Origin of the sequence: Corynebacterium sp. Z-1, assembly GCF_031844665.1 — a bacterium.
GTDB classification, from domain to species: Bacteria; Actinomycetota; Actinomycetes; order Mycobacteriales; family Mycobacteriaceae; genus Corynebacterium; species Corynebacterium sanguinis.
On the sequence record NZ_CP134621.1, the window covers coordinates 962,321 to 1,019,991 of the forward strand.

The window sequence follows — 57,671 nt, forward strand, 5'->3', positions numbered from 1 at the left end:
CCTACCCGTGCTTGTCGACGCCGACACCGGCTTCGGAGAGCCCATGAGCTCCGCACGCACCGTCGCTGAGTTCGAGGCGGCCGGGGTCGCCGCGCTGCACCTCGAAGACCAGGTCAACCCGAAGCGCTGCGGCCACCTCGACGGCAAGGAGGTCGTTCCCCGCGACCTCATGCTGCGCCGCATCACCGCCGCCGTGCGCGAGCGCAGCGACGACGCGTTCGTCATCTGCGCGCGTACCGACGCCGCCGGGATCGAAGGCATCGACTCCGCCATCGAGCGCGCCAAGGCCTACGCCGACGCCGGCGCAGACCTGATCTTCACCGAGGCTCTCTACTCCGAGGCCGACTTTGAAAAGTTCCGCGCCGCCGTCGACGTGCCGCTGCTGGCAAACATGACCGAGTTCGGCAAGACCGAGCTGATCCCCGCCGGCAGGCTCGAGGAGATCGGCTACAACGCGGTGATCTGGCCGGTAACCACCTTCCGCACCGCGATGGGGCAGACCGAGCAGATGCTGCGCGAGATCGCCGAGACCGGCACCCAAGAGGCGTGGCTGGATCGAATGCAGCACCGCTCGCGGCTCTACGAGCTCGTGCGCTACGACGAGTACAACCAGTTCGACCAGTCTGTGTTCACCTACTCGGCGGAGAACTACCGCCCGACGTTTGAGAAGTAAGTAAGTAAGGAGCACCACCATGACCGAGCAAGAAGTGCGCAAGGGCCTCTACGGCGTTGTCGCTGACTACACTGCCATCTCCAAAGTCAACCCCGAGACCAACTCGCTGCTCTACCGCGGCTACCCCGTTCAGGAGCTCGCCGACAACGTCAGCTTCGAAGAGGTTGCGCTGCTGCTGTGGAACGGCGAGCTTCCCACCGGCGAGGAGCTTGAGGAGTTCTACGCCAAGGCTCGCGCCCGCCGCGGCCTCGACGAGGAGCTCATCGGCGTCATCGAGGCCATGCCGAAGGACTGCCACCCGATGGACGTGCTGCGCACAGCTGTGTCGTTTCTGGGCACGCGCGACCCGCACAAGTTCACCCAGGACACCGACCACATCCGCGACATCGCGCTGACGCTTCTGACCAAGCTGCCGACCATCGTGGCGCTTGATATCCGCCGCCGCCGCGGCGAGGGTTACATCGAGCCGGACCCGGCGAAGGGCTACGCCGAGAACTTCCTCTGGATGGTCTTCGGCGACGGCGAGGGCTCGCCCGCGACGATCCCGTCGGACATTGAGGCATTCGAGAAGTCGATGATCCTTTACGCCGAGCACTCCTTCAACGCCTCGACGTTCGCGGCCCGCGTGATCACGTCCACCAACTCGGACACATGGTCCGCTGTGACCGGCGCGATCGGCGCGCTCAAGGGCCCGCTGCACGGCGGCGCCAACGAGTTCGTCATGCACAACTTCGTCGAGATCGACGACCCGGCCAAGGCCGAGGAGTGGACCCTGGACAAGCTCAAGAACAAGGAGCTTGTCATGGGCTTCGGCCACCGCGTGTACAAGAAGGGCGACTCGCGCGTGCCGACGATGGAGGCCTGCTTTAAGAAGCTCGCCGCCGAGCACGAGGCGAAGGACCCGAATAAGGGTGCTGCGAAGTGGGTCGAGATCTACGACATCATGGCCAAGACCATGTACGACAATACCTCGATCCACATCATGCCGAACCTGGACTTCCCGGCCGGCCCGGCCTACTACATCCTCGGTTTCGACATCGAGTTCTTCACCCCGCTGTTCGTCATGGCGCGCATCACCGGCTGGACCGCGCACATCATTGAGCAGTACAGCAACCCGACGATCATCCGCCCGCTGGCCGCGTACAACGGCCCGGATGAGCGCCACGTGCGCTAGCCGACGGGTTGAGTGACAAAAGTTGCACCGCTGGTGCAACTTTTGTCATTTTCCCAGGTCGTTTTCGGCGCCGGTACAACTTTTGTCACTGGCCCCACCAGCACCCACAATCACAGAAGCCCCCACACAGAGCGACATTCAAGCCCGCTCGTGTGCCTTCTTTGGGGGTTAGAATCAGCTTTAGCATGACCCCACACCCGCTCGGGAAAGGACCACCACCATGGCTCGCACGCTTCCGCACTTTGACAAAGTCCTCGTTGCCAATCGGGGTGAGATCGCCGTGAGGGCGTTTCGTGCAGCGTTCGAGACCGGGGCCAAAACGGTCGCGGTCTACCCGCGCGAGGATCGCAACTCCTTCCACCGCCCGTTTGCGGACGAGGCCGTGCAGATCGGCGTCGAAGGCCAGCCGGTGCGCGCCTACCTGGACATCGACGAGATCATCTCCGCCGCGAAGAAGACGGGCGCGGATGCCGTCTACCCCGGCTACGGCTTCCTCTCCGAGCGCGCCGAGCTTGCTCGTGAGTGCGCCGAGAACGGGATCACCTTCATCGGCCCCAGCCCGGAAACGCTCGACCTCACCGGCGACAAGGCAGCCGCCGTGCAGGCCGCGGAGCGCGCAGGGCTGCCCACGCTGAAAGACTCCGAGCCCTCGGACGACCCGGCGCAGATCGCGGAGTTTGCCAAGGAGTTCGAGTTCCCCGTCTTTGTCAAGGCCGTGGCGGGCGGCGGTGGGCGCGGGATGAGGTTCGTGGAGCGTGAGCAGGACGTCGAAAAGCTCGCGGCAGAAGCCTCGCGTGAGGCGGAGGCGGCCTTCGGTGATGCGCGGGCGTACGTCGAGCGCGCGGTGATCAACCCGCAGCACATCGAGGTGCAGATCCTCGCTGATTCCGCGGGCAACGTCATCCACCTGTTCGAGCGCGACTGCTCGATGCAGCGCCGCCACCAGAAGGTCGTGGAGATCGCGCCGGCGCAGCACATTACGCAGGAGCAGCGCGAGCGCATCTGCGCCGACGCGGTGCGCTTCTGCAAGGAGATCAACTACTCCGGTGCAGGCACGGTCGAGTTCCTCGTCGACGAGAACGGCAACCACGTGTTCATCGAGATGAACCCGCGCGTCCAGGTCGAGCACACCGTGACCGAGGAGGTCACGGGCGTGGACATCGTGCGCTCGCAGCTCTACATCGCGGCGGGCGCGACGCTTGAGGACCTCGGCCTGGACCAGGAGAGCGTGCAGCTCACGGGCGCCGCGCTGCAGTGCCGCATCACCACCGAGGATCCCGCCAACGGGTTCCGCCCGGACTCCGGCCTGATCACCGGGTACCGCTCGCCGGGCGGTGCGGGCGTGCGTCTCGACGGCTCCGTTGCCGTCGGCACCGAAATTACCCCCAACTTCGATTCCTTGCTGGTGAAGATGACCTGCCGCGGCAAGGACTTCCAGATCGCCGTGGACCGCTCGCTGCGCGCGCTCAACGAGTTCAGCGTCACGGGCGTCTCCACCAACATCGGGTTCCTGCGCGAGCTGCTTTCCGACCCCGACTTCCGCTACAAGCGCGTGAACACCAACTTCATCGCCGACCACCCGCACCTGCTGGAGGCGCCCGCGGCGGCGGACGAGATCGGCCGCATCCTCGACTACGTCGGCCACGTCACCGTCAACCAGCCCAACGGGCCGCGGCCGACGAACATCGCGCCTTCGAAGAAGCTGCCCGAGCGCGACTACGGCGAGCTGCCGCGCGGTTCGCGCGACGACCTGCTGGAGCTCGGCCCCGAAAAGTGGGCGCAGAAGCTGCGCGAGCAGACCGCACTCGGCGTCACCGAGACGACCTTCCGCGACGCGCACCAGTCGCTTCTGGCGACGCGCATCCGCACGAACACGCTCGTCGCCGCGGCGAAGCACGTCGGCCACCTCACCCCGCAGCTGACCTCGGTCGAGGCGTGGGGCGGGGCAACCTACGACGTCGCCATGCGCTTCTTGCACGAGTCGCCGTGGATGCGTCTCGACGAGATCCGCGAAGTGCTGCCGAACGTGAACTTGCAGATGCTGCTGCGCGGGCGCAACACCGTCGGCTACACCCCGTACCCGGACAGCGTGACCAAGGCGTTCGTCGCGGAGGCCGCCCGCAGCGGCATCGACATCTTCCGCATCTTCGACGCTCTTAACGACGTCTCGCAGATGCGCCCGGCCATCGACGCCGTGCTGGAGACCAACACCACCGTCGCCGAGGTGGCGATGGCGTACTCCGGCAACCTGCTCGACCCGGCCGAGGACCTCTACACATTGGATTACTACCTGCGGCTTGCCGAGGAGATCGTGGGCACCGGGGCGCACGTGCTAGCGATTAAGGACATGGCCGGCCTGATGCGCCCGGCCGCCGCGACGCGGCTGGTCGGCGCGCTGCGCGAGCGCTTCGACCTGCCCATCCACGTGCACACGCACGATACGGCGGGCGGGCAGCTCGCGACCTACCTCGCGGCGGCCGCCGCGGGCGCCGACGTTGTCGACGTCGCCTCCGCCCCGCTGGCCGGCACCACGTCGCAGCCCTCGATGTCCGCACTCGTCGCCGCGTTTGCCAACACCGAGCGCGACACGGGGCTCTCGCTGGAGGCGGTCTCCGACATGGAGCCCTACTGGGAGGCCGTGCGTCAGGTGTACGCTCCGTTTGAATCCGGCATCCCGGGCCCCACGGGACGCGTGTACAAGCACGAGATCCCCGGCGGCCAGCTCTCCAACCTGCGCACCCAGGCCAACGCGCTGGGCCTCGGCGATCGCTTTGAGCTGATCGAGGACTACTACGCCGCGGTCAACGAGATCCTCGGGCGCCCGACCAAGGTGACGCCGTCGTCGAAGGTGGTCGGCGACCTCGCGCTGCACCTCGTGGGCGCGGGTGTGGACCCGCACGAGTTCGCCGAGAACCCGCGCAAGTTCGACATCCCCGAGTCGGTCATCGGCTTCCTCCAGGGCGAGCTGGGCACCCCGCCCGGCGGCTGGCCGGAGCTGCGCGACAAGGCGCTTGAAGACCGCGCCGTGGTCAACCGCACCGTCGAGGTCCCCGCCGAGGCTGCGGAGGCTTTGAAATCCGACGACGAGAAGCTGCGGCGCGAGGCGCTGGACAAGCTGCTGTTTCCCAAGCAGTACGAGGAGTTTCTGGAGCACCGCCGGACCTACGGCATTACCGACCAGCTCTCCGACAAGGCGTTCTTCTACGGGCTGGTCGAGGGCGAGGAAAACCTCATCTACTACGGCGAGGTCGCCGAAGAGAAGACCCCGTTGGTCGTGCGACTCGAGGCAATCGGCGACGCCGACGAAAAGGGCATGCGCCAGGTGATCTTCACCGTCAACGGCCAGGTCCGCCCGCTGCGCGTGCGCGACGAGAGCGCGGAGTCCTCGGTGGCGGAGGTGGAGAAGGCCGACACGTCCAACCCGGGCCACGTCGCTGCCCCGTTCGCCGGGGTTGTCAACGTCACGGTTAACGTCGGCGACGAGGTCAAAGAGGGCGACCAGGTTGCCACGATTGAGGCGATGAAGATGGAGGCCGCGATCTCCGCGCCGAAGGACGGCACGATCGAGCGCATCGCACTGACGAAGGCGACGAAGGTCGAGGGCGGCGACCTCGTGGTGGTCATTAGCTAGAGCTCAAGCGCCATCACGTTAGCGGCGCGCGCGTCGCGGAACCCGAACGTTTCATAGCGGTGCCGCGCCCTAGGGTTGTTGGGGTCTACGAACAGGGCCACGCGCCGCGCCCCCTGGGCCCATGCCAGGTCGCAGGCGGCGCGCAGCAGCGTCGTGCCGAGGGCGTGGCCCGCGAAGCGGTTCTCCACGGCGATGGCAAGCTCGGGGACGTCGGGGCCGAGGTTTGCAAAGCCCTGCTCGGGGGTGGCCCAGTAGCGCAACCAGACCCCGCCAGCCGGGGTGCGGTAGGGGTCGAACGCGATGACTCCGCCGTCGCGCTCGGGGTCCCACTGGTCGACGTACTCGGCCACGCCGTGCAGCGAGGACTCGCCAAGCGGGGCAGACTCGTCGCCGAACACCTCGGTGAGGTAGTTGAGGCGCTGGATGTAGGTGCGGTCTGATTCGCTGGCCGGGCGCAGTGTGAACTCCATTCGCTCAACCCTAGTGCCTACTTCAGCTCCATCAGCACAGCGCCCTTGTTGACCTGGCCGCCCTCGAGCGCGGCCAGGCCCGCGACGGTACCGGACTTGTGGGCCTTAACCGGGTTTTCCATCTTCATTGCTTCGAGGATGAGTACGACATCGCCCTCGGCGACCTCGTCACCCTCCGAGACGTTGACCTTGATCACGGTTCCCTGCATCGGTGCCGCGACAGCGTCGCCAGACGTGGCGACCTTGGTGCCGGAGGCGCGGCGCTTCTTCGTCTTGCGGCGCGGTCCGCCGCCGAGGATCAGGGAGTGGGGCAGAGCGACCTCGATGCGGCGGCCGTTGACCTCCACGGAGAAGGTGCGCTTCGGCTCGGCGTCGTCGGCATCTGCGTCTGTGTCGGAATCCTCGTACGGCGGGATCTGGTTGTCCCACTCCTCTTCGATCCAGCGGGTGTAGACGTCGAAGGATTCGCCGTTGCCGGTAAACGCGGCGTCGTCAAGCACTGCCTTGTGGAAGGGGATGACGGTGGGCAGACCTGTGACCGTGTACTCGGACAGCGCGCGCTTGGCGCGCTCGATGGCCTCGTCGCGGGTCTCGCCGTAAACGATGAGCTTGGCCAGCATGGAATCGAACTGCCCGCCGACGACCGAACCGGTGCGCACGCCGGAGTCGACGCGCACGCCCGGGCCGGAGGGCTCGGCGTACTCGGTGATGGTGCCCGGAGCCGGCATGAAGTTCGCGGCCGGGTCCTCGCCGTTGATGCGGAACTCGATCGCGTGGCCGCGCGGGGCGGGGTCCTCGCTCAGGCGCAGCTTCTCACCCTGCGCGATGCGGAACTGCTCGCGCACCAGGTCGATACCAGCGGTGACCTCGGTGACGGGGTGCTCGACCTGCAGGCGCGTGTTGACCTCCAAAAACGAGATCAGGCCGTCAGAGCCCACGAGGTACTCGACGGTGCCGGCGCCGTAGTAACCCGCCTCGCGGCAGATAGCCTTGGCGGAGGAGTGGATGCGTTCGCGCTGCTCATCGGTCAAAAACGGCGCGGGCGCCTCTTCGACGAGCTTCTGAAAGCGGCGCTGCAACGAGCAATCGCGCGTGCCGACGACCACCACATTGCCGTGCTGGTCCGCCAGCACCTGCGCCTCGACGTGGCGCGCCTTGTCCAGGTAGCGCTCGACGAAGCACTCGCCGCGGCCGAAGGCGGCGACGGCCTCGCGCGTCGCGGAGGCGAACAGCTCGGGGATTTCCTCGCGGGTGTAGGCGACCTTCATGCCGCGGCCGCCGCCACCGAACGCGGCCTTGATGGCCACCGGCAGGCCGTGCTCGTCGGCAAACGCGAGGACTTCGTCCGCGTCGGCGACGGGGTCCTTGGTGCCCGGGGCCATGGGGGCGTCGGCGGCCTGGGCGATGTGGCGGGCGGTGACCTTGTCGCCCAGGGCGGCAATCGACTCGGGGGAGGGGCCGATCCAGGTCAAGCCGGCGTCGATCACGCGGCGGGCGAACTCTGCGTTCTCCGACAGGAAGCCGTAGCCCGGGTGGATGGAATCGGCGCCGGAATCGGCCGCCGCCTTGAGGATCTTGTCAATGTCTAGGTAGGACTCGGCGGCGGTGTTGCCACCGATCGCGAAAGCCTCGTCGGCCATGCCGACGAACGGAGCTGCTGCGTCCGGGCCGGCGTAGACGGCGACGGACGCAATGCCAGCGTCCTTGGCCGCGCGAATGACGCGGACGGCAATTTCACCGCGGTTGGCGACGAGTACCTTCTTCAACTGAGACACGAGTTCGATTCCGTCCTTACTGCGAATTTATAAACGTAATAGGCAATAGCTGTTCAACTAGGTATAGCCACAACGCGCGCTTGAATGTTACAACCTGCGCCCATTATAGAGAATTTAGCTCTAGCGAACTTTCTGCCCTACGCCTCGTCGCGGGCGATCGGAACCCCGACGAGGTTGCCCCACTCCGCCCACGAGCCGTCATATAACGATGCGTGCTCAAACCCGAGCGCGTGGCGCAGCGTGTACCACGTGTGCGCCGCGGCGGCCCCGAGGTTGCAGTAGGTCACCGTTTCTTCTTCGGGGTCGAACTGCGCGTACGCTGCCTCGATGTCCGCGCGGCACTTAAAGCGCGCGTTGGGGTGGACGGCTTCGCCCCACGGGATGTTGACCGCGCCCGGGATGTGCCCGCTGCGCAGACACGATGCGGAGCCAACGTTCGCGGTGCCGGAGAACTCGTCGGGCGTGCGGGCGTCGATAAGCTGCAGCGAGGGCGATTCACGCACGCCGGCGACGAAGGTCCGGATCTTAGAGTCGTCGCGCTCGACCACGGGGTAGGTGACCGCGGGGTAGCTCGGCACGGCGAAGGAGGTGTCGCGTTCTTCGCCCATCCAGGCGTCGCGGCCGCCGTCGAGAAGCCGGACATCGGGGTGGCCGAAGAGCTCGAAGATCCACGCGGTGTAGGAGGCCCACCAGTTGGCGCTGTCGCCGTAAACGACGACGGTGTCCTCGCGCGAGATGCCGCGCGAGCCCATCAGCTCGGCGAAGGCGGCGCCGTCGATGAAGTCGCGGCGCACGGGGTCGTTGAGGTCGCGGCGCCAATCGATGCGCAGCGCACCAGGGATGTGGCCGATGTCGTACAGGAAGGCGTCCTCGTCGGACTCGACGACTTTCAGCCCGTCGACGCCGAGGCGCGCGGACAGCCACGCGGCGGAGACGAACTTTTCGGGGTGGGCGAACTCTTGGAACAGCGGGTGCGGGTCATGCTCGATGCCCATGCGGTACCTTTCCTCGGGCGCGTTCGTATCAGGGTTCCACCATACCCGCGTCGCCGACGGTCCCGGCGCCACCCCCTGCAATGTGACGTTTGTCACTTGCGGACAAGCTTGCCCAGCGTAACGGGCATTTTACACATATCGTCAAAGTCGTAAACACCCATGCGTCAGGAGAGTTCGCAATGCACAAAGCAATCGTCGTTTTCGAGGTCGAAGGCGGTTCCGACAAGTACATCGACGGCCACCGCAAAGACACCATGCCCATCGTCAACTCGATTAAGGAAAAGGGCTGGAACGCCGAGGTCGTCTTCTTCCGCCCCGAGTGGACCGAGGACCTGTTCACCTACGTTTCCGAGAATTTCGACGCTTACATCTCCCGCGTCAACCCCGGCAACATCCCGGGCGGTGAGAAGGGCTACTTCGAGCTTCTGTCCCGCCTCTCCGACGCCGGCCTGGTGGGCATGTCCACCCCGGAGGAGATGATCTCCTACGGCGCTAAGGACGCGCTGGTCAAGCTCAACGACACCGACCTGGTCCCCTCTGACACCGCCGCCTACTACAACGTGGAGGACTTCCACAAGACCTTCCCGGTCTCCCTGTCCTACGGCGAGCGCGTGCTGAAGCAGAACCGCGGCTCCACCGGCTCCGGCATCTGGCGCGTGCGCCTCGCCGACAAGGACCTGGCCGCCTCCATTGAGCCGGGCACCGCGCTGCCGCTCGACACCAAGCTCAAGTGCACCGAGGCCGTGGACAACCACACTGAGGAGCGCGAGCTGGGCGAGTTCATGGACTTCTGTGACCAGTACATCGTCGGCGACAACGGCATGCTCGTGGACATGCGCTTCCTGCCGCGCATCGTCGAGGGCGAAATCCGCATCCTGCTCGTTGGCCCGCACCCGGTCTTCGTCGTGCACAAGAAGCCGGCTGAGGGTGGCGACGCGTTCTCCGCAACCTTGTTCTCCGGCGCGAAGTACACCTACAACAAGCCGGAGGAGTGGCAGGAACTCGTCGACATGTTCGCCGCAGCCCGCCCGGTGATCGCGGAGAAGCTCGGCGGCGACAACATCCCGCTGATCTGGACCGCCGACTTCATGCTTGCCGACGACGATCACAGTGGCAAGGACACCTACGTCCTCGGCGAGATCAACTGCTCCTGCGTCGGCTTCACCTCCGAGCTGCACATGGGCATCCAGGACCTAGTGGCTGAGGAAGCCATCAAGCGCGTGGAGGAGAAGCACTCCGCGTAAGTAAGAGCTTTACAGCAGCTTATCGACGCTTCCCGGATCAGCGTCGCTGAGCATCTGGCGGCACCGGTCGTACTCGTCGGTGTCGCCAATTGCTTCGGAGGCCAACGCCAGCATGGCGATCGCCTTGAGCACCCCGCGGTTCGGGGCGTGGCTGGCGGGCACCGGGCCCCACCCCTTCCAGCCGTTGGCGCGAAGCCGATCCAGCGAGCGGTGGTAGCCGGTGCGCGCGTAAGCGTAGGCGATGAGCACGTCGCCGTCCGTGAGTTCGACGGCGGCACGGGCAGCCCACACCGCCGGCGACTCCGGATGCGACAGCGCGGTCTCGCGGTCGAGCAGGTCGAGGTTGTCTGCGGGGTCCTCGGGCAGGTGGACGGGCGGCGGGGCAAGCATGTCGTTGATTTCCATGGCTGTCAGGCTACCCGAGTGGTTGCCAGACGTGGGTGGGCATGAAGGAGGGTGCGCTGCATGCTTAAGCCCACGTCCGCATAGTTTGGACTGCGCAATCTGGCGTGACGTAACGGCAAAACCCCAGGCCGCGACAAGCCGCCGAGCCCACATTGCGCAGTCGGCCCCGCCGCGGCGTGGTGTCCGGCGACGGTTGCCCAGCGCGTCGGCCTATTTCCCAGCCCAGAACTGCGACGCGGACAGCCCGAAGGAGTACAGGGCGCGGCGCAGCAGCGGCATGGACAGGCCAATCACGCTCGAGGGATCGCCCTCGATGGAGTCGATGAACCAGCTGCCCAGGGCCTCCAGGGTAAAGGCCCCGGCGCACTCGAGCGGCTCGCCCGAGCGCGCGTAGGCCTCGATATCGGCATCCGAGACCTGGCCGAAGGCGATGGTGGTGGCAACGCTCTCTGTCACCCATTGGCCCTGGTAGTGCACGGCGTGGCCGGTAATCAACTGGGCGGTTTTGCCGCGCTGGGCGCGCCACCGCGCAACCGTGGCCTCAATCGAGTGGGGTTTGCCTTGGAGCTGGCCGTCGAGAAGCAGCATGGAATCGCAGCCGATGATCACGTCGCCGGGGTACTGGGACGCGACCGCTGCCGCTTTCGCGCGGGCGAGGGCGGTGACGGTGTCGGCAGGCCCGGCGGTGGAGGCGGCAAGCAGCGCGTCCTCATCGATGTGCGCCGGGTGGATCACGGGGCGCACGCCTGCGTTTTCCAGCAGCATCCGCCGCGACGGCGACTGGGAGGCGAGAACGAGTCGCATCAGAAGTAGGTGACGTTGGAAAACGCGCCCGGGTTAAACAGCGGGCGGGGGTGTAGCGGGGTGACGTGGCTGCCCCACAGGTTGCGCTCGCCCGGGTCCTGGGCGTTCGTGGCTTTGGCCTGCAGGTCTGCCAGCACCATCGTCAGCGCGGTGAGCTCGTCGTCGGTCGGGTTGCCCTTGATCAGGGTGATGTCCATCGAGAAAGTCTCCTTCTACAGCGGGATGTTGCCGTGCTTCTTGGCGGGTGGGTAAACCACCTTGCGCTCAAGCAGGCGCAGGCCTTCGAGGATACGGGCGCGGGTGGTAGACGGCTCGATGACCGCGTCGACCAGGCCGCGCTCGGTGGCCACGTAGGGGTTGAGGTTCTCCGCGGCGTAAGCGTCCGCGTCCGTGGCGAGGGCCGCGGCGGCGGTGGGGGCGTCGGCAAGCGCGATTTGCGCCGTGGGCCAGGCGAAGACGAGGTCAGCACCGAGGTCCTTGGCGCCCATGAGCGTGTACGAGGGGCCGATGGCCTTGCGTGTGACCACGGTGATCGTGCCCACCTGGGCCTCGGCGAAGGCGTACGCCAGGGACGCGGCGCGCGTGATCACGCCGGACTTTTCTTCCTCGATCGAGGGGACGAATCCGGGCGAATCGACGAGCAGCAGAAGCGGCAGGTTGAACGCGTCGCAGGTGCGGATAAAGCGCGCGGCCTTGATGGCGGCGTCGTTGGTGAGGCAGCCCGCGAGGACGGACGGCTGGTTGGCCACGATGCCCACCGCGCGGCCGCCGACGCGGGCGAAACCGGTCACGATGTTGTCGGCGTGCGCGGCGCCCAGCTCGAGGAAATCGCCGTCGGTGATTGCCGCGATGATGTCGAGCACGTCGTAGGCCGCGCTCTCGTCGTCGGGCATGAAGGCGTCGAGGTCCGTTTCGCCAGGCTGCGGGTTGTCGCCGACGGGGGAGGCGGCGCGGTTGTTCGTCGGCAGGAACCCGATGACGTCGCGGGCGAGCTGCACCGCGTCCTCATCGGTGGACGTGGTCAGCTGCGCCAGCCCCGTCGTCGCGGCGTGGACGGTCGCCCCGCCGATGGATTGCGCGGTGGCCTCGGTTCCGGACACCTTGGTCACAATCTCCGGATCCACAAGGTGCAGGGTTGCGCGATCAACCATGATCGCCAGGTCCGCGAGCGGCACGCTAATCGACGCCAGAGACGACGTCGGCCCAGCCACCACAGCGATCTGGGGGATCAGGCCCGAGGCGGCGGTGGCGGCGCGCAGGATCTTGGCTTGCATCGCGCCGGCGACAATGCCCTCGGCCATGCGCGGGCCTGCGGAATCGTAAATCCCGACCAGCGGCACGCCCGTCTTAGTAGCCAGGTCGTAGATCTTGAGGATCTTCTCCGCGGTCACCTCGCCGAGCGCTCCGTCGAAGATGGTGGGGTCTTGGGAGAACACGCAGACCCGGCGGCCGTCGATAAGCCCGTAGCCCGTGACCACGCCGTCGGTGGCGGGCTTGGTGCGATCCATCTTGTAGGCCTCGACGCGGTGGCGGGCCAGCGCGTCCGTTTCAACGAAGCTACCGGGATCCAGCAGCTTTTCCACCCGCTCGCGGGCGGTGGACTGGCCCGCGGCGTGGACCTTCTCAATCGCGTCACGGCCGACCGGCGCCTGCGCTTCCTCCAGGCGGTTGCGAAGGTCGTGGAGACGGCCCGCGGTCGTGGTCAAATCCGGTTTCGTTGAACTCATAATGCCTTAGTCTAACTGTCAGTTTTGTTGTCGGTTGTGTCTGCGGCTCGCTGGCCAGCGCAGGTGGATTCCACGCCGCCCGACCGCAGTGCCTAATGGACTATATCGCCGCGGCGCACAAATTGTTTCGCGGGGTAAAGATCTTGGTCACATCGATTCAAGGTAAACATGGCAGGCATGGACAACAAAGATCACAATGTCACCCCGACGGATGATCCACACGAGTTTTGGGATGCGCGCTACGCGTCCGCCAGCAGCGTGTGGTCCGGGCAGGTCAACGCGGCCCTGGCTGCCGTGGTTGAACCGCTCGACCCAGGTAGCGCGCTTGATCTCGGGTCAGGAGAAGGCGGCGACGTGTGCTGGCTCGCGCAGCGTGGCTGGTTCGCCACTGGTGTGGAGCTGTCTGCGGTCGCCGTCGAGCGCGCTCGCAAGCTCGCGGAGGCAGCCGGGTGCCAAGACCGCGCGCGGTTTATTGCGGATGACCTCACCACGTGGCGCCCGCCGAGCGGGCAACGCTATGACTTGATCACCGCGAGTTTCTTGCAATCTCCCGTCCGGCTAGAGCGTGCGTCGATTCTGTGGGAAATTTCGCGCTACCTCACCCCGGGAGGCCGCATGGTGATCCTCGCGCACGCGAAGCCTCCGGCGTGGCTTGCGGGCACCGGGCGCGGGCCTTCGACGTTCTTTACACCCGACGAAGATCTCGCCGCGCTTGAGCTCGACCCGAATAGTTGGGTCGTGGAGCGCGCCGACACCGTCGAGCGCGAAGCGGCCGGTCCCGAGGGCCAGCCCGGCGTGTGGGAAGATTCCGTCATTGTTGTTCGCGCTGCGTAGCTGGTAGGTGTACGCCCCGGGGGAGGTTCAAAAGGGGGTTCGAAGCAGTCACGGGGCGATGTCGCGGCGGCGCTTTAGTGTCATCGCCATGACCACTCCCGCGAAACCCACCGCAGTTATCCACCACACAGCCCACCTCTCCTCCTGCACGGACACGCTCGTTATTACCGCCGCCGTTAACGGCGAAATAGTGCACGCCAACCGGCAGTTGGTCTCCTCGTCGTTCGAGGTCTTGAACTGGCTTGTCGACGCAGTCAGCGAAACGTGGAAGCACCAGCGCGACGGCATGATCGTGTACATCTCCGACCCCACGATTCGCCGCCTGCTTCGAGACATCCCCGATGCCTACCCCGGTCTTGAGGTCCGCGACGTAGTTACCGGCCCCGCTCTGAAAGCGACATGGGAAGCGTGCAGCCGGGCCCACTCACTGGACCTGCACGGGCCGGTTGAGGCACACATGCCCGAACGCGCCGCCCATTACGTCTACGCAACCGACGCCTCGAAGGGAAAGTCCGGAAGATTGGTCGGTATCGCCGCCGTGGGCGCGAGCGGCACGAAGTGCGAGGTGCTCAGCCGCGTCACCTCCGCAACAACCGTGCTGGAAGGGGAGTTCGCGGCGGTGCACATGATCTTGGAGCAGGTCCGGTACTGCCTGGACGCGCGTGAGCTCGATCTCGTGACCGATTCGCTGACGGTGGCGCGGATTATCAATTCACCCTCGCGCCGCCCTGTCGCGCAGGACTACGAGCGACGCGCCATGGCGGAGCTCGACAGGGTGCGCGCATCCGGGGTCACGGTTCGCGTCAGCTGGGTGCGCGGCCACGCCGGCAACCCACTCAACGAGCTCGCCGATCGCGCCGCGGTGGCGGCTCGCCGCTGCAAGCAGTGGGAGCAGCCGCGGGGGCCGATCGTGAACAAGCTTCGGGACGAGCTCCGGGAGCTTCTCAGCTCGGCCCACCCCGCCGACTTCGTGCCAGCAACTCCGTTGCCCGGCTCGACGAAGGCCATTGGGGCATAGGGAAGAGGCGCAGGATTCGCCAAACCACGTCCCTTTTCCACGGCTACGGAGCAACAGGCGTACTCCACTGCGGTCCGCGGCGGATCCGAATCGGCCCTTTCGCGGCATCGGCCTGGACCACCGTGTCGCCCTGAGTGGCCACGACGACACCGCGAAGAGCGAGCTGAGCGGCTGCTTCGCGCACTGCTGGCATCACATCACGCCAGGAGTCGTCGCCGAGATCGCGCGCCACTTCGGACGGGCAGAGAGAGGACTCTGCGGCGCGAGCAGCAAGCTTATCGACGATCCCTTCACGCAAGTGCTCAGCCGAAACCACTAGGACCGGCCCTTGTAGATCCCCCACGCCGCTCGGATCAACGGGATCTGCAGCGGGACTCGCCCAATGCTGACAATTTGCAAGTACCACGGCTTTTTTCGCCACAGCTGCGCCATGTACACATTCGCGGGCCACACGGCGGTAAGCAGTGCCGCGGCGGCGAAACCGCCGGCCTTCCGGGTGCGCTTGGTGGCCAGCAGCGCGGCCGTCGCCAGTTCCGCAACGCCGGACGCGTAGGTGTAGCTCCGCGCGCTGCCCGGCAACTGTGGCGGTACGATGCTGTCAAAAGGCTGCGGTTTAATAAAGTGGAGAGCGCCCGCGGTGGCGAAAACTGGGGCGAGGGCCTTCTGGATGCCATTCATAACCAACCAGCGTAGCGTCGTGGGGAGTTTCGCGAGTAAGAAGGAATGATCGTCGGCTACGAATGCGCGTGAGGTTACGCTGGGCAGCGGTGCGGAGTAACCTTTTTTCGTTTGGCGGGGATAACCGAGTAACCCCCGAAGAGCTTCACAATCCCGCGGGCCACCTCCGTAAACAAATGCCAGGGACATTGCCCGTGTCCAGCAGGTGTCAATACCGAGAGCGTCGCGTTAGCGGTTCACTCGCTCAATGTCAGCGGCTGTCTCAGCTTCGACCATCCGGATCCTTTTCCACCCCTGAGTCGTCGACATCTATTGGCCCGAGATGGCCGACCATGACGTGAGCGGACTCATGGACGAGCGTCTGAAACCGAGTTTCGGGAGAGGGCGACGCGCTGTAGGCGGACAGCCTGATAGTGCGTTGGATTCCCGAGTTAACAATCTCGAGAAACTTGCCGGAGGAGTCCTGTGCACTCTGGGCGCAGGTGAGCAGGTCAAATGCATAGTCGACGCAGGATTCATGAACTCCTCGCGACGTTCTCACACGACTCTGCCCGGTGCATCTTCGAACGCGCAAGCGCCCCGGTAGAAATCTTCGGGGCGCTTAATTGGGCGTCGACAAGCGAGGCGTGCGTTTTAACAGTCGAAGTACATCTCGAACTCGAGCGGGGTCGGGCGCAGGCGGTTCGGCGCGATCTCGTTGACGATCTTGTAGTTGATGTGGGTATCGATAAGGTCCTCAGGGAACACGTCGCCCTCGGTGAGGAAGTCGTGGTCTTGGCGCAGGGCCTCGATGACGCCTTCCAAAGAGGTCGGTGCCTGCGGGATCGTGGCGGCCTCCTCCGGCGGGAGCTCGTAGAGGTCCTTGTCCACCGGGGCGTGAGGCTCGATGCGGTTCTTGATGCCGTCGATGCCGGCCATGAGCATGGCGGCGAGGCCGAAGTACGGGTTGCCCGAGGGGTCCGGTGCACGGAACTCGATGCGCTTGGCCTTCGGGTTGGCACCGGTGATCGGGATGCGGACCGCGGCGGAGCGGTTGCGCTGGGAGTAGACCAGGTTGATCGGGGCCTCGAAGCCCGGGACCAGGCGGTGGTAGGAGTTCAGCGTCGGGTTGGTGAACGCGAGCACTGCAGGTGCGTGATGCAGCAGGCCACCGATGTAGTAGCGGGCGATGTCGGACAGCCCGCCGTAGCCGGACTCGTCGTAGAACAGCGGGTTCCCGCCCTTCCACAGGGACTGGTGGGCGTGCATGCCGGAGCCGTTGTCGCCAGCCAGGGGCTTCGGCATGAAGGTGGCAACCTTGCCGTACTGGTGGCAGGTGTTCTTGACGATGTACTTGAACGTCTGGAGGTCATCCGCGGCATGCAGGAGCGTGTCGAAGCGGTAGTTGATCTCGTTCTGGCCCCCGGAAGCAACCTCGTGGTGGAAGCGTTCCACATCGAAGCCGACCAGCTGCAGGTTCTTCACGATCGCGTCGCGTACCTCCTGGGTCTTGTCCACTGGGGTGTTAGGGAAGTAGCCGCCCTTGTTGCGAGTGGGGTTGCCCAGGTTCGGGGAGCCGTCGAGCATGTTCTCGTTGCCGCGGTTCCACCAGCCCTCGTCGGAATCGACGTGGTAGAAGGACGTGTTCGCCTCAGCGGCGTAGGACACCTTGTCGAAGATGAAGAACTCGGCCTCCATGCCGAAGGACGCGGAGTCAGCGATGCCGGTGGAGGCGAGGTACTCCTCGGCCTTCTTCGCCACGTTGCGCGGGTCGCGGGAGAACGGCTCGTAGGTGAACGGGTCGTGGACGAAGAACTTCATGTTCAACGTCGGCACGTCGCGGAACGGGTCGCGGTGCGCGGTGGTGGGGTCCGGGAGCAGGACCATGTCCGACTCGTCGATGGTGGTGAAGCCTCGGATGGAGGAGCCGTCGAACGCCATTCCGGCCTTCGCTGCCTCCTCGTCGAAGGCGGATGCGGGCAGGGTGAAATGGTGCTCTGTGCCAGGGACGTCGGTAAAGCGGATGTCGAGGAATTCGATTCCCTCATCCTTGATGTACTTGACGACGTCGTCGGTGTTAGTGAAAGCCACTTGAGTCTCCTTGCTGTTAGAGGCTGTTTCGGCTGCGGGGAGTTCGTAGCGGGCCCGCTGTTGTGCCTAGCGCTATTCTAGTAAATATCTGTCGATGTATCGACAGGAACGCGAGAAGTGAGTTGTACGTCACCCTCGACTAAGCCTTGAGAGAAAACTCAGCCGAAGGTGTACGCATTTTTCCTAGATCCCGATGGGTGCCTTGGTCGGCTCGACCGGCGCAGGCAGCGCGGTCTCGCCCATGAGGTCCGCATCGACCGCGGCTGCGGCCGCCCGGCCTTCCGCGATCGCCCACACGATCAGCGACTGGCCGCGCCCGTTGTCGCCGGCGATGTAGACCTTCGGCCCGTGCTCCACCGTACGCGCGGCGCGGTAGGAGCCGTCCCGGGTCATGCGGCCGCGATCGTCGATCACGATGCCGAGCTCGGCGTTGAGGCCGCTGGCCTGGGAGCCGGTGAAGCCCAGAGCAATGAGCACGAGATCGGCCTCGATCTCGAAGTCGGTGCCCTCGACCGGGGTCCGGCGGCCGTCGATGACGCGCACTTCGTTGCCGCCGATGGACTCGACTTTGCCGTCGGTGCCATGGAAGCTGACGGTGTTGACCGAGAAGAGGCGCTCGCCCAGGGTGTCGCCGGCGCCGCGGCGGGCGAGCCCGAGCTGCTCGATCTCAGCGGCCGACTCATCACCGGTGACGATGTACTCGCCCTCTTCGTGGGCGGTGGCGGTGCGGTACATCAGCGGGTACATCGGCCACGGGGTCGACGCGCCGCGCAGCTTCGGTGCGCGCGGACGGATGTCGAACTGCGTGACGCTGGCCGCGCCTTGGCGCAGTGCGGTACCGAAGCAGTCGGTGCCCGTGTCGCCGCCGCCGATGATGACGACGCGCTTGCCGCGCGCGTCGATGGTCGGGGCGTCGGTGTCGCCCTCGCAGAACTTGTTCGCGGCGGTGAGGTACTCCATCGCGAGGTGGATGCCCTCGAGCTCGCGGCCGTCGACGGGCAGGTCGCGGGCAACCGGGGTACCCGTGGCCAGCACGATCGCGTTGAAGCCGGCGAGGTCGGCGGCCGAGGGGGAGGTGCTCACCTTGAACTCGGTGCCCTCGGCGCGCATCTGCTCGATGCGCCGGTCGATGTGCTTTTTCTCCATCTTGTACTCGGGCACGCCGTAGCGCATCAACCCGCCGAGGCGGTCGTCGCGCTCGTAGACCGTCACGCGGTGGCCCGCCCGGGTCAGCTGCTGCGCCGCGGCGAGGCCCGCCGGGCCCGATCCAACCACGGCAACGGAGCGTCCCGTGTCAAAGCTGGCCTGGATCGGCTCGACCCAGTCATTCTCGAAGGCGACGTCGACGATCTTCTGCTCGATGTGCTTGATCGAGACCGGGTCGTCGTTGATGCCCAGCACGCAGGCACCCTCGCAGGGAGCCGGGCACAGACGGCCGGTGAAGTCCGGGAAGTTGTTGGTGGCGTGCAGCCGGTCATAGGCCTCCTGCCACCGGCCCTGGCGGACCAGGTCGTTCCACTCGGGGATGATGTTGCCGAGCGGGCACCCTTCGTGGCAGAAGGGGATGCCGCAGTCCATGCACCGGGCTGCCTGTTCCTTGTCGTGCTTCTCGCTCGTCTGCTCGTAGACCTCGCGGTAGTCCATCAGACGCAGCGGAACGGGGCGGTGCTTTGCTTCCTCGCGCGGGTAGCGCATAAATCCTTGTGGGTCGGCCATTATCTCACTGCCTCCATGATTGCCTCGGCCTCGTCGCGGCCGGTCCGGCGCGCGAGGTCAATGATGTCGAGAACTTTGCGGTAGTCGCGCGGCATGATCTTTATCATGTCCTGCGGTGCGTACGGGACCTGTGCGCCGGTGTAGCGCTCGTGGTCGGCGAAGATGCGGGTGAGGAACTCGATGTCCTCCTCATCCACACCGGAGATGTCCACCTGTCCGGGGTTGACCTTGCGGGCCAGGGTGGCCTCGTCGTCGATCGGCGCGAGGTAGGCGATGCCACCGGACATGCCGGCTCCGAAGTTGTCGCCGATCTCGCCGAGGACGACGACGCGTCCGCCGGTCATGTACTCGCAGCCGTGGTTGCCGATTCCGTGGACCACGGCCGTGGCGCCGGAGTTGCGCACGCAGAAGCGCTCGCCGGCCACGCCCGCGATGAACAGCTCGCCGGAGGTGGCGCCGAAGCCAGTGACGTTGCCGGCAATGATGTCCGGCTCGCCCAAATCCAGCTGCTGGGGGGCGTCAGCGGTCGGGCGTACGATGATGCGCCCACCGGATAGGCCCTTGCCCACGAAGTCATTGGCCTCACCGACCAGGTCCAGTGTCATTCCGTGGGGCACGAACGCGCCGAAGGAGTTGCCGGCGCAACCCGTAAAAGTCAAGGTGACGGCGTCGTCGTCAAGCCCGTTAGCACCGCTGGCGCGCGTGACGACGCCACCTGAGAGAGCCCCGACGCTGCGGTTAGTGTTGCGGATCGGGTAAGACTCCTCCACGGCACGGCCGCTACCGGCGCAGGCGGGAGCCGCGTCGGCGACGATGGTGTGGTCGAGCACGTCGTCGAGGAAGTGGTTCTGTGCGGTGGTGCACTTGCGAGCCTGGTCCGGGAAAAACTTGGAACGCGCAGTGGAGAAGATCGGGGAGAGATCGAGCTGGGCCGCACGCGGGTTATTCTCCACGAACTCGCGGTCCGTGCGCTGGCGCAGCAGGTCCGCGCGGCCGATCACCTCGTCGATCGAGCGGTAGCCGAGTTCGGCCAGGTACTCGCGGATCTCTTCGGCGATGAACATGAAGAAGTTGACCACGTGCTCCGCCCGGCCGGTGAACTTCTTGCGCAGGTCGGGGTTCTGCGTGGCGATGCCCACCGGGCAGGTGTCGAGGTGGCACACGCGCATCATGATGCAGCCCTCGACAACGAGCGGGGCGGTGGCGAAGCCGTACTCCTCGGCGCCGAGGAGTGCGGCGACCATCACGTCGCGGCCAGTCTTGAGCTGGCCATCGGCCTGGACGGTGATGCGGTCGCGCAGGCCGTTGAGCAGCAGGGTCTGCTGGGCCTCGGCAAGACCCAGCTCCCAGGGGCCGCCGGCGTGCTTGAGGCTGGTCAACGGGGAGGCGCCGGTGCCTCCGTCGTGGCCGGAGATGAGCACGACATCCGCGTGCGCCTTCGACACACCGGCCGCCACCGTGCCCACGCCCTGTTCGGCCACGAGCTTGACGTGGATGCGCGCGTCCGGGTTGACCGACTTGAGGTCGAAGATCAGCTGCGCGAGGTCCTCGATGGAGTAGATGTCGTGGTGCGGTGGCGGGGAGATCAGGCCCACGCCCGGTGTGGTGATGCGTACCTCGGCGATCCACGGGTAGACCTTGTTCGGCGGGAGCTGGCCACCCTCGCCCGGCTTGGCTCCCTGTGCCATCTTGATCTGGATGTCGGTGCAGTTGGACAGGTAGTGGCTGGTCACACCGAAGCGGCCGGAGGCAACCTGCTTGATCGCCGAGCGCTTCCAGTCGCCGTTAGGCTCGTACTCGAAACGGGCCGGGTCTTCGCCGCCCTCGCCGGAGTTGGACTTCGCACCCAGGCGGTTCATCGCAATCGCCAGAACCTCATGGGCCTCGGCCGAGATGGAGCCGTAGGACATCGCGCCGGTGGAGAAGCGCTTCACAATCTCGCTGGCCGGCTCGACCTCGTCGATCGGGATCGAGGGGCGATCGGAGACGAACTCCATCATGCCTCGCAGGGTGGCCAGGCGCTCGGACTGCTCGTCGACGGTGCGGGTGTAGTCCTTGAAGATCGCGTACTGTCCGGTCTTGGTCGCGTGCTGGAGCTTGAACACGGTCTCCGGGTTAAACAGGTGGTACTCGCCCTCGCGGCGCCACTTATACTCGCCGCCGATCTCTAGGTCGCGGTGAGCGTTTTCCTCGGGCCGCGGTAGGAATGCGTGGCGGTGGCGGGCCTCGACGTCAGCTGCGACGTCGGCAAGCCCGATGCCGCCGATGGGGGAGGGCTCGGCGCCGAAGTAGTCGTCGAGAAGCTCCTGGCTCAAGCCGGTGATGTCCGCCAGGCGCGCGCCGCGGTAGCTGGCCACGGTGGCGATGCCCATCTTCGACATCACTTTGAGTACGCCGGTGGTGGCGGCCTTGACGTAGTTCGTGCACGCCTCATCGAGCGAGAGGTCACCAAGCTGGCCGTCCATGCGCAGCTCATCGATGGTTTCGAAGGCCATGTACGGGTTGATCGCGTCGGCACCGAAGGCGATGAGCATCGCCAGGTGGTGGACCTCACGGGCGTCGCCGGATTCGATCACCAGCGAGGCGCGCGTCCGGGTGCGCTCGGCGACCATGTGCTGGTGCACCGCCGAGGTGAGCAGCAGCGACGGAATCGGCGCGAAGCGCTCATCCGACTCGCGATCGGAAATGATGATCAGGCCGATGCCGTCGTGGACTGCCTCGGAGACCTCGCGGCGCACACGGTCGATGGCCTCCTTCATCCCCTTGCCGTGGTGCGCCTTCGGGTACAGGCCCGAAATGACGCGGGAGGAGAAGTGCGGGAACTTCCCGTCGTCGTTGGCGTGCACCAGGGTGGTAAACGCGTGGTTGTCGATGATCGGGGAGTCCAGCTGGATGCGGGCGGCTGCCTCGGGCCCGGGGTTGAGCACGTCGGACTGGGGGCCGAGCAGCGTGTGCATCGAGGTCACGGGCTTCTCGCGGATGGAATCCAACGGCGGATTGGTGACCTGCGCAAAGCGCTGCGCGAAGAAGTCGAACAGCAGGCGCGGGCGCTGCGAGAGCGCCGCGATCGGGGTGTCGGAACCCATGGAGCCGAGCGCCTCGGCACCGGTCAGTGCCATCGGCTTGATCAGGACATCGACGTCTTCCTCGGTGATGCCGAACACGCGCTGGCGCAACACGGCGCGATCGTGCTTCATGTAGCTGGCGCGGGTCTGAGGGAGGTCCTTGAGCGGGGTGAAGTTCTGCTCAATCCACTCGCCATAGGGCGCCTTAGTGGCCAGCGCGTGTTTGATCTCCTCATCCGGGACGATCCGGCCAGCCTCGGTGTCCACCAGGAACATCCGGCCGGGGCGCACGCGCGTGCGCTTGACGATCTTTTCTGCCGGAATATCCACCACACCGGCCTCCGAGGCCATGATGACCAGGTCGTCGTCGGTGACCCAGATGCGGCCCGGGCGCAGCCCATTGCGGTCGAGCAGCGCGCCGATGTAGCGGGAGTCGGTGAACGCGACCGCCGCCGGGCCGTCCCAGGGCTCCATGAGGCAGGAATGGTAGGCGTAGAAGTCGCGCAGCTCGTCCGAGATCGTGGGGTTGTGCTCCCAAGCTTGCGGGATGAGCATGGCCATCGCGTGGGGCAGGCTGTATCCGCCCAGGGTGAGTAGCTCGAGGGCTTCGTCGAGACGCGCGGTGTCGGAGGCGCCGGGGGTGCAGATCGGAAGGACGCGCTCCAGCGGTCCGAGGACCTCAGAGTTGATCAGCGCCTCGCGGGCGCGCATCCAGTTTTCGTTGCCCTTGACCGTGTTGATCTCGCCGTTGTGCGCGATCAGGCGGTAGGGGTGGGCCAGCGGCCACGACGGGAAGGTGTTGGTGGAGAACCTCGAGTGGACGAGTGCCAGCGCGGATACGACGCGCTCGTCGCACAGGTCCGGGTAGAAGGTGGGCAGCTGCGAGGCGGTGAGCATGCCCTTATAGACGATGGTGCGCGAGGACAGCGACGGGAAGTAGACGGTATCGCGCCCCTCGGTCTCACCGAGCTCGCGGGTCAGGCGCTTGCGCAGGAACCACATTATGCGGTCCAGCTCAATGCCGGACTTGCCCTCCGCGGTGAAGAAGGGCTGGAGGAAGTAGGGCATGGCGTCCAGGGCCATGTTTCCGACACCCTCCGAGTTCACAGGGATGTCGCGCCAGCCGAGGAGTTGCGCGCCCTCTTCATCTGCGATGGTCTCCACCGCGCGCATCGCGTCGAGCATGGCCATGCGCGTGGTGGGCATGAAGGCGATGCCTGTTGCGTAGTGGCCGGGCTCCGGAAGCGTGAAGCCGAGGTTGGCAGTGACCTCTCGGTAGAACGCATCCGGGATGTTGATCATGATGCCGGTACCGTCGCCGGTGTTTACTTCCGCGCCGGCGGCACCTCGGTGGTCGATGTTCTCAAGGACATCGAGGCCGTGTTCTACGATTGTACGGCTGGCGCGGCCCTTCATGTCGGCCACGTAGCCGACGCCGCATGCGTCGTGCTCGTAGGCCGGGTTGTATAGGCCGACTCGGTTCAGGCTCAACGCTGGTCACCTCACTCTCGATTGTGGAGTTCTGTCAAGCTATAGAAAACACTGTCGCAGGGCTGTTGCGCAATCCATATACCTAACGGATTATAGAAAACCCTGCACATCGGGGCGGAGTGTGTTTTATGTCATAGCGGGGAGCCGGGTTGAGGTGCGCGGGCGCTGGGTTCCTCTGCCCCGGCTCGGGCAGCCGGGTGGTAGTGACAAAATCAGCACGACACAAAATGTGACCAGGGGAAAGTGACAAATTCCGCACGATGAACGCCGATTTTGTCACCGCAGCACGGAGGTCGCTAACTCAAGGGCCGCGCGCGCGGCTGATTTCGTGTTCACTGGATAGCGAAACATAAACCACCGTTTACGAATCGGAGCATTCACCATGAAGATCGCCATCACCGGCGCATCGGGCAACGTTGGTACGGCCCTGCTGCGCGCACTGCACAAAGACAATGAAGTGACGGATATAATCGGAATTTCCCGGCGTATGCCCTCATCGAAGCAGGAGCCCTACGCGGGAGTGGAGTGGCACAGCATTGATATCGGCGCGGCAGCACCCGAAAATGAGGCCGTTTCCCAATTGACCGGCGCATTCACAGGTGCCGACACCGTCATCCACCTGGCCTGGATCATCTACCCCAACCACGACCGCGAGCTGCTGCGCCGAGTCAACGTCGAAGGCACCGAGCGTGTGCTCGACGCTGCGGCAGCCGCTGGGGTGAAGCACATCGTTGTCGCCTCTTCGATCGGGGCCTATAACAGTGACGACGCCCGCGGCAGCGTGCAGGATGCGCAGGACACCCCGCCGCTGCGCGGAGAGGACTTCCCGGCGCGAGGCATTGAGGGATCGCACTACAGCGAGGACAAGGGCGCTGTCGAGGCACTTCTTGACGCCTTCGAAACCACCCACCCGGACATCACTGTCGCCAGGCTGCGCCCCGGCCTGATCTTCCAGGCCGACGCCGCTTCCGAGGTCCAGCGCTTCTTCCTTGGTTCCGCGGCACCGGTGGGAGTGATGCGGAAAGCAAAGCTGCCCGCGCTTTTGCTTCCGAAGGGCATCCGCGTCCAGGCCGTTCACGCGGACGACATCGCCCAGGCGTACCTGCTGGCGGCGAAGAAGCGGGCTACCGGCGCATTTAATATCTGCGCCGATGACATCCTCTACCCGAAGGACTTCGCGAACCTGATCGATCACGGTCGATTCGTTGAGCTGCCTCCGGCCGTCGTGCGCGCGGCGGCCACAGCTGCCCACCGCGCCGGGGCGCTTCCGGCCGATGCGGGGTGGATCGATATGGCAATGGGCGTGCCCATGATGGACAACTCCCGGGCGAAGCACGAACTCGGTTGGCAGCCGACGCGCAGCGCGAAAGACACGGTGCGCGAGCTAATCGACGCCATGATCAACGGCTCCGGCCATAATTCACCGAGCCTGTGGGCCGAGGATTCCACCGACAAGGTTCTGCCGCAGCTCGGGGTGACCGCCGGGGAGACCGCACAGATGGCGCAGGAGACCGCCTCCCCGTCGAGTGAGGTTGATCTGGAGCTTCTGGAGCACTACCTAGCCAACCACCTCACCGGCGCACGCGGGGCGGTAGAGCGCCTCGACATGATGACGATGAACTACCAGGACACACCGGTGTTTGCCCAGATCGCCCGCGTGGCCCGTGAGATCCGAGCTGACCGGGACTTCCTCGAAATTCTGACGCGCACGTTCGGTTTCAACCCCAAACCGGCGCAGGGAGCTCTTGCCTGGGCAGGGGAGCGGTTTGGCCGGTTCAAGCCGAACGGTCGGGTGGCGCAGCGCTCTCCCATGGCGCTGCTGCTGGAGGCGGAAATGATGCGCTCTGCCGTCGTGGGCAAGATCGGCGGATGGGAGGTCCTGCGTGATAATGCGGAGCACCTGGGCATCGACGCTGGGGTGTTTGAGGCGCTGATTGATGCTGCGCACGGGCAGCTCAGCCTCATCACCGAAGTCCACGAGTACGCCTCGGCCACGGCGTTCCGGGAGGACCGCGAGACCTACAAAGGCTAGTCTGACGCACCGTGCACGGAAAATGCCCCCGAGCCGAGCTGAACTAGCCCCCGAAAGTTGGACTGGTTTAATTCTAGGCGGTTAGGGGTTGAAGGGTCTGATTCCGATATTGCATCGGAGTCAGACCCTTTAGTCGTTGTTGGACGCGTTCGGTGTTGTACCACCCGATGTACTCGTCGATCGCTTGGTTGAACTCTGCGACCGTGTCGAAAACTTCACCGTGGTACATCTCGGTTTTCAAGTGTCCAAAGAAGTTCTCCATGACCGCGTTGTCGTAACAGTTGGCTTTACGCGACATCGACTGAACACCACCGTGTTCGTCAATGAGTTTGCGCCAAGTCGAGTGCTGGTACTGGAAACCTTGATCGGTGTGCATCATCCACCCGGTTTCAGGTGCACACGCTGCGATCGCCTTGGATAAAGAATCGGTGGTAAATGCTGTCGACGGCGATGTAGCCACGGTGTGAGCGACGATTGAGCGGTCGAACAAGTCCATCACCGGCGACAAATACACCTTGCGGCCTGCGATTCTGAACTCGGTGACATCGCTGACAAAGACGGTGTTTGGCTTATCCGGGGTGAATTTGCGCTCGAGCTTGTTGTCAGCGATGCGGCTGACGGTTCCGGAGTAGGAGATGTAAGGCCTGTGCTGGCGGACCTTGGCTCGAAGACCCATCTCATGCATGAGTTTGTAGACGAGTTTGTGGTTGACCACCCACCCCTGATTACGCAGGTCCAGTAGTACTCGCCGGTAGCCGTAGCGATGCTTGTTGCGTTCGAAGCTCTCCCGGATCGCGTCTTTGAGCACAGCATGCCTATCCGGCTCACCGCGTCGTTTCTGGTGGTAGAAGAACGTCGACCGCGGGATACCTGCTGCCTCTAGCAGGTACTCCAGGCGGTGGTGCGACTTGAGGATGACGATCGCCTGGACTTTCAGACGTGTCCCTGGTTCCTCAAGTCCCGCAATTTTTTTAGGTAGGCGTTTTCCGCTTCCAACCGCTCGATCTGGCGGCGCAGCTTCTCCTCTTCCGTGAGCCTCTTCGGCGCGGACGAGCCTTTGGGCCTGCCCTTCGGCTTCGGTTTTAACGCGTCATCGCCACCTTTACGCCATTTCCGGGACCAATCTTTGACGAGTTGGTCTGACGACAGGCCAAACTCGCGTGCAAGATCCATCTTTGTCTCGCCGGCAAGGTGGCGTTGGACAACTTCCTTCTTGATGTCGAACGAGTGCTGCTGCTTTGTCGGTTTCTCCACAAGACATAGCCTGCCATGCAGCTGAAACCGACGACGCAGCGTACGGACGGCGTATTTGGAGACACCAAGAGTCTTGGCAGCGGTTCCGTAGCTCATGCCTTGCTCGAAACACTCCACCAGCTGCTCACGCTGATGTTCGCTCAGCGAACTTCGTGCTCTCAATGGAAACTGCTCCTCACTAGTTGGTAACTGATTTCTCAGTCCAACTAATGGGGAGCAGTTCAAGCCGCCGGCCGGGGGCATTCCTTATTGCGCGCTGTCGCGCTGGGGTGTTTAGCGCTCCCAGACGCGGTGCGCTGCGAGCAGCTCGCCGACGGGGCCGGCGGCCTTGGCAGCGTTGTCAACCGCGGCGATACCGGGCTGCTCGGCCGGCACGCGCGCCGCGTCCAGCGCAGCCGTGCCGTTGTTGCCCACGACGACCAGCGCCTTCTTGTGGCGATCAAACTCGCCGAGCATCGTGGCTACCTCAGGCGTGGCCGGCGGGTTGATCACCACGGCAGCGTCGAACTCGATGGAGCGCGCGGTGAGGTAGGTGCGCGAGACCGGCAGCTCGGTGCCACCGACGGGCAGCGTGCCGCCCTTGTCGGAGACGATCAGCGGTGTCACGCCTGCGTCGAAGAGCTCGTTGACGAGCGTGTCCAGCCCATCGAGATCTCCCGCGGAGCTGACCAGAACGGCCACCTGACGGCCGTCGATAGGCCATGTTTTGCCCAGCTGGGACAGCGCCGGCGACGGCTCGACCTTGGCCACCTCGGCCTTGGCAGGGTGCGGCAGGCCGAGGTTGTCGGCGACGGCCTCGGCGAGGTCCTGATCTACCTGCGCGAGCACGTCGAGGTAACGCAGCTTGATGGCTTCCTCGTAGCACTTGCCCAGCTCAAAGGAGAATGCTTCGGTCAGGTGTTGCTTTTCCACGTCAGTCAGGGACATGTAGAACATCCGCGGCTGCGTAAAGTGGTCCTCGAAGGAGGCCGGGTTCTCGCGCGTGATGGCTCCTTCGACGGGCTGGGGGACGTCAATGAACGCGCCCTGGGCGACACTCGCCTCCGTCGGGTTGCCGGCGTCGAGCGTGTTGGGTTTGTACGGGGCGATGCCGGTGTGGGCGCCCTGTTGGTACATGCCGTCGCGCAGCATGTCATTCACCGGGGCGTGGGGGCGGTTGATCGGCAGCTGGCCGAAGTTCGGCCCGCCGAGGCGGCTGATCTGCGTGTCCAGATAGGAGAACAGGCGGCCCTGCAGCAGCGGATCATTGGTCACGTCGATGCCCGGTACGAGGTGGCCCGGGTGGAAGGCGACCTGTTCGGTCTCTTCGAAGTAGTTGCCTGGGTTCTTGTTCAGCGTCACGGTGCCGATGATCTCGACGGGGGCGAGCTCCTCGGGGACAATCTTCGTCGGGTCGAGCAGGTCAATGCCCTGAAACATCTGGTCCGGGGTGTCCGGGAAGATCTGCACGCCCATGTCCCACTCGGGGAACGCGCCGGCCTCAATGGCATCGGCGAGGTCGCGGCGGTGGAAGTCGGGGTCCACACCCGCGGCGATCTGCGCCTCCTCCCACACCTGGGAGTGCACGCCGAGGCGCGGCTTGAAGTGGAACTTCACCAGCGTGGTCTCGCCGGCTTCGTTAATGAAGCGGAAGGTGTGGATGCCGAACGCCTCCATCATGCGGTAGGAGCGCGGGATGCCGCGGTCCGACATGTTCCAGAAGGTGTGGTGTGTCGCTTCGGTGTGCTGGCCGACAAAATCCCAGAAGGTGTCGTGCGCGCTCTGCGCCTGCGGGATCTCGCGGTCCGGGTGCGGCTTGGCGGCATGGATGACGTCAGGGAACTTGATGGCGTCCTGGATGAAGAACACCGGGATGTTATTGCCCACCAAGTCCCACGTGCCTTCGTCGGTGTAGAACTTAATGGCCGTGCCGCGGGTGTCGCGCACACTATCGGCGGAGCCGCGCGAGCCCAGCACGGTGGAGAAGCGCCAGAAAACCGGGGTTTCCTTGCCCTCGGCGAACAGGCCTGCCTTGGAGATTTTCGAGGCCTTGCCGTTAGATCGGAAAACACCGTGCGCAGCGGCGCCGCGGGCGTGGACGACGCGCTCGGGGATGCGCTCGTGGTCGAAGTGGGTGATCTTCTCGCGGAAGTGGTGATCCTGCATAAGCAGCGGACCGCGTGTACCTGCGCGCAGCGAGTGGCTGGTCTCACCCAAGCGAGTTCCCTGCGCGGTGGTAAGGAATTCGCCCTGCTGAGCCCGGGGGTCGGGCTCGCCCGCGCCGAAGTGGAACGGGCAACCGGTCGGGGAGTAGGGGGCGGGCGGCTGTTGGTCAGCCTTCGGGGTGGGCGGGGTCGTCGGTTCGGTCGGTTCGGAGCCAGTGGGGGTGTGATTTCCCGGTGCGCCGGGAATCGTGTTGTCAGCCATTATGGTGTACCTATTCCTCGGAGTTTATGGGTCCCGCCCGAGGGTAGGCACACCGATAGACATCTACCCCCGCACGGGGTTACCAGCCCGGGCCACGCCGCAAACGGATCGGCCCCTTCGCACCTTCCGCGTCCACGACCGCGTCGCCTTGCGTGGCTACGATTGTGCCCTCCCGTGCCATCTGAGCTGCGGTTTCACGCACAAAGGGCATAAGCTCACGCCACGTGTCGCCACCGAGCTTGCGGGCCACCTCCGAGGGGCAGATTGAGGACTCCGGGGCGCGCACGGCAAGCTTATCGACGACCCCCTGACGCACCTGATTTGCCGACACCATCAGCCCTAACCCTTGCGGCCCTTGTAGATGCCCCACGCCGCGCGGATCATAGGAACCTGCAGCGGGACCCGGGCGATGGTGATGAACTGGAGGTACCACGGTTTGCGCCGCCACAGCCACGCCATGTACATGTTCGCCGGCCAAACCGCAGTCAGGAGAGTCATGTACGACCTGGTTGCCTCATCGGCATCCTGGATCCTGGTCAGCAGGTCTGCGAGGTGTGCGTCGAAGGAATCAAGGCTCATGGCGCAGAAGGTAGCCCCGCACCGCGACACCACACCGGGAACGTTCGAACGATTGTATGGGGCGGGGCGCGTGCCGACGCCACGTCGAGCGCAAAGTCATACGCCCAAAAACAGATAGTTCGCCGTACCAATGTGGTGCGACCAATCTCGTGGGCGATCTATACGCCTTTGGGTATCCGGTTTTAGGCATTCCGTTTCTGTGCCGGGTGGAACCCCATGGTTTCGCTACGGAGTCCTAACCGCGTCCTATCGCTTGGATACCGCTTGAGAGGCGAGATCGGATATGCCTGTGCTCTGCGGAGATGAGAGATGAGCTTTTTGTGGGTCAGCCGTGTAATCGGCAAGCATGAGACGTTAGGCGGCGGAAACGATTTCTTACCTGCTCTCTGCGGTAGGGCCCGAAGAGGATTCTGGGTGAGCGTAGAAGTTCTCTGCTGCCGGCATTAAAAGGGTGCAATTAATGCATCTCCAGGAGCCCCCGCTTCCCGTATGTAGTTCACTCGCTTTTGTTATACTCAGTGCGGTAAGCAGTCGGGATGTGGTGCGCCCCGCGTGCGGTGGATCTGATACCGACTCTATTCTAGAAAGGTTCCTGTGATGCCTGACACCATGAAAGCCGCTCGGATGCATATCGACGGGGACGTTCGAGAACTCCGGGTTGATGAAATTGCTATTCCTGAGCCGGGGCCCGGCGAGGTTCTGGTCAAGGTTAAGGCCGCCGGAGTATGCCTTTCGGATGTGCACCTGCTCGACGGTTCTCTCACTCCGCCCCACCTGGAGGGCAATGTGGTCACTCTCGGTCATGAAACGGCTGGGATGGTAGCGGCCCTTGGTGAGGGCGTGACCTCTTTTAAAGAAGGGGACCGGGTAGTGCTGCGAAGTGGATACCGTTCCGCTGATGGCAAGACCTATGGCTATGGCATCGATTTTGATGGTGGTTGGGCGGAATACATCGTCGCAAAAGCAAGCGTGGCTATTGAGCTGCCGGATTCGGTTCCTTTCGATGTAGCGGCGATTGTCCCCGATGCGATTTCAACCCCTTGGTCCGCCATCGAATACACGGCTCAGGTCAGTGCGGGTAAGGCCGTGGGAGTCTGGGGGGTCGGTGGACTTGGTGCTCACGCAATTAAGCTGCTTATTTCAAAAGGGGCAAAACCTATCCTCGCTATTGATCCTTCCGAAGCCGCGCGCAAGAGGGCTGAAGAATATGGTGTGGATCTTGCAATCGATAGCTCGGTCGAAAATTTCGTAGAGATCGTCTCCGAAGCGACGGGGGGGTAATTTCTTAGATTTTGCTTTCGATTTCGCCGGAGTTCCGCCCGTGCGGAAGCAAGCGTTGGAGGTTCTTGGCACCGGTGGTGCGCTAGTTTTGGCAGGTATTTCTGGCAAGGAGGTGGTGATCCCTAATGACTTGGAATTTCAAATGAAAAAGCAGTCAGTGTTGGGTCACTATGGGTCTCAGCCGGGGAGCGTGTCAGACATCATTGAAATGCTTAAAAATGGTGTTGTCAATTTCGATGACTCGGTGACAGAGACGCTGCCATTGACTGAGGCGCAGACAGCTGTGGAGCACCTGGAGAAAAAGGTGGGCAACCCGATCCGAATCGTGCTGCATCCCGAGGATTAGCCGTGCTTCCCTGCGGCGTTGATCAGGGCTTGTGAGTCGGTGATGGGGAGGGGTCCTTATTAGCCGATCCACACGAGGGGACTTCTGAAGGTCCACTCTCCGTGGAGCTTTGACCCCTGCCCTGCAGGTTTAAAGACGTGATACCCGACGGTGATCCGCGGGGTAGAAGGCAGCTCGCGCCACTCGGTTTTAAGTAGTCGTGGCCGATCGAGCACACTGCGCTGGCCTTCGTTGCTGCTGTCGGGAGCATAAGACGATTGCTCCTCGGCGAGCGCGCTCTCTCTCCAAAAAGAATCGTGCGAGATCTCTTCGATGTCGACATCGCCTAGTTCGGTCTCGTGCGCTTCCGCACCGCTATTGAAGATCACCCCCCCCGGGCGTCCCATGCCCGGGGCGCTCAACATGCGATAGAGAGTTCGACATCAATACTGTGGTGGCAAGCCCGCGCTGCGCCGCGCGCTACCCCGACAACGGGTGCGGCGGCAGCACGGCGACGCAATCGAATGACCCTCCCTCACGCGTACAGGTTGCCCGGCTTACAGAATTCCCACGTCAGGACGCCTAACGCCGCGGGTACATGCCGTCTGCCCCAAGTCGCGCGCCAGGGTCGAGCAGCAGAGCAATTTCGCCGTCGTGATCGTTACCGGGGACAAAACGACGATTCTCCACCTGGGTAAACAGAGCCCGGCGGCCCACCATGCCCGCCTCGAGGTGCCCGGCACCGGCGCGCAGTCGGGCGGTGGCGCGGTCGCGCCACTCGGAAACCGAGGCACCGGAGGCCGACAGCGCCGCCTCGAACACGCCCGGGTGGGCGAGTACCACGAGCGCGCCGACGTGGCCGAAGCCGAGCGAGGTCAGCGCCGCGGCCTTCACCGCACCCGCCCCGAGCGACAAGGGGGAGCGCAACCACACCAGGTTGCGCGCCTTCTCGCCGACCAGGGGATCGACGCAGTCAAGTGATGCGTTGGCGGGGATGCGGCCAGTGGCCAACACGTCGATCAGCCCGCCAATTTGGAACAGCGCCGCGCCCGCCTTCGCGTGGCCCGTGAGCGTCTTCTGGGAGATCACGTACATCGGCGTGCGCTCGTCGCGGCCGATCGCAGGCCACAGCAGCGAGTGCAGCTCCGACTCGTTCGGGTCGTTGGCGTTGGTGGAGGTGTCGTGCTTGGACAGCACTGTGACGTCGTCAGGCGCAAGCCCGAGCGCGGACAGCGAGCGTGCCAAGCGCGATGACTCTCCGCCGCGCGCGGCGGCCAGCACACCCAGGCCAGGGGCCGGGATGGAGGTGTGCGCGCCGTCGCCGAAAGAGGTGGCGTAGGCGATCACCGCGTAGACCGGCAGGCCGAGCTCGGCGGCCAGCGAGGCGCGGGCCACGAGCACCGTGCCGCCGCCCTCGGCCTCGAGGAACCCACCGCGCCGGCGGTCGTTGGCCCGGGAGATGAACCGGTCGGAGATGCCCTTAGCGCGCATCGCCGCGGTTTCCGCGGTGGCGTTCATGTCGCCAAAGCCCTGCAAGGATTCGACCTGGACATCGTCGATGCCACCGGCGACGACAAAGTCGGCCTTGCCTACCGCGATCTTGTCCACGGCCTCCTCGACGGAGACCGCCGCGGTAGCGCACGCACCGACAGGGTGGATCATCGAACCGTAACCGCCCACCAGAGACTGCATGGTGTGCGCAGCGACGACGTTCGGCAGTGCCTCCTGCAGGATGTCGGATTGGCGCTCATGTCCCAGCAGGCGGGAGACGAACACCTTGTGCAGCGACTCCATGCCGCCGATGCCGGTGCCCTGGGTCGAGGCGACGTCCGCCGGGTGGACGGCCTGCATCAGCTCAGCTGGGGTAAAGCCGGCGGAGACGAACGCGTCGACGGCGGTGACTAAGTTCCACACCGCAATGCGGTCCATGTTGTCAACCATTTGCGCCGGAATACCCCAGGCTGCCGGGTCGAAGTCGTCCGGCATCTGCCCGGCCACGGTGCGGGTCAAGGTCGCCTTGCGCGGCAGCGCTGCCTTCGCCCCGGCGAGGCGGGTCACGCTCCACTCACCGTCGACGTTGCGCACCACCGTCTTGGCGGGGTCGGCCTCTTCGTAGGAGCGCGCCTCCTCTTCGTTGGCCACGGTGAACGTGACGTCGCGGTCGAGGAAGACCTCGGTGAGGTCGATCGAGCCGCGGTCGGTGAGGAAGTACTTGTCGCTTAGCTCGCGCACGCCGGCCCGCGCCACGACTTCATCGCGGAAGCGCTCGTAGATGTCCTCCTCAGCGATCGCCGTGCCCTCGGCGTCGAACCAGCCCGGGTTGGGATCCTCGGCCCAGCGCACCAGGCCGGTCATCCACGCGAGCTCGAGCACGCCGGCGGCGGTGAGGTCGACGTCGCCGTCGCGGCGGATGGCGTATTCGGCTTCGCGGCGGGTGCGGCCCGAGCCCCACGAGGAGACCTCGCCGACGCCGCAGATCACGATCATCTCATCCAGCGGGCAGGTAACCTCGCCCACCTCAACCCCGGCGGGCTGGGAGGGGTTGGCCAGGTTCGGCAGGGCCTTAATCGCCTTGCTTATCGACGCCTCCCCCGACGCCTCCCCTTCAGCAGCCGGCGCGGCGCTGGTGCGGGCAAGCTCGGCGATCGAGACGTCCATGTCGTCGAGCCCGCCGGTGAGATCGAGGTCGAGCGGCGCTTCCGTGGCCTTCGCGCGGGCCTCGCGGGTGGCAAGCCCGAGCAGCTCAACGGCAATGTCCTCCGGGGTCCACACGTGCACGCCCGCGGCCTGGGCCGCTGGGACGAGTGCGTCATTGCTGCCCATCAGGTGGGTGCCTGCGACCCAGCCGATGCGCGCCTGGGCCAGGGTCACTCCCTCGGGCCAACCGGTCTCGGCCGACCACTTGTTCACCACCGCGTCAAGCGCCGCCTTGACCTCGCCGTAGGCGCCGTCGCCGCCGAAGGTGCCGCGGTTTGGCGAGCCCGGCAGCACGACGTGGGTGCGTCGTGGTGCGTCGGAGTTCTGGGCGAGCTCGGCAAGGCCCGCGATCGTGCGCTCGACCGACCACAGCAGCAGACGGGCCTGGGTCTCGGCGTTGCCGCCGACCTCCGCCAGGGATCCGGACACGCTCGGCGCGGCGAATGGGAAGGCCAGGGTGGGGATCAGCCGGGGCTTGTTCACGCGCACGTCCTTGCCCACGGTCTCCTTCTGCTCCTCGCCGAGCCAGGCGATGAGCGCGTCGATGTCGCGGTAGCTCGACAAGTTGGCGGGCACGAGCCACAGCGCAGCACCCGCGACGGCGTTGTCGCGGTAGAGGGTGCGCGCGAACTCCTTGCGTGCCTGGCTCACGTTCGAGGCAGTCATGACCACGGTGGCGCCCCCAGCGAGCAGGCGCTCGACAAGAGCAGTCGCGATGGAACCGGGCGCGGCACCCGTAACCAGGGCAATCTCGCCGGAAAACTCGCCGCTAAAGTCCTCGGCGGCGGCCTGCGCGATCTCCGCCAGCGGGCCGGAGTAGCCGTTATCCGCGTACCACTGTGCCTGCTCCGCCACAGTCTGCCCGGTGCCGCGGAAGCGCTCCACCGCAATGTCCGCCTCGCCCAGGGCCACGCGGGCGAGGTCCTCGCGCGCTTGGGCCCAGCGGTCGTCGAAAAACACGGCCTTGCGCGCGTCGAAGCGGGGGGTGACCTGCGAGACCCAGCCGGCGCCCAGCTCGGCCTCGACGGTTTCGAGGACGGTGGTGTCGGGTGCTTCGATTTCGGCGTGCTCGTCTCCGACGCCGAGCTTGGCCAGCAGCGTGCGCGCGGTGGTCACCAGCGTGTCGGTCACCTCGTCGCGGTAGGCCTCGAGGGCTGCGGAGTCGACCACTGCGCCGCCGGAGGCGCCACCTGCCTTTGCCGGGCTGACGTTGATGCCGTGGCGGGCGGCGACGTTGGCCACGGCGGCGTCGATAAGCGCGTTCACCTCGGACTTCGAAGACGCGCCGGGCAGAGTGCCGAGGGCGCCGCCGCGCACCGACTCCTCCTGGCGGGTGCCCAGCAGGATTTCCGCCTCGACGTGGGGAACCCAGGACGCGGGCAGCGCCCAGGTGCCGGTGACGTGGTCGCCGACGTGTGCGGGTTTAAGCCCTGCCACACCGAGAACTTGGCGCAGGCGCGCGCCGATTGCCTCGGAGAGCACGGAGCCGAAGGGGGCGTAACCGGGCGCGGCGGTTCTCACGCGCTCGCGCAGCGTGGTCACGTCCGCCTCGGCGGCGCCGTCGATGGCGGGCACCCCAAGCTCGGCGGACATGTCCATGAGCAGCTGGTTGCGTCGCGACGACACCCCGCCCGTGAGCTCCTCGATGGTGTCGGAGCCGGTGATCTGCTCCACGCGGATCTTATTCTGGAACGCGAAGAGCACGTCGATGGCGTCAGCGGCGCTAAACGGGAGGTCGGTGATGGGCGAGCCGCCGGCCGCAGCGGGAGCGGGAGTGGAAGACGGGGAGGGCGCGGCTGCCGCAGGCTCGGGAGCGGTGGCGGGCTCAACCTCCTCCGCCTGCCCAGGCTGCTCCGGCTGATTCGCCTCCTCCGGTTCGGGCGCGGCGATGGAGTCCGCTAGCATGACGGTGTCCTGGCTCGCCTCGACGTTGAGCACCGGGATGTGGCGGCCGATCACGTCCATCTCGCGCTTGGCCAGGTTGGTCAGCGTCGGCGAGGCAGCGAGGCCGACCTCGATGAGCTGATCGACGCGCCCGATGAGCAGGTCCTGCGTTTCAATCCAGCGCACCGGCGAGGCGAACTGCCAGGCCAGAAGCTCGATGAGGAGGATGCGGGCGAGCTCGCCTGCGGGAGTGTTGTCCACCGTGACTCCGGCGAGGCGCTCTGAAGGGACCTCGGCGGTGACGGCGTCGATGAAGTCCTGGGACAGCTCGAAGGGCCGGGCGACCAGGTTGGGCACGTAGCGGTGCTCGAGGGTGGCCACGTCGATCTCGGCGGGCAGCAGCTCATCGAGCTTCTGGGCGAAGGCCGGCACGCCGTCGCGCAGCACGCGGGAGTGGAAGGGCACGTCGATGCCCGGCACGGTGACGAACGCGCGCTCGCGCACACCGTTGGCGGCCTGGGCCAGGGCGGCGAGGCCGCGCTTGGTTCCGGCCACAGAGTACTGCTGGCCGGAGATGTTGTAGTTGACAATCTCCAAAAACTCCCCGGCGGCATGTGCCACCGAGGCGACGTAATCGACGACGTCACCCGGTGCCACACCGATCATGTTCGGGCGCAGCGCACCCATGCCGTAGTCGGAGTTGCCCTCGGCATCGCGCGGCACGAGCGAACCCATCGCGGAGCCGCGCGAGTAGACGATGTCGATCACGGCCTCGAGGTCGAAAATCCCGCCGAGTGACGCAAGCGCCGTGTACTCGCCCAGCGAGTGCCCGGCGAACATCGCGCCGGTGGCTAGCGCGTTCGCGTCGCGCAGCCGCTCGGTCTGCGCGTACGCCACCACGGCCAGGGCCACCTGGGTGAACTGGGTCAGGTGCAGCACGCCATTCGGGTGCTTGAACACCTCGCCGCGCACCGTGATCTCGGTCGGGTTCTCATCCACGATGCGCTGGATGGAAAAGCCCAGGTTGGTCCTGGTGTGACGGTCGGCGCGGCGCCATATCTCGCGCGCGGCGGGGCTGGCCTGGCGATCTCCCGCACCCATGCCCTCGGCCTGCACGCCCTGGCCCGGGTAGACGTAGGCGGTGCGCGGCTGCGCCAGAAGCGCCTGGCCGCGTGAGACCACCTCGCCGCCGATGCGGCAGGTCACCTCGAGCGCCGGGCGGATGCCCACGCGCCCGACGCGCTCGACGGTGATCTCGATGACGTCATCGAGCTGCACCATGCCGTACATGTTGTACGTCCAGCCGGTCACCTCGCCGTGGCGCCCGGCGACGTGCTGGGCGGTGGCGGAGAGCCACATCCCGTGCACCAGCGGCGCGCTCAGTCCGACGAGCCCAGAGGCGTTGTAGGAGGTGTGGATCGGGTTGTAGTCGCCGCTCACCAGCGCGAACGGGGTCATGTCGTGCGGGGCTGTGACCACGGCGCGGTCCACAAACGAGCGCGGGGTGGCCTCCACAGCATCCGCGTCGGCGCCGCCGCCGAACTGCGGGGCGGGCACGGGAGGGGTGGCCACGGTCGCGCGGCCGCGGATGGCGAAGCGGTGCATCTGGGTGGCCACGACCTCGCCGCCGGAGGAGAGCTCGAGTTCGACGGTGACGATGCGCCCGGCGGAGGACTCCTCAATCGAGCTACAGTGCGAGGCCACGTCGATGGTGCGGCCGTTCGCAAGCTCGCGCAGCGGCACACGCAGGTCGATGAGGTGGTCGAGGTGCACGGCGTTGAGCAGGCCCTCGATGACGGGGAAGCCGTCGGGCAGCATGCCGGAACCAAGCGCGGTGTAGATCGCCGGCCAGCACGGCCCAACGAGCACGTCCGGGGTGCCCGCCACGACGTCCTCGCCGAGCGCGGCGCCAGTCACCGCGGTGTGCGCGGCGAGCAGGGAAGCGGGGAAGGTGAACGAGGCGTGGGCGATGCCGTCGACAAGCGAGGGCATATCGGCAATGTCGTCGCCGGTCTCGGAGGTCGAGCCCACGCCCGCCAGGCCGGCGAGCAGGTCGTAGACGGACTTCGGCAGACGCTCGTCGGACACGACCGGGGACGCGCCGGTGGCGACACCCGCGGGCAGGTCGATCGGGATGGTCACGTCACGCACGTAGAAGGGGCGCTGGTCCTCAGGCAGGTTGTCCCAGTAGGAGTCGGTGACGATGCGGATCACCCAGCCGTCGGCCTCCTCGACGATCTCGAAAGCATCCGAATCCATCGTGTAGGCGGGGTTGTCCATCAGGTGGCCGTGCCAGACCAGTGTCGGGGCGGCCTTGAGGTACTCCTCGACACTGGTGGCGTCGGCGAGGCGGGAGAAGCGCTCGGTGGCGGTGACGCCGGCGTCGAGAAGCGAGTGCGTCGTGGCGGCCTCGAAGCGGCCGAGGAGCTCGGCGACGGGCTCGTTCTTCTTGGTGATTCCCGCGACCGCGACGGGGCCGGGGATGATGCGGACCTGGTCGGCAGTGTAGCGGGGGTCCTGGGCCTGCCACAGCGTGTCCTTGCCAAACCAGACCTTCAAGTCCCCGTCGATCGCGGGCACCCACGGCATCGGCTTCGGGTAGGCGTAGTGCAGCGCTAACCACCACGCGGCATCGCGCGGGGAGACCTTGACCTCGTGCGCGACAGGGTAGGCAGCCAGCAGCTTATCGACGCCCTCACGCGCGTCCACCCCCAGCTCAAACAGCGACTCGATCTCGCCGTGGTCGCTGGGGTTCAGGCGCGCCTCGACGCGCTGCAGCACCGCGAGGAAGCGCTTGTCCCACGAGGAATCCGTGAACGGGTAGGCGAGCTCGACGAACCGGTTGACCCACTCCGCGTAGGTCATGGTTTCAATGTCGCCGAAGAACGGCTTCGAGGTCTTCGACAGGGCCTCGATGATCTCGTCGCGGCGCTCGTCGTACTCCTCGATGGACAGGCTCGTGATCAGCCGCGACGCGCGCGCGAACGAGTTGTCGAGGTCGTGGATGTCGGCGAGCAAGTGGCTTTGCGACGACGCCACGCCGTTGCGCCCGGTGCCGCGCGAAACCCAGCCGCCGTTCTCATCCGGGGTAAGTCCCTTGGTGTTGACCAGCAGGTCCTTGACGGAGTCGGTGGCCTTGGCCTCCTTGGTGGCCATGGCGACGGTTCCAATAAACACAGCGTCGACCGGCATGAGAGGCAGGTCCCAGCGCGTCGCCCAGTCACCGGTGATGAGTTCGGAGGCGCGCTCGGGGGAGTAGACGCCTCCGCCGACGGTGAGATAGGCGTTGTCGTGCTCACGCACCTCGCCGTAGGTCTCGATGAGAATGTCGTCAAGGTCCACCCAGGAGTGGTGTCCTCCGGCGTGGCCGTCTTCGACCATGAGGATGACGGGCACGTCGGGGTTGGCTTCGGCGATCTTCAACACCGCGCGGACCTGTGCGGTCGTACCCGGTTTGAAGGCGATGTAGGGGAAGCCGTCGGCACGCAACTGAGCAAGAAGGTCTGTGGCCTCCTCGACCTCGGGGATGCCGGCCGAGATGCAGACCCCGTTGAACGGTGCGCCCGCGGCGCGGGCTTTGGGGACCATGCGGGTCTGACCGAACTGCAGGTTCCACAGGAAACGGTCGAAGAACATGGTGTTGAACTGGGCGGTGCGCCCCGGCTCCAGGTGCTCGACCAAGGTGTTCTTGTGCTGCGTGAACACGTCTTCGGAGTACATGCCGCCGCCGGCAAGCTCCGTCCAATATCCGGCGTTGGCGGCCGCGGCGACGATCTCGCCGTCCGCGGACGTCGGGGTCATGCCTCCGAGGATGATCGGGGAAAGGCCGGTCAGCGTGGAAAAGCGTGTCTGCGTGTACGTCTCGCCGTCGGGGAGGCGCACCAGGCGGGGCGCGAAGCGGGAGTAGTCGGCGGCCTCCGGCACGGGCGCGCCCGGGCGGGCTAGGTTGTCGCGCGCGGTCGCGCTGTCCGCGGTGATCACGGGCACGCCCGCCCCGGCGACGAGCTTGGTGGTGATGCTCGCCACGGCCGGGTCGAGCGCGACGATGTGGCTTACGCCCTGCTCAAGCAGGCCGCGCACCAGCGCGGGATAGTCGTGGGGGTCGTGCAGGATGGCCTGGGCCAAGTCGCGCGGGGTGGTCTCGCCGAGATCGATCCCGCAGGCCTGCGCCCACTTGACGGCCAGCTCGACGGCGTCCTCGTTGCCCTCGTTATGGAAGGGGTAGGCGACGGGAAGGAAATCGTAGACCGGGTTCATCTCCGAGCCGCCGAACTCGGCGGCCTCCAGCCTCGCGTTGAACTCGGCCGCGGCGGCGTTGATCGCTGATACAGCAGCCTCCAGCTCGGCGGGCTCGCCCGAAAACACGACGTGGCGGGGGCCGTTGGCGACGGCGGGCTGGGTACCCAGGAAGCGGTCCAGGTCACCACGGTGGATGCCGCGCACGGACAGCATGCGGGAGCGGGCATCGCGCCCGCTGGAGGTGGCGGATGCGGCCGCGCCGAGGATGAACGCGAATGCGAGCGCGTGCTCGGGGTGCGACGCGGCGGCCACGCCGAGGCTGCCCTGGGAGTGCCCGGCGAGGGCGGCGGAGTCGATGTCGAGCCCCAGCCCGCGCAGCTGGTCCGTGGCCGCGATCTGGGCAAGCACGATGCCGGGCACGGACATGGCGGGGAGGCGGTCAACGTCGTTGGCCGCGGTGGCCTGGTCGGGGTCCATGATCGCGCGCAGACGCTCAACGATGCCCGGAACGCTCGAGGCCAGGGGACGGGCGATTGGTCCGGTTACGCTGCGGGCAGCATCAAGAAGCGAGTTCAGGCGCGCGTGGGTCATGGGGGTCGCGGCGGCGTCGGCCAGCGCAAGCTGCCAGTTGGTACCCTGGCCTTGGAAGATTACGGCGGGCGAGGTCATGCTGGTCAACGGGGTGAGGTTCTTCATTGCTGTGAAAGTCCTTATCGGCTCTAGAGGGGGATGTTGCCGTGCTTGCGCGCCGGGCGCGCCACAGTTTTTCCGCGCAGAAGGCGCAGGTTGGCGGCGATGGTCGTGCGGGTTTCCGAAGGCAGGATGACGGCGTCGATAAGCCCGCGCTCGGCGGCGTTGTAGGGGTTGAGGATGGTGTCTTCGTACTCGCGCTCGAATGAGGCGACGAGGTCGGCCAGCTCGGCTTCGCCCATCCCGGAGTCGCGCGCGGCCTTGATCTCCTTGCGGTTGATGAACCCGACGGCGCCGGCGGCACCCATCACCGCGATCTGGGCGGTCGGCCACGCCAGGTTCACGTCTGCGCCGAGGCCCTTCGACCCCATCACGCAGTACGCCCCGCCGTAGGCCTTGCGCATGGTGACGGTGATTTTCGGCACCGTCGCCTCGCCGTAGGCGTAGAGAAGCTTCGCGCCGTGGCGCAGGATGCCGTCGTGCTCTTGGGCGGCGCCGGGCAGGAACCCGGGGACGTCGACAAGCAGCACGAGCGGGATGTTGAAGGCGTCGCAGGTGCGCACGAAGCGGGCGGCCTTGGCGGAGGAGTCGATGTCGAGGCAGCCGGCGAGGACGCTGGGCTGGTTGGCGACGAAGCCGACGACCTCGCCGTCGATGCGGCCGAACGCGACGACGACGTTTTCGGCGCGCTGCTCCATGATCTCCATGAACTCGCCGTCGTCGGCGATTCGGGTGATCACCTCGCGCACGTCGTAGGGTTGCGAGACGTTGTCGGGAATAATGTAGTCCAGCTCGCGGTCGAGGTCGCTGATCTCGGTGTCGGGCTCGGCGTACTCCGCCGGCGCGTTCAGTCGGCTGTTGCTGGGAAGGTAGCCGACGAGGTCGCCGACCCAGTCGAGGGCGTCGGCGTCGCTGGCGGCGACGTAGTGGCAGTTGCCGGCGCTGCCCATGTGGGTCCAAGCGCCGCCGAGCTCCTCTTGCGTGATGTTCTCGCCGGTGACCGTTTTGATCACGTCGGGGCCTGTGACGAACATCTTCGATGTCTTGTCCACCATGACCACGAAGTCGGTCAGGGCGGGGGAGTAGGCGTTGCCGCCGGCGCAGGCGCCCATGATCACCGAGATCTGCGGGACGACGCCCGAGGCCTTGACGTTGAGGCGGAACGTGGCGGCGATCCAGTCCAGGGACACGGCACCGTCTTGGATGCGGGCCCCAGCGCCCTCGTAGAGGCCAATCAGCGGTCGGCCTGTGGTCACGGCGAGCTCCTGGAGCGCGACCATTTTCTCGCCGTAGACCTCGCCCAACGCGCCGCCGAAGACGGTGCCGTCCTGGGAGAAGATGCAGACCTCGCGGCCGTCGATGGTGCCGAAGCCGGTGATGATGCCGTCGGTGACGGGACGCTTGGAGAACATGCCGAAATCGTGGGTGCGGTGGCGCGCGAGCTGGCCGGTTTCGACGAAGGAGTCTTCATCGAGGAGGTAATCCAGCCGCTCGCGCGCGGTCATCCTCCCGGCGGCCCGGACCTTCTCGTGGGCTGCGCTGCCCAGCGGCGCCTGCGATTCCTCGCGGCGGGCGAGCAGATCGGCGATCTTGTCTGCCGTCGTGCGGGGCGCCGTGGCGAGCCGCTCGACCGGTTTGTACGGCGAAATCGTCATACGGCGCACAATAATGCGGGGTGGTAGTCATCCTCCGGTGCACTTACCGGAACGTAGCTTACTGTCGGGTAAGTTAAGCGTTTATACTGGGTGTTCGCGTAGATGTGATTTACAACACGTTTTTTGGATAGGCAAGGAGAGTGGGCCCAATGCATGTCGGCACCGATATCGTCCAGATTTCGGCGTTTGCGTCGCAGCTGGACGTCTCTGGCTCGACGTTTACGCGCGTGTTTACGGAGAGGGAGCGGCGCGAGTGTGCGGCCAAGCCCTCGCCCGTCGCGTCGCTAGCCGCGCGGTGGGCGGCGAAGGAGGCCTACATCAAGGCGTGGGCGCAGTCGCGCTACGGGTCGCCGCCCGCGCACTCCGACGTCGATTTCAGCGACATCGAGGTGGTCGCGGACGCGTTTGGCCGCGTTACGATTGCGCTGCGCGGCTCGCTTGTCGACGCGGCGCCGGCGGCAACATCGCTGTCCCTATCCCACGACGGCGACTACGCCATCGCGGTGTGCGTCGTGGGGTGAGGGGGTTCGTTTATAACGGGCATTTGTCTTTCGTCTTACGCGGCCGGTGTCGCGTGCAGCTCCTAGTCGTCGTTGCTGGGGTGCAGCGATTGCGCATTGTGCACTGCGCAATTTAGCCAGGGGGCGCCTTCGCGAGCTGGGACTTTGCTGTTCGGAATCGCAACATTGCGCAGTACAAACTGCGCAGTCGCGAGGATCCGGTGGCAGGCCTTTGCTCCCGTGTACAACCCGAACCGCGGTGCGGCGACTGCGCATTGTGCACTGCGCAATTTACGCAAACGTCACTGTCGCGAACAGGGACTTTGCCATCCCGAATCGCCACATTGCGCGGTACAAACTGCGCAGCCGCCAAAACCCTGGAGCAGGCCCCCGCACCCGTCGTAAAGCCCGAGCCGCGACAAAACACCACCGAGCCAACAGAACGAGCGCCTGGCACGAAACTACCGCCCGACAGCGCCCACCCCGACCCGCAGCTGAGCCAGAAACGCGCTCGCCGCGCACGTGCGGAACCGCCACAGCAAAACAAGCCCGACGACGGTCTGAGACAACATGCACAGCGGCATCGCCCAGGTCAGATACGACGCGTCGTCCGAGGGCACCGACACCAGTGCGTCCCAGATCCAGTGGAAGGCAATGACCGCTACCAGGCTTTTCGTGCTCAGGAACAGGCAGGCGAAGACGATCCCGGCGAGGAAGATGATCAGCATCTGGCTCGCCACCTGCGTCGCGGTGCGCCCGCCGAGAACGCTGACGGCGTGGAGCGCAGAAAACGCGAGCGCCGAGCCGACAACCGCGCCGATCACACCCCCGCCAGCCGCGGCGCTGCGTTTGAGCAGAGCGCCGAAGAAGACCTGCCGAAACGCCACCTCCTCGCCAATGGCAACCAACGCAAACCCGATCAACGCGACGCCCGGGGGTACCGTCACCAACGCGACGGCGAGCAAAACAACCAAAGGCACCATCACAATCGCGTACGCGCCCCAGCGACGCGCACGCTCCCACGGGATCGCCGCCTCCTCACGAAACACCAGGCAGTAGGCCACGGTCGCCGAGGCCAAAACGACGAGCACCCAGAAGAAGGTTTGGATAAACGCGGGGTCGGCGTACTCCACGCCACGGAAATTCCTGACGTAGTACAGCCCCGCGGCCATCCCGGCCGTGTATAGGGCGATAACTGCGATCGCTTTTCCGATGGTCTTATCTTAAACATCACTGCAGGGGGCGCTGAGGCGTCGATAAGCAATATGCTTGAGGCCATGACAGTCAAGGACATCCAACGCATCGCCACCGAGGTCGCCGACTCCTGGGCGGACGTGAACTGGGTCGCGTCGACCGACTCCACCAACACGCAGCTGCTGGCGAGCGGCACGCCGGGAAGTGTGCTCATCGCCGACGAGCAGACAGCGGGCAAAGGCCGGATGGGCCGCGAGTGGGTCTCGCCGGCCGGCTCGATCCTCGCGCTGAGCGTGCTTGTCGACGCCCCCACCGCCGACAACCTGGGCCTCGCCTCTCTCGCCGCCGGCCTCGCTGTCACGGACGTCGTGCCCGAGGCCGAGTTGAAGTGGCCCAACGACGCCCTGCTCAGTGGAAAGAAGTTCGCGGGCATCCTCTCCGAGGCCGACATCGCCGGCGACACCCGCCGCGTTGTGGTGGGCATCGGCATCAATGTTTACTGGCGCGCCGAGGACCTGCCGGTGGCGGGCGCGACCTCGCTCAACCTCGAGGGCATCCAGATCAACTTCGACGAGTTCACCATCGACCTGCTGCGCGCCCTGGCCACGCGCCTGGAGCAGTGGCAGACCGGCGACGAAAAGCTGCTGGAGGACTACCGCGCGGTGTGCTCCACCATCGGCAAAACGGTGCGCCTTGAGCGCCACGGCGACGACGTCGAGGGAACGGTCGACGACGTCACCGCCGCCGGCGAAATCCTCATCGACGGCACCGCGTACAGCGCCGGAGATGTGACCCACCTGCGCCCGGCGAACTAACATCGTCAGCCGTGGTAGACAATCGGGGCCTGCGACTGGCCAGGGGTGAAGTTGTTCTCGCGGACACGACGAGCCCGTTGACGACCCTGATTTTCCCCCTGCTCGAACTCGTCGTCATCACCGCCGTGTGCTGGATGGCGATTGGGTGGATGGACGCGAACGGCATCTCGTCGGGCCTGCGCAACCTGATTGTGCTCATCTGGGCCATCGTGGGTGTGGTGCGGTTTTGCTGGCCGCTGGCGACATCTAGGCGGCGCCGCTTCGTGGTCACCAACCACCGCGTGCTCGCCCGCAGTCGCCGCGGCGCGATCGACTCCATTCCGTTCGGCCAGATTCACTCGGCGCACCGCGACCGGGGCGGGATCTCGCTGGCGGTGTACGGCTTCGAGCGCCCGCTGTACTTCCCGGAGGTCGGCCGCAGCCGCAAGGTGGAGCGGATCCTCCATGGCCAGATCGCTCAGGCGCGTCGCTACTGACCGCACCGCGGGCGCTAGAGTGGGTGGGCGTGAATGATGCTTACGGAACGCCCATCGTCGCCGTCATCGGCGACGGCCAACTCGCCCGCATGATGCACACCGAGGCCATTGAGCTGGGGCTCGCCCCGCGCGTGCTTGCGGGCAGCCGCGAGGCCTCGGCGGCGCAGGTATTCGGCGACGTTCGCCTCGGTGACTACCACAACCTCGCGGACCTTGAGGCCACCGCGGCCGACGCCACCGCGGTCACCTTCGACCACGAGCATGTCCCCAACGAGCACCTGCATTCGCTTATCGACGCCGGCGTGGCCGTCGAGCCCCGCCCCGAGGCGCTGATTTACGCCCAGGACAAACTCGAGCAGCGCACTCGCCTACGCGAGCTCGGGCTGCCGGTGCCCCCGTTCGCGGCGATCACCTCGGTCGACGACGCCTCCCGTTTCTTCGACGAGGTCGACGGTCAAGTGTGCTTGAAGGCCACCCGCGGCGGCTACGACGGGCACGGGGTGTGGTTCCCCGAGACGCGCGAGGAGCTCGCCGAGCAGGTGGCAACAATTTTGGCGCAGGACGTGGGGCTTTACGCCGAGTCTAAGGTCGCGTTCGTGCGCGAGCTCTCGGCCATGGTGGCGCGCAACCGCTCGGGCCAGGTCGAGGCGTGGCCGGTGGTGGAGTCGCGCCAGGACGGCGGGATCTGCCGGGTGGCCATTTCGCCGGCGCCGGAGCTTTCCGACGAGCGCGCCCGCTACTGCCGCGACCTAGCGATCCGCATCGCCGAGGAGCTCGACGTCACCGGCGTGCTCGCCGTCGAGCTGTTCGAAACCGCCGACGGAGTCCTGGTCAACGAGCTGGCGATGCGCCCGCACAACACCGGCCACTGGACCCAGGACGGCTGCGTCACCTCGCAGTTCGAGCAGCACCTGCGCGCAGTGCTGGACTGGCCGCTGGGATCCACCGCACCGACTGCCCCGGTGACCGTGATGGTCAACACCCTGGGCGGCGACGCGGACCCAGAAACGCCGATGGCCGAGCGCGTGGCGGACGTCATGCGCAAATACCCGGAGGCGAAGATCCACCTTTACGGCAAGAGCTACCGCCCGGGGCGCAAGATGGGCCATGTTAACGTGGCCGCCGACTCGTTCGAGCGCGCCTTAGAGGTGGCCGAGGACGCCGCCCACTACATCATCAACGCGGAATGGAAGTAGAGATGCAGCCTTTAGTTGGCCTGATCATGGGCTCCGATTCTGACTGGGACACCGTCGCCCCGGCCGCCGAGGTCCTCGCCGAGTTCGGCATCCCCTTCGAGGTTGGTGTGGTTTCCGCGCACCGCACCCCGGACAAGATGCTGGCCTACGCCAAGGGTGCGCACAGCCGTGGGCTGCGCGCGATCATCGCCTGCGCGGGCGGCGCGGCCCATCTGCCCGGGATGGTCGCCGCGGCGACCCCGCTGCCGGTGATCGGCGTGCCGCGCGCGCTCAAGGACCTCGACGGTCTCGATTCGCTGCTGTCCATCGTGCAGATGCCGGCCGGCGTGCCCGTCGCCACGGTCTCTATCGGCGGGGCGAAGAACGCGGGCCTGCTTGCCGCGCGCATCATCGGGACTTCCAACGGGGCCGTGCTGGACAAAATGGTGGACTACCAGCGCACGATGGCCGCCGAGGTGGAGCGCAAGGACGAGGCCCTGCGCGCGCGGTTGATGGGTGAGTAAGGACCCAATCGTCGTGCTCGGCGCCCGCGTCATCGACGGGCGCCCCTCGCGGATGCTTGCTGCCCGCTTGTCGACGGCCCTGTCCCTGTGGCGCTCCGAGCCTGAGAGGGAGATGATCGTCAGCGGTTTCGAGGAGGCCGGGGCGATGGCCGCGTGGCTCGTCGCCCGCGGGGTGCCGCAGTGGGCCATCACGCTTGAGACGGCGGCCCGCTCGACGAACGAGAACCTGGAGAACTCCCGCACGCTGTGCCCCGAGGCCGCCCGCCTGACCGTGGTCACCAACAGCTTCCACGTCCTGCGCACCCGAGTGTGGGCCTGGCACCTGGGCATCCCCGTCGAGGTGATCGCGGCGCCCACGCCGGCGCGCTCCCGGCTGAAGAACTACGCGCGGGAAGTGGTTGCCTTGCCGCACTCGGTGGCGCGGGTGATCTGGCGGCGGGTGCGCACCCCTTCGGGGTAAACCCGGACGCCTAGGAATGCGCCGGGTTTAGGCGTAAGGGGAGCATTCTGGGGCGTCCGGGTTTACGGGGAAGCGTGCGACCGCCGCCAGCGCAGCCACCGGCGCACGAGGAGGAACGTCGCTAAGCACAAGGCCCCCGCGAGCAGCCCCGGCCAGACGGCGGGGGAGGGGCGAAACAGGTTGAGCACCGCCTGGACCAGCGCCAACAACGCGAAGAACCCGACAAACCCGATGCAGGTCTGGAAGATCAGGTCGCGGCGCACTAACCCTTCACCCCGCCGGCGGTCAGGCCGGAGACGATGCGGCGCTGGAAGATCAGCACCATGATGATCAGCGGCACGGTGACGAGCGAGCCAGCCGCCATGATCGACGCGTACGGGTACTCGAACGCGCTCGGCCCGGAGAAGCGCGCGATGGCCACCGTCACCGGCTCCGTCGCCGTGGTGGAGAGCTGGCGGGCCAGCATGAACTCGTTCCAGGTCGTGATGAACGCCAGGATCGCGGTGGTGAAAATCGCCGGCGCCGCCAGCGGCAAAAGCACCAGCCGGAACGCCTGGCCGCGAGTGGCGCCGTCGACACGCGCTGCCTGCTCGAGCTCCCACGGAAGCTGCTGGAAAAACGAGATCAGCGTGTAAATCGTCAACGGCAGCGCGAACGAGATGTTCGGGATGATCATCGCGCGGTACGTGCCAATCCAGCCGAGGTCGCCGAAGAGCTGGAACAGCGGGGTGACCAGCGCGATGCCCGGGAACATCGAGGCCGCGAGGATGACACCGGTGACGATGCCCTTGCCCGGGAAGTCGAGTCGCGCAATCGCATAGGCCGTGAACACGCCGACAGCCACGGCGATCGCGGTGGTCGACAGCGAGATGACCAGCGAGTTGCCGATCGCGCCGAGGAAGTCGTTGCCCTTGTCGGTGGCCAGCGCGTCGTAGAAGTTCTGCAGGGTGACGTGCGTGGGCCACGGGGTGGTGTCGAAGGTGTGCGCGCTGTCGCGCAGCGCGGTGATGAGCATCCAGTAGAACGGGGCCAGGCCCCAGAACATGATGAAGATGACGCCTACGTAGTGCCAAATCTTTTTCATCGCTTAGACCTCCTGAGCTTTCGTGCCGCGCGCTTGTCGACGCCCAACCCAACGCCGCCTCTTCCTTTTGGTGCGCTCCACGCGCCCGACGTCGGCGCCGAGGAAGCGGATCATGACAAACGCCACGGCGAAGATGAGCAGGAAGATCAGCGTGGACAGGGCGGAGGCGGAGTTGAAGTTGCCCTGGCGCATGTCCTCGACGACGAGCTGGGAAATCGTTGCCGTGGGGGAGTTCGACGAGCCGGAGATCATGATCACCGGCAGGTCGTACATGCGCAGCGCGTCGAGGGTGCGAAATAGCACGGCCACCATCAGCGCCGGGCGCACCAGCGGCAGGGTAATGCGGGTGAACTGCTGCCACTTCGTGGCGCCGTCGACACGCGCGGCCTCGTAGACCTCGCGCGGGATCATCTGCAGGCCGGCGAGGATGAGCAGGGCCATAAACGGCGCGGTTTTCCACACGTCGGCGATGATCACGGCCGTGCGTGCAGCCCAGGGGTCCGTCGTCCAGGCGATCGACGTGCCAAGCAGCGAGTTCACAATGCCGGAGGGGGCGAACATGAACTGCCACAGCTTCGCCGTCACCGCCGTAGGGATCGCCCAGGGGATCAGCACCGCGGCGCGGATCAGCGCACGCCCGCGCGACGGGGTGTTCATGATCAGCGCCATGATCATGCCCAGAATCGTCTCAAGAAGCACGGTGACCACCGTGAAGAACAAGGTGATGCGCACCGCCGGCCAGAAGTCGGTGGCGAGCACGCCCGGCGGGCACACGCCGACGACGCCGGAGGGCGACATGCAGCGGTTGGTAATCCAGTACAGGTAGTTCTCCAGGCCCGCGAAGCCGCCCTCGGTGAACACGCCGGTGGCGGGGTCGAGGCGGCGGTTTCCCTGGAAGGACAGGAAAATCGCGCGGATGATCGGGTAGCCGATCACAACGGCCAAAACCGCTAGCGCTGGGGCGACGAGCAAGGCCGCCTTACCCGTATCGCGCCGCGGGCGAGACCTCGTTGTTGCTTTCACAGCTGTGGTCATGTGCACCTTCTTGCGAATCAATCACGGACGAAACGCCCGCATCTGTGGAACTAGAGTCTCACAGGTGCGGGCGTCGTGCGCTTATATGGCAGCCCCGAAATGGTGGGTCTGACTGTTAGGAGGCCTGGCGGATCGCGGCGGCCATGTCGCGGGTCGCGTCGTCGACGCTCTTACCAGCGGTCAGCGCAGCGTAGGCGTTGTCCTGGATCGCCTTGGAGATGGCCGGGTAGAACGGGGAAACCGGGCGCGGCTTCGCGTTCTCCAGCGACTCCTTTAGAGCCGGCAGGTACGGGTGCTCCTCGATGAGCGCCTGGTCGTCGTAGATCGACGCGAGAACCGGCGGGAAGGACGCCTCAGCAAAGGAGAGCTGGTTCTCCTCGTTGATGATGAACTCGATGAAGTCCTTCGCGGTGGCCTTGTTCTCGGAGTTGACGTTGATGCCGTTGTTGTAGCCACCGAGGGTGGACACGCCCACGCCGTCCTTGCCGACGAGCGGCTGGACCTCGAATTGCAGGCCCTTCTCCTCGGCGTTGGAGTACATGTACGGCCAGTTGATGGCGAACGCGGTCTCACCCTCGGTGAACGCCAGGTTGGTCTCCTCCTCGGTTGCCGCGGTCGACGCGGAGGAGATGGTGCCGTCGGCGTAAGCGTCGACAAGCGCCTGCAGGCCTTCCTTCGCCTCGGCGGACTCAACGGTGGGCTGGCCCTGGTCGTCGAGAACCTCGCCGCCCCAGCCGTTGATGAAGCCCAGGGTGTTCACGGTCAGGCCCTCGTACTGCTTGAGCTGCGTGGTCAGGCAGTCAGCGCCTTCAACGGCCTCGCAGGCGGAGCGGATGTCGTCGAAGGTGTCAGGAGCGTCGGCGACGAGCTCGGTGTTGCGGAACAGAAGCTGGCCGTTGGTGTTCTGCGGCAGGGCGTAGAGCTTGCCGTTGTACGTGGCGGACTCGACGGTAGCGTCGAGCAGCCCGGAGGTGTCCACCTCGTAGTCGCCCTCGAGCGGCTCGAGCCACTGGTTGGCGGCGAAGTCCGCGGTCCACACGACGTCGAGCGCCATGACGTCGTAGTCGGAGTTGCCAGCCTGAAGGGACTGCACCAGGGTGTCGCGCTGGTCGTCGGCCTCGCCGGCGAGCTCGTTAAGCGTGACCTGCTCGTCGGGGTGCTCAGCGTTCCACTTCTCGATGATCGGGACGATCTTGTCGGTGTCGTTGCGGCCCATGGCAAAGGTGATCGGGCCGCGGCCTTCACCCTCCGCGCCCGCCGTGGCGGTAGCGGCGTTGGTGGCCGAGTTGGTGGCGGGTTCGGAGGCGGAGTCGGAGCTCTCGGAGGAGCAAGCGACGAGTGTTGCGGAACCGAGGGCGGCAGCGCACAGCAGCGCGCCAGACTTACGTAGCGACATCTTCATCTGGTGAACCTTTCTGATTAAGGGGTGCTCTTACCGTAGTTAGTTGATGTGTACGAACTGGTTAGAATCTTCAACTAACCCTAATATGGGGGTAAAAGAACCTGAAAACGGACGGTTACGCAGCAATCTTAACCTGCTGTTAAGAATTGGGTCACGTTTTCCGTTTCCGCGATCTCACGCAGCCGCTCTGCCGAGGCCAACCCCGCCGCCACCACGACGGACCCGTCGGCGGCCAGCGGCGCAAGCACCAACTTTTCAAAGTCAGCGGTCGTGCGCCACGGATCCACCATGTAGCGCTCCGGCACGTAGCCCGCCTCGGCCCAGCGCTGCAGCTGCGGCGAGTCGCCGTAGTACACGTCGCCGTAGAAGCGCACGGTGGGGCCGAAATCCACCGTTGCCGGGGGCAGCTGCCCGCCCGATTCCACCACCCCGCGGCCGAACGGGTCGGTGGAGACGACGACTACTTCCGGCACCTGGGCCCACTCACCTGCGCGCTCCGCGTGGGTGAACACCACGTCGGGGGCTGCGTTTAGGGCGTTTAAGGGGGCGTTGAAAAGCGGAGTGCGCGAGGAATTGAAGGTGCCCAGCGCGATGACCGCCGCCTGCCATGAGACGGGCAGGTCGATGACCACGGCCGCGTCGGGGGCCAGCTCGAACTCCTCGTCGAGCATGTTCGCGATCTTGGCGGCCCAGTTATCCAAGGTCAGCGCGGAGAAATCCATGCGTGTGCCCGCGGTCTCGTCGTAGACGGTCAGACGCGGGCTCGAGGGCTGGGAGGCGACAAGCGGTGCCATAATGCTCATGGCCGCCCATCATAGGTTTAGTTCACGCAGCGCGGACCGTCGCCGCCGGCGTCGATCTGCGGGGCGACCTCTGCGGCGCCGAAGTCCTCGCCCGGTGTTCCCACCGACTCGGTCGGGTCGGCAGCGCCCGAGGAATCGGTCTCCGAGGTGCCAATCGAGGTGCTGCTTGACGACGGCCCCGCGTAGTCGTCCGCCACCACGACGATGAGGCTGGAAGGCTCCAGCCCCTCGTTCGAGGTCACCGGAAGCCCGCCCAGCATCTCCGCGAGCGCCAGCGCGGCCGGGTCCTGCGGGTCGAGCGCCACGATCTGGGAGCTCGAGTACACCCCCGGCATCGCGTTGGAAACATCCGCGATGGTCACGCCCTGCTCCTTGAGCCAGCCCGCCACGCCGCCGGCCTGTCCCTCGATCTGCCCGGCGTTCAGGGCGAAGACGTTGTACCCAGACAAAGGCGACGTCGGCGAGTCCGGAGCGGGCGCCTCGGGCGAGGCGGGGGGAGCGACGACCTCGTCCATGAAGCGCTGCACCTGCGGGACGTCGACGGTGACGATCGATTCGCCGTAATCGCCGACACCGTCGACGGAGGTCACGGGGATGGTCGCAAAGGTGATGTCGCCGGCGGTCAGGCCCGACATCTGCTGGGCGAAGCGCACCACGTCCCACCCCTCGTCGAGGGTGACGGAGCGCTCGGCCGCGGTGGCGAGCTCGCGCAGCTTGGCCGGGTTTGTCAGGGTGCCTGCGGAGAGCATCTTCTGCGCCAGCGAGGCCATGTACACCTGCTGGCGCACGATCCGGTCGAGGTCGCCGCGCGGCAGGTCGTGGCGCTGGCGCACGAACGACAGTGCCTGGGCGCCGTCGAGGGTTTGCTCACCGGCGGGGAAGTTCGCTCCGGACAAAGGCTCGTCGACGGGTGCGTTGAGGCAGACGTCCACGCCGCCGACGGCGTCGGTAAGCAGTGCGAAGCCTAAAAGCCCGACCTGGGCGAAGTGGTCGACCTCGACGCCGGTGAGGTCCGCGACAGCCTCGATCAGGCCCTCCTGGCCGGCACGCGCAACCTGCTGCTCCAGCGAGGCGCCCTCGCTTACGCCCGCGTTCAGCAGCTCCTCGCGCTTGCGGCCCGCGTGCGCCGCGTAGACGCCGTTGATCTTCATGTTCCCGAACTCATCGTTGTGGATGTAGGTATCGCGGGGAATCGACACGGCCGTGGCGCTGGAACCGTCCTCGGGAATGCGGATCACCATGATCGTGTCTGTATTAATCTCTCCCTCCGCGACACCGGCGTTTAGGCGCGCGAGCTCCTCCTCGCTCAGCGGGTTGCCCTGGGCATCCGTGCGGGAGTCGGAGCCGACCAGGAGGATATCCACGGCGCCATCGAGCACGTCGACGTTTCTACCGCGGTCGAGCTGCAGCTCGGAGGCGCTGAGCGACCCGCCGAGGCGGCCCACGGAAAAGTAACCGGCGCCAGAGATGACCAGGATGAGCGCCGAGAGGAAAGCGAGAACACCCTTGATCGCGGGGTGGCCGGACTGGCTTAAGTCCCTCATCCGCGAGGGGGCCGCCTGGATGTCGCGGACACGCCGTGAGTTGCGTTGGGGATTCTCGGTCACGAACGGAAGTATACGACATGCACCCGACAACCCCGTGTGCCGCAACCTGCCTTGAGGCGCGCTTCTGACTACGCTGTGGGGCATTGTGAACACACCTGCTAAGCCGCTAGCCGTTATTACGGTGACCTACTCGCCCGGGCGCCACCTGCGTAGCCTCGACGACACGTTGCGCAGCGCTACTGCGCGCCCGACGCTTCTGGTCTGCGCCGACAACGGCTCGACGGATGGCTCGCCAGAGGAGCTCGCGGCCGGCCGCAACGACGTTGACGTGTTCTTCACCGGGGGCAACATCGGTTACGGCGCGGCGATCAATGCTGCGGTGAGGCGTTTGGGTGGGCGTCGACAAGCGGGCGAGATTGACCCCGACTACCTGCTGATCACCAACCCCGACGTGCGCTTTAAACCCGGCTCGGTCGACGAGCTGCTCGCCCGGCTGGCGGCGAGGCCGCGCGCGGGAGCCGCTGGGCCGCGCATCGAGGAGGCAGACGGGTCCGTCTACCCCAGTGCGCGCGAGGTCCCCGGCCTTCTCACCGGCATTGGGCACGCGTTGCTTGTCGACGCCTGGCCCAACAACCCGTTCACCCGCGCCTACAGGGCGAACAACGACATGGACACCGAGCGCACCGCCGGGTGGCTTTCCGGCTCCTGCCTGCTCGTGCGTTGGGAGGCCTTCGCCGACATCGGGGGGTTCGACGAGCGCTACTTCATGTACCTCGAAGACGTCGACTTCGGCGACCGCCTTAGCCGCGTTGGCTGGGAGAATCTGTACTGCCCATCGTCGGTGATCATGCATGATCAGGGGCACGTGGCGGGCAAGCATACACGAGTTACCGTGCCAGCACACCACAAATCCGCGTACCGTTTCCAAGCGGACAGGCACCCCGCCTGGTGGCAGGGACCCATTCGCTGGGCGCTCTGGCTCGGCCTGCGGACCCGCGGCATCCTTCAGCAGACGAAAGGCTCCTAGAAAGATCATGACAGATCCAGCGCGCACCGACGCGGTCATCCTCGTTGGGGGGCGCGGCACCAGGCTTCGCCCGCTGACGGTGTCGACTCCCAAACCCATGCTCCCCACCGCCGGCTTCCCTTTCCTCAGCCACCTGCTCGCCCGGATCCGCGTCGCGGGGATGAACCACGTCGTGCTCGGCACTTCGTTTAAGGCCGAGGTGTTCGAGGCGTACTTCGGCGACGGCTCCGACTGGGGCCTCGAGATCGAGTACGTCGTCGAGGAGGAGGCGCTGGGCACCGGCGGAGCGATCCGCAACGTGGCCGACAAGCTGCGCTACGACAACGCAATGGTGTTCAACGGCGACGTCCTTTCCGGCGCCGACCTGAGCGAGATCCTGGCCACGCACACCGACAAGGACGCGGACGTGACCCTGCATCTCGTCCGCGTGCCCGACCCGCGCGCCTTTGGCTGCGTGCCGACGGACGACGATGGCAACGTCCTCGAGTTCCTGGAGAAAACCCCCGACCCGCCAACCGATCAGATCAACGCGGGCTGCTACGTGTTCAAGCGCTCCGTGATCAACGAGATCCCGGCGGGGCGCGTCGTGTCCGTGGAGCGCGAGACGTTCCCGGGCCTGCTGTCGGACGGGGCGAAGATCGTCGGCTACGTCGACACCTCGTACTGGCGCGACATGGGTCGCCCCGACGACTTTGTGCAGGGCTCCTCTGACGTGGTGCGCGGGATCGCCTACTCGCCGCTGCTTGAAGGGCGCACGGGTGAGGCGTTTGTGGACGAGAGCGCCGGTATCGCCGGCGGGGTGATCCTCATGGGCGGTACGGCCGTGGGGCGCGGCTGCGACATCGGCGCGGGCTGCCGTGTCGACGACAGCGTGATTTTCGATGGCGTGACCATCGAGCCTGGCGCCATGGTGCGCGGGTCCATCATCGCGGCCGGGGCGCGCATTGGCGCCAACGCGAGGATCATCGACTGCGTCGTGGGCGAGGGCGCCCAGATCGGGGCCCGCTGCGAGCTCCAGGCTGGGATGCGCGTGTGGCCCGGCGTGGTTATTCCCGACTCGGGGATCCGATTTTCGCCCGACGCGTAGCGACACGCCGATACAGGGGCAATTAGGTGCCCTAGGCCACAACCGCCACAACATGTAGCACCCCCGCAATTTACCCCCAGGCTCGGTCCAGTGTTACTGATGTGACGAATGTGATTATTGGCGCGGTTTTTACCGTGTTCGACCCCGTTTGCATACAAAACGTGTTGCGGGGCTTTGCCTAATCGGTGTGTAATCGCTGTAGTAATCACAGGCATGTAAGCAACCCACAACGGAGGAAGGGGACGGCGTGGACAATATGGCTGACAACGCCATTCTCCGTGGCGCAGCTGCGGGCGGGATGACCCTCGATGAGCTCTTCGGCACCGTCGAACAGGAGTGGCAGGATCAGGCCCTCTGCGCCCAAACCGACCCCGAGGCATTCTTCCCGGAAAAGGGCGGCTCGACCCGCGAAGCCAAGCGCATCTGCCAGGCCTGCGCCGTCCGCGACGAGTGCCTCGAGTACGCGCTCGAGCACGATGAGCGCTTCGGAATCTGGGGCGGCCTGTCCGACCGCGAGCGCCGCCGCCTGAAGAAACAGATCGGCTAACTACCAGCCAAATTCGGGGTCAAGATCCCGCGGGTCCATATTGAGGTGGTTCGCCACCAGCGCCGTGAGAATCCACGTCAGCATCTCCGAGCGCTCAACCACCGTTTTCGCTCGGCGCTCCACCGGCATCCGGAAAACGATGATCCGCGCCCGAGTCGGGTTGCCGTTTCTGTCCACGCCCGCGCCCAGGATGCGTCCCAACGGCACCGGCCCGTCTGCGACGATGTCGTCGGGCATTACCGAGTCCGGCCGCAGGCGCATCCGTGGGATGGTGTCCACCGCGAGATCAACCCCTGCGAGCTGATCGAGGTAAGCGTTGTGCAGCGGGGCGTACGCCTCTAACACCAGCTGGTCGAAGGCCATCGAGCGAGTCCTGTACCGCGGGACCGCGACGGGAAGGAGCGGCCCGCGCGGCCCGCGCCCCCTGCGGTCGTGGGCGGGCCGCAGGTGCGCAAGCCGGGCGTGCCGGCGGTACTGCGGGGATTCGGCGGGGCTCATAGCGCCTTATGATAGGACTTCAGTAGGCGCCGTCGCGGCCTACCACGCCGCGTGTCACCCGCCAGATCTCAAGGAGAGGTTTAGACTTGGCCCACGTGAACACCTTCCGTCGTTGCTGCCGTCCCGGCTGCGGCAGGCCTGCCGTGGCCACGCTCATCTACGCGTACGCGGATTCCACCGCCGTCGTCGGCCCGCTCGCTCCCGTGGCCGAACCCCACTCCTGGGACCTGTGCGAACGCCACTCTTCCAACATCTCCGCGCCCGTCGGCTGGGACATGGTGCGAGTCGAGCACGTCGAGATCGACGACGACGAGCTCGAGAGCATGGAGGAAGCCGACCTCACCGCGCTGGCGGAGGCGGTGCGCGAAGCCGGGCGGGTGACCACCGGGCTCGTCGACACCAGCCAGGACCCGATCGAGTACGCGGCCAACCACGACTTCGGCGACCCCGGCACCTCGAACCACCCGGTGCACCGCACCAAGCGCGTCGAGGGGCAGCTCAACGCCGCCAAGGCCGCGCGACGCTCCCACCTCCGGGTCGTCCCAGACCCATCCCAGGAGAATGTCGAGCGCAACAACTAGGATTGCCGCCATGGCAATCACGCACACGCAAGAGTCGATCACGAAGGTCATCAAGGCGTACGACATCCGCGGTGTCGTCGGCGAAACAATCGACGAGCAGTTCG

47 protein-coding genes (2 of these 47 running past the window's edge) are annotated in these 57,671 nt (G+C 65.9%); 20 read left to right on the plus strand and 27 right to left on the minus strand.

Annotation, left to right across the window (positions count from 1 at the left end):
* From prpB to RIU96_RS04795, 3 genes are all read left to right on the plus strand, one after another.
* Positions 1-673, plus strand: the 3' portion of a protein-coding gene (gene prpB, locus RIU96_RS04785; protein WP_259818372.1) for a methylisocitrate lyase. The gene continues 251 nt to the left of window position 1, outside the view; the window shows 673 of its 924 coding nt (coding positions 252-924); the start codon falls outside the window, past its left edge; the stop codon is at positions 671-673.
* A 19-nt stretch (positions 674-692) separates the two neighbouring features.
* Complete coding sequence (locus tag RIU96_RS04790; protein ID WP_144317366.1) at positions 693-1,847, plus strand: bifunctional 2-methylcitrate synthase/citrate synthase; 1,155 nt, start codon at positions 693-695, stop codon at positions 1,845-1,847.
* Positions 1,848-2,067: 220 nt separating this feature from the next.
* Positions 2,068-5,478 (plus strand): pyruvate carboxylase, encoded by a 3,411-nt coding sequence (locus tag RIU96_RS04795; protein WP_259818370.1) that lies wholly within the window; start codon positions 2,068-2,070, stop codon positions 5,476-5,478.
* On the opposite strand, the gene RIU96_RS04800 is transcribed toward RIU96_RS04795, so the two are convergent.
* From RIU96_RS04800 to RIU96_RS04810, 3 genes are all read right to left on the minus strand, one after another.
* Positions 5,475-5,948 carry a GNAT family N-acetyltransferase gene (locus RIU96_RS04800; RefSeq protein WP_136650890.1) on the minus strand — a complete coding sequence of 158 codons (474 nt, stop codon included), beginning with the start codon at positions 5,946-5,948 and terminating at the stop codon, positions 5,475-5,477. The two genes, RIU96_RS04795 and RIU96_RS04800, sit on opposite strands and share 4 nt — an antisense overlap.
* A gap of 17 nt (positions 5,949-5,965) precedes the next feature.
* The gene (locus RIU96_RS04805; RefSeq protein WP_186365381.1) at positions 5,966-7,723 is read right to left on the minus strand and encodes an acetyl/propionyl/methylcrotonyl-CoA carboxylase subunit alpha; all 1,758 of its coding nucleotides are present in this window, start codon (positions 7,721-7,723) and stop codon (positions 5,966-5,968) included.
* Positions 7,724-7,860: 137 nt separating this feature from the next.
* Complete coding sequence (locus tag RIU96_RS04810; RefSeq protein WP_144317363.1) at positions 7,861-8,718, minus strand: sulfurtransferase; 858 nt, start codon at positions 8,716-8,718, stop codon at positions 7,861-7,863.
* A gap of 179 nt (positions 8,719-8,897) precedes the next feature.
* Here RIU96_RS04810 and RIU96_RS04815 point away from each other — a divergent pair, with 179 nt between their 5' ends.
* Positions 8,898-9,962 carry a Cj0069 family protein gene (locus RIU96_RS04815; RefSeq protein ID WP_144317362.1) on the plus strand — a complete coding sequence of 355 codons (1,065 nt, stop codon included), beginning with the start codon at positions 8,898-8,900 and terminating at the stop codon, positions 9,960-9,962.
* A gap of 9 nt (positions 9,963-9,971) precedes the next feature.
* Here the strand turns inward: RIU96_RS04815 and RIU96_RS04820 are convergent, their stop codons facing one another.
* The 4 genes from RIU96_RS04820 to RIU96_RS04835 all read right to left on the minus strand — a co-directional run bounded on the left by RIU96_RS04820 (position 9,972) and on the right by RIU96_RS04835 (position 12,898).
* Positions 9,972-10,367 carry a DUF3151 domain-containing protein gene (locus RIU96_RS04820; protein WP_144317361.1) on the minus strand — a complete coding sequence of 132 codons (396 nt, stop codon included), beginning with the start codon at positions 10,365-10,367 and terminating at the stop codon, positions 9,972-9,974.
* 210 nt (positions 10,368-10,577) lie between these two features.
* Positions 10,578-11,171: a Maf family protein gene (locus tag RIU96_RS04825; RefSeq protein WP_144317360.1), complete on the minus strand. Its 594-nt coding sequence runs from the start codon at positions 11,169-11,171 to the stop codon at positions 10,578-10,580.
* Positions 11,171-11,368 (minus strand): acyl-CoA carboxylase subunit epsilon, encoded by a 198-nt coding sequence (locus tag RIU96_RS04830; protein ID WP_006839571.1) that lies wholly within the window; start codon positions 11,366-11,368, stop codon positions 11,171-11,173. The genes RIU96_RS04825 and RIU96_RS04830 overlap by 1 nt, the downstream gene beginning before the upstream one ends.
* 15 nt (positions 11,369-11,383) lie before the next feature.
* Positions 11,384-12,898 carry an acyl-CoA carboxylase subunit beta gene (locus RIU96_RS04835; protein ID WP_259818369.1) on the minus strand — a complete coding sequence of 505 codons (1,515 nt, stop codon included), beginning with the start codon at positions 12,896-12,898 and terminating at the stop codon, positions 11,384-11,386.
* A gap of 177 nt (positions 12,899-13,075) precedes the next feature.
* Between RIU96_RS04835 and RIU96_RS04840 the strand changes: the two genes are divergently transcribed.
* Together RIU96_RS04840 and RIU96_RS04845 are read left to right on the plus strand one after the other, a co-directional pair.
* Positions 13,076-13,732, plus strand: a complete 657-nt coding sequence (locus RIU96_RS04840; protein WP_259818368.1) for an SAM-dependent methyltransferase — start codon at positions 13,076-13,078, stop codon at positions 13,730-13,732.
* Positions 13,733-13,820: 88 nt separating this feature from the next.
* Positions 13,821-14,750 carry an RNase H family protein gene (locus tag RIU96_RS04845; protein WP_259818366.1) on the plus strand — a complete coding sequence of 310 codons (930 nt, stop codon included), beginning with the start codon at positions 13,821-13,823 and terminating at the stop codon, positions 14,748-14,750.
* 43 nt (positions 14,751-14,793) lie between these two features.
* Here RIU96_RS04845 and RIU96_RS04850 read toward each other — a convergent pair whose 3' ends face one another.
* The 5 genes from RIU96_RS04850 to gltB all read right to left on the minus strand — a co-directional run bounded on the left by RIU96_RS04850 (position 14,794) and on the right by gltB (position 23,764).
* Positions 14,794-15,171: a DUF3253 domain-containing protein gene (locus tag RIU96_RS04850; protein ID WP_375544267.1), complete on the minus strand. Its 378-nt coding sequence runs from the start codon at positions 15,169-15,171 to the stop codon at positions 14,794-14,796.
* Positions 15,066-15,428, minus strand: a complete 363-nt coding sequence (locus RIU96_RS04855; protein ID WP_144317356.1) for a DoxX family protein — start codon at positions 15,426-15,428, stop codon at positions 15,066-15,068. The genes RIU96_RS04850 and RIU96_RS04855 overlap by 106 nt, the downstream gene beginning before the upstream one ends.
* Before the next feature lie 633 nt (positions 15,429-16,061).
* Complete coding sequence (glnA, locus tag RIU96_RS04860) at positions 16,062-17,498, minus strand: type I glutamate--ammonia ligase (RefSeq protein ID WP_259818365.1); 1,437 nt, start codon at positions 17,496-17,498, stop codon at positions 16,062-16,064.
* A gap of 183 nt (positions 17,499-17,681) precedes the next feature.
* On the minus strand, positions 17,682-19,214 hold the full coding sequence (locus RIU96_RS04865; RefSeq protein ID WP_144317355.1) for a glutamate synthase subunit beta: 1,533 nt from the start codon (positions 19,212-19,214) through the stop codon (positions 17,682-17,684).
* On the minus strand, positions 19,214-23,764 hold the full coding sequence (gltB, locus tag RIU96_RS04870; RefSeq protein ID WP_259810228.1) for a glutamate synthase large subunit: 4,551 nt from the start codon (positions 23,762-23,764) through the stop codon (positions 19,214-19,216). Before gltB ends, RIU96_RS04865 begins: the two co-directional genes overlap by 1 nt.
* A gap of 388 nt (positions 23,765-24,152) precedes the next feature.
* Here gltB and RIU96_RS04875 point away from each other — a divergent pair, with 388 nt between their 5' ends.
* Entirely contained in the window at positions 24,153-25,802 is a 1,650-nt protein-coding gene (locus tag RIU96_RS04875) for an NAD-dependent epimerase/dehydratase family protein (RefSeq protein WP_259810226.1), read from the plus strand.
* A 73-nt stretch (positions 25,803-25,875) separates the two neighbouring features.
* Here the strand turns inward: RIU96_RS04875 and RIU96_RS04880 are convergent.
* From RIU96_RS04880 to RIU96_RS04895, 4 genes are all read right to left on the minus strand, one after another.
* Positions 25,876-27,218, minus strand: a protein-coding gene (locus RIU96_RS04880; RefSeq protein WP_246062663.1) for an IS3 family transposase whose coding sequence is annotated in 2 segments (ribosomal slippage) — positions 25,876-26,777 and positions 26,777-27,218 — 1,344 coding nt in all. Because the reading frame shifts where the segments join, the coding sequence is not laid out codon by codon here.
* A gap of 111 nt (positions 27,219-27,329) precedes the next feature.
* Positions 27,330-29,462: a catalase gene (locus RIU96_RS04885; RefSeq protein WP_144317353.1), complete on the minus strand. Its 2,133-nt coding sequence runs from the start codon at positions 29,460-29,462 to the stop codon at positions 27,330-27,332.
* A 79-nt stretch (positions 29,463-29,541) separates the two neighbouring features.
* A complete protein-coding gene (locus RIU96_RS04890; RefSeq protein WP_144317352.1) occupies positions 29,542-29,796 on the minus strand; it encodes a DUF3253 domain-containing protein in 255 nt (84 codons plus the stop codon).
* Between the two features lie 5 nt (positions 29,797-29,801).
* Positions 29,802-30,041 carry a DoxX-related protein gene (locus RIU96_RS04895; RefSeq protein ID WP_144772397.1) on the minus strand — a complete coding sequence of 80 codons (240 nt, stop codon included), beginning with the start codon at positions 30,039-30,041 and terminating at the stop codon, positions 29,802-29,804.
* Between the two features lie 597 nt (positions 30,042-30,638).
* Between RIU96_RS04895 and RIU96_RS04900 the strand changes: the two genes are divergently transcribed.
* Both RIU96_RS04900 and RIU96_RS04905 read left to right on the plus strand, forming a co-directional pair.
* On the plus strand, positions 30,639-31,322 hold the full coding sequence (locus RIU96_RS04900; protein WP_311205152.1) for an alcohol dehydrogenase catalytic domain-containing protein: 684 nt from the start codon (positions 30,639-30,641) through the stop codon (positions 31,320-31,322).
* 40 nt (positions 31,323-31,362) lie between these two features.
* Entirely contained in the window at positions 31,363-31,668 is a 306-nt protein-coding gene (locus RIU96_RS04905) for an MDR/zinc-dependent alcohol dehydrogenase-like family protein (protein WP_311205153.1), read from the plus strand.
* 59 nt (positions 31,669-31,727) lie between these two features.
* On the opposite strand, the gene RIU96_RS04910 is transcribed toward RIU96_RS04905, so the two are convergent.
* The 3 genes from RIU96_RS04910 to RIU96_RS04920 form a co-directional block, all read right to left on the minus strand.
* Positions 31,728-32,072 carry a hypothetical protein gene (locus tag RIU96_RS04910; protein ID WP_144822818.1) on the minus strand — a complete coding sequence of 115 codons (345 nt, stop codon included), beginning with the start codon at positions 32,070-32,072 and terminating at the stop codon, positions 31,728-31,730.
* A gap of 157 nt (positions 32,073-32,229) precedes the next feature.
* Positions 32,230-41,163, minus strand: a complete 8,934-nt coding sequence (locus RIU96_RS04915; RefSeq protein WP_311205154.1) for a polyketide synthase — start codon at positions 41,161-41,163, stop codon at positions 32,230-32,232.
* Positions 41,164-41,186: 23 nt separating this feature from the next.
* Positions 41,187-42,812 carry an acyl-CoA carboxylase subunit beta gene (locus RIU96_RS04920; protein WP_144822822.1) on the minus strand — a complete coding sequence of 542 codons (1,626 nt, stop codon included), beginning with the start codon at positions 42,810-42,812 and terminating at the stop codon, positions 41,187-41,189.
* A gap of 149 nt (positions 42,813-42,961) precedes the next feature.
* On the opposite strand from RIU96_RS04920, the gene RIU96_RS04925 reads away from it, so the two are divergent.
* Positions 42,962-43,333, plus strand: coding sequence for a holo-ACP synthase AcpS (locus RIU96_RS04925; RefSeq protein WP_144690317.1), 372 nt, complete (start codon positions 42,962-42,964; stop codon positions 43,331-43,333).
* A gap of 440 nt (positions 43,334-43,773) precedes the next feature.
* Here RIU96_RS04925 and RIU96_RS04930 read toward each other — a convergent pair whose 3' ends face one another.
* On the minus strand, positions 43,774-44,484 hold the full coding sequence (locus RIU96_RS04930; RefSeq protein ID WP_311205155.1) for a CPBP family intramembrane glutamic endopeptidase: 711 nt from the start codon (positions 44,482-44,484) through the stop codon (positions 43,774-43,776).
* Positions 44,485-44,589: 105 nt separating this feature from the next.
* On the opposite strand from RIU96_RS04930, the gene RIU96_RS04935 reads away from it, so the two are divergent.
* The 5 genes from RIU96_RS04935 to RIU96_RS04955 are packed head-to-tail and all read left to right on the plus strand — an operon-like array spanning position 44,590 to position 47,956.
* A complete protein-coding gene (locus RIU96_RS04935) occupies positions 44,590-45,321 on the plus strand; it encodes a biotin--[acetyl-CoA-carboxylase] ligase (RefSeq protein ID WP_170228606.1) in 732 nt (243 codons plus the stop codon).
* An 11-nt stretch (positions 45,322-45,332) separates the two neighbouring features.
* Complete coding sequence (locus tag RIU96_RS04940) at positions 45,333-45,797, plus strand: hypothetical protein (protein WP_136652976.1); 465 nt, start codon at positions 45,333-45,335, stop codon at positions 45,795-45,797.
* Positions 45,798-45,826: 29 nt separating this feature from the next.
* Positions 45,827-46,993: a 5-(carboxyamino)imidazole ribonucleotide synthase gene (locus RIU96_RS04945; protein ID WP_311205156.1), complete on the plus strand. Its 1,167-nt coding sequence runs from the start codon at positions 45,827-45,829 to the stop codon at positions 46,991-46,993.
* A 2-nt stretch (positions 46,994-46,995) separates the two neighbouring features.
* Complete coding sequence (gene purE / locus RIU96_RS04950; protein ID WP_136652974.1) at positions 46,996-47,496, plus strand: 5-(carboxyamino)imidazole ribonucleotide mutase; 501 nt, start codon at positions 46,996-46,998, stop codon at positions 47,494-47,496.
* Positions 47,489-47,956, plus strand: a complete 468-nt coding sequence (locus RIU96_RS04955) for a YdcF family protein (RefSeq protein ID WP_136652973.1) — start codon at positions 47,489-47,491, stop codon at positions 47,954-47,956. The genes purE and RIU96_RS04955 overlap by 8 nt, the downstream gene beginning before the upstream one ends.
* Before the next feature lie 62 nt (positions 47,957-48,018).
* On the opposite strand, the gene RIU96_RS04960 is transcribed toward RIU96_RS04955, so the two are convergent.
* The 6 genes from RIU96_RS04960 to RIU96_RS04985 all read right to left on the minus strand — a co-directional run bounded on the left by RIU96_RS04960 (position 48,019) and on the right by RIU96_RS04985 (position 53,824).
* Entirely contained in the window at positions 48,019-48,219 is a 201-nt protein-coding gene (locus tag RIU96_RS04960; RefSeq protein WP_136652972.1) for a hypothetical protein, read from the minus strand.
* The gene (locus RIU96_RS04965) at positions 48,219-49,040 is read right to left on the minus strand and encodes a carbohydrate ABC transporter permease (protein WP_136652971.1); all 822 of its coding nucleotides are present in this window, start codon (positions 49,038-49,040) and stop codon (positions 48,219-48,221) included. Before RIU96_RS04965 ends, RIU96_RS04960 begins: the two co-directional genes overlap by 1 nt.
* A gap of 3 nt (positions 49,041-49,043) precedes the next feature.
* Positions 49,044-50,075 carry a carbohydrate ABC transporter permease gene (locus RIU96_RS04970; RefSeq protein WP_144317333.1) on the minus strand — a complete coding sequence of 344 codons (1,032 nt, stop codon included), beginning with the start codon at positions 50,073-50,075 and terminating at the stop codon, positions 49,044-49,046.
* 115 nt (positions 50,076-50,190) lie between these two features.
* Complete coding sequence (locus RIU96_RS04975; protein ID WP_136652969.1) at positions 50,191-51,477, minus strand: ABC transporter substrate-binding protein; 1,287 nt, start codon at positions 51,475-51,477, stop codon at positions 50,191-50,193.
* A gap of 128 nt (positions 51,478-51,605) precedes the next feature.
* Positions 51,606-52,280 carry a TIGR03089 family protein gene (locus tag RIU96_RS04980; RefSeq protein ID WP_144822828.1) on the minus strand — a complete coding sequence of 225 codons (675 nt, stop codon included), beginning with the start codon at positions 52,278-52,280 and terminating at the stop codon, positions 51,606-51,608.
* A 17-nt stretch (positions 52,281-52,297) separates the two neighbouring features.
* Positions 52,298-53,824 carry an LCP family protein gene (locus RIU96_RS04985; protein ID WP_311205179.1) on the minus strand — a complete coding sequence of 509 codons (1,527 nt, stop codon included), beginning with the start codon at positions 53,822-53,824 and terminating at the stop codon, positions 52,298-52,300.
* 148 nt (positions 53,825-53,972) lie between these two features.
* Between RIU96_RS04985 and RIU96_RS04990 the strand changes: the two genes are divergently transcribed.
* The 3 genes from RIU96_RS04990 to RIU96_RS05000 all read left to right on the plus strand — a co-directional run bounded on the left by RIU96_RS04990 (position 53,973) and on the right by RIU96_RS05000 (position 56,488).
* Entirely contained in the window at positions 53,973-54,854 is an 882-nt protein-coding gene (locus RIU96_RS04990) for a glycosyltransferase family 2 protein (RefSeq protein WP_259812897.1), read from the plus strand.
* 7 nt (positions 54,855-54,861) lie between these two features.
* Positions 54,862-55,941 carry a mannose-1-phosphate guanylyltransferase gene (locus RIU96_RS04995; protein WP_144822832.1) on the plus strand — a complete coding sequence of 360 codons (1,080 nt, stop codon included), beginning with the start codon at positions 54,862-54,864 and terminating at the stop codon, positions 55,939-55,941.
* A 247-nt stretch (positions 55,942-56,188) separates the two neighbouring features.
* A complete protein-coding gene (locus RIU96_RS05000; protein WP_040422218.1) occupies positions 56,189-56,488 on the plus strand; it encodes a WhiB family transcriptional regulator in 300 nt (99 codons plus the stop codon).
* Here RIU96_RS05000 and RIU96_RS05005 read toward each other — a convergent pair whose 3' ends face one another.
* A complete protein-coding gene (locus RIU96_RS05005) occupies positions 56,489-56,986 on the minus strand; it encodes a metallopeptidase family protein (RefSeq protein WP_311205157.1) in 498 nt (165 codons plus the stop codon).
* A 95-nt stretch (positions 56,987-57,081) separates the two neighbouring features.
* Here RIU96_RS05005 and RIU96_RS05010 point away from each other — a divergent pair, with 95 nt between their 5' ends.
* Entirely contained in the window at positions 57,082-57,567 is a 486-nt protein-coding gene (locus RIU96_RS05010) for a DUF3499 domain-containing protein (protein WP_136652989.1), read from the plus strand.
* A gap of 10 nt (positions 57,568-57,577) precedes the next feature.
* Positions 57,578-57,671, plus strand: the 5' end (the start) of a protein-coding gene (locus tag RIU96_RS05015) for a phosphomannomutase/phosphoglucomutase (RefSeq protein WP_144317329.1). 1,280 nt of this gene lie beyond the right edge of the window; 94 of the gene's 1,374 nt are visible here — the first part of the coding sequence; the start codon lies at positions 57,578-57,580; the stop codon falls past the right edge of the window.

Coding starts and splice junctions, on each gene's coding strand:
- RIU96_RS04885 (WP_144317353.1), bottom strand. CDS start 29,462: ATGGCTGACAACACGATTCCCGGCGCACCGGGAAATCACACCCCCACT.
- RIU96_RS04925 (WP_144690317.1), top strand. CDS start 42,962: ATGCATGTCGGCACCGATATCGTCCAGATTTCGGCGTTTGCGTCGCAG.
- RIU96_RS04935 (WP_170228606.1), top strand. CDS start 44,590: ATGACAGTCAAGGACATCCAACGCATCGCCACCGAGGTCGCCGACTCC.
- RIU96_RS04965 (WP_136652971.1), bottom strand. CDS start 49,040: ATGAAAAAGATTTGGCACTACGTAGGCGTCATCTTCATCATGTTCTGG.
- RIU96_RS04865 (WP_144317355.1), bottom strand. CDS start 19,214: ATGGCCGACCCACAAGGATTTATGCGCTACCCGCGCGAGGAAGCAAAG.
- RIU96_RS04985 (WP_311205179.1), bottom strand. CDS start 53,824: ATGAGGGACTTAAGCCAGTCCGGCCACCCCGCGATCAAGGGTGTTCTC.
- RIU96_RS04790 (WP_144317366.1), top strand. CDS start 693: ATGACCGAGCAAGAAGTGCGCAAGGGCCTCTACGGCGTTGTCGCTGAC.
- RIU96_RS04820 (WP_144317361.1), bottom strand. CDS start 10,367: ATGGAAATCAACGACATGCTTGCCCCGCCGCCCGTCCACCTGCCCGAG.
- RIU96_RS04920 (WP_144822822.1), bottom strand. CDS start 42,812: ATGACGATTTCGCCGTACAAACCGGTCGAGCGGCTCGCCACGGCGCCC.
- RIU96_RS04895 (WP_144772397.1), bottom strand. CDS start 30,041: ATGAGCCTTGATTCCTTCGACGCACACCTCGCAGACCTGCTGACCAGG.
- RIU96_RS04875 (WP_259810226.1), top strand. CDS start 24,153: ATGAAGATCGCCATCACCGGCGCATCGGGCAACGTTGGTACGGCCCTG.
- RIU96_RS04825 (WP_144317360.1), bottom strand. CDS start 11,171: ATGCGACTCGTTCTCGCCTCCCAGTCGCCGTCGCGGCGGATGCTGCTG.
- RIU96_RS04840 (WP_259818368.1), top strand. CDS start 13,076: ATGGACAACAAAGATCACAATGTCACCCCGACGGATGATCCACACGAG.
- RIU96_RS04835 (WP_259818369.1), bottom strand. CDS start 12,898: ATGAGTTCAACGAAACCGGATTTGACCACGACCGCGGGCCGTCTCCAC.
- RIU96_RS04975 (WP_136652969.1), bottom strand. CDS start 51,477: ATGAAGATGTCGCTACGTAAGTCTGGCGCGCTGCTGTGCGCTGCCGCC.
- RIU96_RS04795 (WP_259818370.1), top strand. CDS start 2,068: ATGGCTCGCACGCTTCCGCACTTTGACAAAGTCCTCGTTGCCAATCGG.
- RIU96_RS04845 (WP_259818366.1), top strand. CDS start 13,821: ATGACCACTCCCGCGAAACCCACCGCAGTTATCCACCACACAGCCCAC.
- RIU96_RS04855 (WP_144317356.1), bottom strand. CDS start 15,428: ATGAATGGCATCCAGAAGGCCCTCGCCCCAGTTTTCGCCACCGCGGGC.
- RIU96_RS04800 (WP_136650890.1), bottom strand. CDS start 5,948: ATGGAGTTCACACTGCGCCCGGCCAGCGAATCAGACCGCACCTACATC.
- RIU96_RS04930 (WP_311205155.1), bottom strand. CDS start 44,484: ATGGCCGCGGGGCTGTACTACGTCAGGAATTTCCGTGGCGTGGAGTAC.
- RIU96_RS04900 (WP_311205152.1), top strand. CDS start 30,639: ATGCCTGACACCATGAAAGCCGCTCGGATGCATATCGACGGGGACGTT.
- RIU96_RS04815 (WP_144317362.1), top strand. CDS start 8,898: ATGCACAAAGCAATCGTCGTTTTCGAGGTCGAAGGCGGTTCCGACAAG.
- RIU96_RS04910 (WP_144822818.1), bottom strand. CDS start 32,072: ATGTTGAGCGCCCCGGGCATGGGACGCCCGGGGGGGGTGATCTTCAAT.
- RIU96_RS04980 (WP_144822828.1), bottom strand. CDS start 52,280: ATGAGCATTATGGCACCGCTTGTCGCCTCCCAGCCCTCGAGCCCGCGT.
- RIU96_RS04970 (WP_144317333.1), bottom strand. CDS start 50,075: ATGACCACAGCTGTGAAAGCAACAACGAGGTCTCGCCCGCGGCGCGAT.
- RIU96_RS05005 (WP_311205157.1), bottom strand. CDS start 56,986: ATGAGCCCCGCCGAATCCCCGCAGTACCGCCGGCACGCCCGGCTTGCG.
- RIU96_RS04915 (WP_311205154.1), bottom strand. CDS start 41,163: ATGAAGAACCTCACCCCGTTGACCAGCATGACCTCGCCCGCCGTAATC.
- RIU96_RS04890 (WP_144317352.1), bottom strand. CDS start 29,796: ATGGTGTCGGCAAATCAGGTGCGTCAGGGGGTCGTCGATAAGCTTGCC.
- purE (WP_136652974.1), top strand. CDS start 46,996: ATGCAGCCTTTAGTTGGCCTGATCATGGGCTCCGATTCTGACTGGGAC.
- RIU96_RS04995 (WP_144822832.1), top strand. CDS start 54,862: ATGACAGATCCAGCGCGCACCGACGCGGTCATCCTCGTTGGGGGGCGC.
- RIU96_RS04830 (WP_006839571.1), bottom strand. CDS start 11,368: ATGGACATCACCCTGATCAAGGGCAACCCGACCGACGACGAGCTCACC.
- RIU96_RS04810 (WP_144317363.1), bottom strand. CDS start 8,718: ATGGGCATCGAGCATGACCCGCACCCGCTGTTCCAAGAGTTCGCCCAC.